Origin of the sequence: Solimonas sp. SE-A11, assembly GCF_030345715.1 — a bacterium.
GTDB lineage: Bacteria > Pseudomonadota > Gammaproteobacteria > Nevskiales > Nevskiaceae > Solimonas_A.
In genome coordinates, this window is sequence record NZ_JAUASX010000017.1 from 57,072 (window position 1) to 112,992 (window position 55,921).

Below are 55,921 nucleotides of genomic sequence, written 5' to 3' on the forward strand. Positions count from 1 at the left end.
ACCGCAACGGCTATGGCCCGGAGAGCCTGAAAAACCTGCAGCGCACCGCCCGCGACCGCAAGAACATCTTCGAGTCGCTGCTGGAAGCGGTGAAGTACAACAGCCTGGGCCAGATCAGCCACGCGCTGTACGATGTAGGCGGCGAGTACCGCCGCAATATGTAGGCGGAGCGGCTGCAAGCAAAAAGGGCGTGCCGATAGGCACGCCCTTTTGCTTTGCCCTGGACATATCCGGAATGGAGCCTCAACCTTGACGGATGAAGCTCTGCCGTCACAACTCCAGGGGGCCTTGGTGAGGATGCAAGCGCATTTCAAGGCGCTGCTTTTCGTGTTCCTGCTGGCAGGCTGTGCATCCCGCCCTGATCAGCCTCAGGAGAATGGGTTGCTGGTGGTCTCGGTCACGCAACAGGTCAACGGCCCGCTCGACCCACTCCACTACACACAAGGCCCCAACCCCGTTGCGGACTTCAGGTTGCAGAGGCCGGATGGTCGCTCGCGCTGGCTGACTCCCGTCGGATGGTGGCGGGCAGTCAGGATTCCCTGGGACGGCAATCCCGGAGGGGGCACAGGTCGCCTGTATGTCCTACCCCTGCCGCCAGGCGAGTACGCCATTGATGCCTGGAGCGTCGTGTACCGCAACGTTCTCCGCCAGACCGGCTTGCCAGCATCGCCGCCACCACCACTGCGCTTCAACATCCAGCCAGGGCAAATCCGCTACATCGGAAACCTGCATATGGAAATCGACATGGGCGGGGAGTTCGCCGATCCATACAACGTTGTCGCCCTCTGGCCCAAGCTGCGTGACGAACAGTTGCGCGACCTGGCGCTGTTGGCCAGCAAGAAGCCGGAAGCCGCAAAGGCAGCGGAGATCGATCTTCTACCGCTGGGCGACTGGGGAACACCCGTCACTCCAAGTCTCAAGAACCCCTAGGCCCCTCGGATCTTTCCCAGGGCGCCCTTCACGGCATTCACACCCAGCAGCACGAGGCCGCCGACGATGATGCCGGCCACCAGGTTCAGCAGGGTCGATGCCAGGGCACCCAGGCCCGGGACGCCCGACACGACCTGGGCGGCGTGCTCGACAGCGTGATGCAAGGGCGGGATGCCGTGCACGACGATGCCGCCACCGACCATGAACATCGCCGCGGTACCGACGATGGACAGGAACTTCATCAGCTTGGGAGCCAGTGCCAGCAGGCCACGGCCCAGGGCCCGGGCGGCGGCGCTGGCGCGCTGGCTGAGGTACAGGCCGGCGTCGTCCAGCTTCACGATGCCGGCAACCAGGCCGTACACGCCCACGGTCATCAGCACCGAGATCAGCACCAGCACGCTCAACTGCTTGCTGAAGGCAGCGGTGGCCACCGTGCCCAGCGAGATCACGATGATCTCGGCCGACAGGATGAAGTCGGTGCGGATGGCGCCCTTCACCTTCTCCTTCTCGAAGGCCACCATGTCCACGGCGGGGTTGGCCACGGCCTGCACCCGGTCGTCGTGATGCTGCCGGTCGTCCGCCTTGCTATGCAGGAACTTGTGCGCCACCTTCTCAAAGCCTTCGAAGCACAGGAAGGCGCCGCCGAGCATCAGCAGCGGCATGATCGCCCAATTGGCCAGCGCGCTGATCAGCAACGCCGCGGGCACCAGGATCAGCTTGTTCACCGCCGAGCCCTTGGCCACGGCCCAGACCACCGGCAATTCGCGGTCGGCCTTCACACCGGTTACCTGCTGGGCATTCAGCGCCAGGTCGTCGCCGAGCACGCCGGCGGTCTTCTTGGCAGCCACCTTGGTCATCACCGACACGTCGTCGAGGATGGTGGCAATGTCGTCGATCAGGGCTAACAGGCTGCTGGCCATTCGGGGTCTCGTCAGGGAGACCCGATTATGTCAGGACTCCGCGTCGTCCTTGCTACCGCTGCGGCCCGGCCAGGGGCGCGGCGCGGGCGGGTCCAGCCCGGCCTCCGCGGCAGGCTCGCCGGGGCGGCGGCGGAACAGCAGCAGCGAGAAGGCCGCCTCCGTCTCCAGGTCCTGACGGGCCTCCAGGGCGGCCCGGCGCTCGGGTTTGGCCTTCCAGGCGTAGGGCGTCATCCGCAGCAGATGGCCCAGGGCGGGCTGCACCAGGTCCAGCGCAAACTGCACTTCCTGCCGCGACTGCAACTCGAACTGCGCCGCGAAAGGGGCCAGGAACTTGCCCGGATCATAGGGGTGCACCTCGTCGAACAGTTGCTCGCGCAGGCTCTTCAGATGCCCGGCGGCCGGCGTCACCACCAGCACGTGGCCCTCGGGCCGCAGCACCCGGTGCATCTCGGCCAGGTGCATCTGCGTGAAGATGTTGCAGACCAGGTCCACGCTGCCGTCGGCGATGGGCAGGTGGGCGCCGCTGCCGACCAGCCAGGTCACGCCGGGGTAGCGCTTGGCGGCAACACGGATCGCGGGCCGCGCGATATCGAGACCGGTGACCTGCGCCGACACCTCTGCCAGCGCGCCGGTGTAGTAACCCTCGCCACAGCCGATGTCGAGCAGACTCCGGGGCTGCAGCGGCGCGGCCAGCGCCAGCAGGGCGTCGCGCAGCGGCTGGTAGTGCCCGGCCTGCAGGAACTCGCGGCGCGCCATCACCATCTGCGGATCATCGCCGGGATCGCGGCTGTTCTTCTGCTGCACCGGCAGCAGGTTCACGTAGCCCTCGCGGGCGACGTCGAAACTGTGCTCACGCGAGCAGCGCCAGGTCTTCTCCTCCCGCCGCAGCGGTTGCCGGCACAGCGGGCACAGGATCACGGCCATGCCGCGCTCAGGCCGCGACCGGCTTCGACAGCAGGCTCAGGGCCAGCGCCTCGGCCACGCGCAGGCCGTCGATGCCGGCGGACATGATGCCGCCGGCATAGCCGGCGCCCTCGCCCGCCGGATACAGGCCGCGGGTGTTGAGGCTCTGGTAGTCCTCGCCGCGAGTGATCCGCAGCGGCGAGGAGGTACGGGTTTCCACGCCGGTGAGCACCGCGTCGGGCATGGCAAAACCCTTGATCTGCTTGTCGAAGGCCGGCAGCGCCTCGCGGATCGCGCTGATGGCGTACTCCGGCAGCGACGGGGCGAGGTCGCCCAGCAGCACGCCCGGCTTGTAGCTGGGCTCGACGGCGCCCAGCGCAGTCGAGGGCTTGCCGGCGATGAAGTCGCCCACCAGCTGCGCGGGGGCCTGGTAGTTGCTGCCGCCCAGCACATAGGCCCGCGACTCCAGCTCTTCCTGCAGCGCGATGCCCGCCAACGGGCCGGCGGCCACGCCGCCCGGGTAATCCTCCGGCGAAATGCCGACGACGATGCCGGCGTTGGCATTACGCTCGTTGCGCGAGTACTGGCTCATGCCGTTGGTGACCACGCGGTTGGGCTCCGAGGTGGCCGCCACCACGGTGCCTCCGGGGCACATGCAGAAACTGTAGACCGAGCGGCCGTTGGCGGCGTGGTGCACCAGCTTGTAGTCGGCCGCGCCCAGCAGCGGGTGCCCGGCATAGCGGCCCAGGCGCGCGCGGTCGATGATCGATTGCGGATGCTCGATGCGGAAGCCCACCGAGAACGGCTTGGCTTCCATGAAGACCTTGCGCGCTTCCAGCATCCGGAAGGTCTCGCGGGCGCTATGGCCCAGCGCCAGGATCACATGATCGGCCCGCAGGGTCTCACCACCGGCCAGGGTCACGCCGCGCAGGTGGCCGTCTTCCACGATCAGGTCGGTGACCTGCTGCTCGAAGCGCACCTCGCCCCCCAGGGACTCGATCTCCTCGCGCATGCGGGTGACCACGCCGGTGAGGCGGAAGGTGCCGATATGCGGCTTGCTGACGTAGAGAATCTCTTCCGGCGCGCCAGCCTTCACGAACTCCTGCAGCACCTTGCGGCCGTGGAACTTCGGATCCTTGACCTGGCTGTAGAGCTTGCCGTCGCTGAACAGGCCCGCCCCACCCTCGCCGAACTGCACGTTGGAGGCCGGGTTGAGCACGCTGCCGCGCCAAAGGCCCCAGGTGTCCTGGGTGCGCTGGCGCACCGGCTTGCCGCGCTCCAGCACGATGGGTCGGAACCCCATCTGGGCCAGGGCCAGGGCCGCGAAGAGGCCGCAGGGGCCGAAGCCGATCACCAGCGGGCGGTTGGCGTGCCTCGTCGGGGCGCTGGCCACCAGCTTGTAGGAGGTATCCGGCGCCGGGCCGACGTTACGGTCACCCTTGAACTTGGCCAGGATCGCAGCCTCGTCGCGCAGCTCGCAGTCCAGCGTATAGACGAAGTTCAGCTCCGACTTCTTGCGGGCGTCATAGCTGCGCTTGAACACCGTGAAGCCCAGCAAGGCGCCGTCCGGCAGGCGCAGGCGCTTCTGGATGGCCGGGGCCAGGGCCTCCGGCGGATGCTCGATCGGCAGCGAGAGTTCGGTGAGTCTTAACATCGGGGATCGGGTTCGGTGGGCGGTTCGGGAACGGGCCGGCCTGTGGCGCGCATTGTCCCATGATTGCCGCGTGGGCCGGGAGCCGGGGTGCCCGGAAAGGCCTCAGGGGCGACTCCGGGACCCGGGACTGCTATTTTCCCGTAAGAATCCCTTCTGACCGGTGCCGTCTCGTGAACCTTCGCAACGCCCTGCTCCCCGCCCTGCTGCTGGCCCTCGCCGGTTGCGCCCACCAGCCGGAAGTCCCCCCGGCCGCCTTCGGCAGCACCCAGACCCTCAGCGTGGGCCAGACCGTGCGCTTCGACGACGGCCTGAGCCTGGAACTGGAGCGCGTGGAGGACTCCCGCTGCCGCCAGGGCATGCAATGCGTCTGGGCCGGCGAGCTGGCGCCGATCCTGCAACTGCGCGGCGGCTTCGTCGGCGACAAGGCCGTGAAGCTGCGCCTGGCCACCGGCAGCTCCCCCGCGAAGCAGCAGGGCCCTTATCACTTCACCCTGCGCCAGGCCACGCCCGAGGCCGCCTCCGTTACGGTCAACCGTACCCGGCAGCCCTGAACGTCTAGTCCGTTCCGGGGGTGCGCCACCCCGGAGCGAACCGCAGTCTTGGCTCTCGGAAAGAACCCCGGAGGAGCCATGAGCATTGAGCAGCGCAACAAGCAGGCGGCGCAAGCCTTCTTCGACATCCTCAACCGCGGCGACGTACCCGCGCTGATCGCGGCCTATGCCGAAGACGGCCGCTGCGTGACCATGGGCAACACGCTGATCTCGGGCACCTACAGCCGCGACCAGATCGCGGCCGCCGCCGGTGGCATCTACCAGGTCTTCCCCCAAGGCATCCGCTTCACCATCAAGGCCATGACAGCCGAGGGTGAGCGCGTGGCCGTGGAGGCCGAGTCCGAGGGCGCGCACGTCTCCGGGCAGGTCTACACCAACCAGTACCACTTCCTGATGCGCTTCCGCGACGGCAAGGTCGTGGAGTTCAAGGAATACATGGATACCGAGCGGGTGACGGACATCCTCTGCGGTGGACAGAAGCGGCCGTCGACTTGAGGAGTACCACATGAAAATCCTCGTCCTGGGTGGCACCGGCCTGATCGGCGGCCACGCTGCCCTGCATCTCGCCAGCCTCGGTCACCAGGTCACCATCGCCGCACGCAAGCCGGCGACAGTGGCGGAGGGCTCGCCGCTGTCGAAGCTGCCCTTCGTTGCCATCGACTATCTCGCCGAGGGCGACGACCGGGAACTGGCCGGCTTCGACGCCATGGTCTTCGCCGCCGGCAACGACATCCGCCACCTGCCGCCCGGCACCGACGAATCCGCACACTGGCAACGCGCCAACGTGGAAGGGGTGCCACGCTACTTCGAGCGCGCCCGCAAGGCCGGCATCCGGCGCGCGGTGCATATCGGCAGCTTCTACCCGCAGGCACGCCCGGAACTGGTGGAGCAGATCAGCTACGTCCGCGGCCGCAAGCTGGCCTGCGATGGCGCCCGCGCCCTGGCCAGCGACCGCTTCCACGTCTGCAGCGTCAATGCGCCCTTCGTGGTCGGCCACATCCCGGGACTCGTGGTGCCGGCGCTGGCCGCGCATGCCGCGTACGCCCTGGGCCGTATCCCGCAGGTGCCGGTGTTCGCGATGCCCGGCGGCGTGAATTTCATCTCCACCACCAGCCTGTCGGTGGCCGTGGCCAACGCGCTGCTCCGCGGCGATAACGGCAAGGCCTACCTGGTAGGGGACGAGAACCTGAGCTTCCAGGACTACTTCGGCGAGTTCTTCCGCGCCGCCGGCCACGGCGAGCCGCTGCCTCTGATCGACCAGGAGCACCCAATGCTGCCGGACATGGTGCTATACGCGGGGCGCGGCGGCACGATCTACTACGAGCCGGATGCGGCGGAGACGAAGCTGCTGGGGTATCGGCGCAATGACGTGAAGCGGACGCTGCACGAGATCGTGGAGGGGTACCGCTGAAGCCTCAGGCTGGCAGCGAAGCCTTCCTCCGCCCCTTCACCCGCACCTTGAAGCTCATCGCCGGGCCCGGCGTCGGTGCGGTCTTGGTCTTCAGCACGTAGTCCGGGCTCGACAGTTCCAGGTCAAAGCGATGGAACAACTGCGCCATGCTCATGGCCAGCAGGACCTCGGCCAGGCTCTTGCCCAGGCAGGTGTGGTGGCCACGGCCGTAGGGCGAGTAGGCGCCCACCTGCATGTGCTCGGCGCGCTCCTTGGTGTAGCGCTCGATGTCGAACTTCTCGGCGTCCGGGTAGAACTGGTCCTGGTAGTGCGGCACGGCGGTACCCAGGTAGATCAGCTCACCCTCGTTGATGCGGTGCCCGCCGAAGACGAAGTCCTTGTTGGCGGTGCGGATCTGCGCCACGGCGATCGGGAACAAGCGCATGGTTTCCATGATGGCGCCGTTCAGCAGCGGAAGGCTCTTCATGAACTCGTCCTCGTTCACCGGCCCCTTGGCGAAGAACGCATCCACCTCCGCCTGGATGCGCGGCAGCACGCCGGGGTGCTTGAGCACGGTGTAGACGATGGCGGAAGTCGTGTTGGCCACCGTGTCCAGGCCCGCCACGTAGGGGCCGGTCATCAGCATGATCAGGTCGCCTTCCGGCACCAGCTCCGGGTCTCGCGCGTGGGCGTCCATCACGTCGTCGATGAGGGTCTTGTACTCCTCCGGCGTGGGGCTCTTCTTGGCGCGGTAGTCCGCGATCATCTGCCGGCCCAGTTCGAACATGCGGGCCTTGGCGCGCTTGTACTCCGGGAATTTCATCATGAACTGCGGGCGCTGGCGAGTGACCAGCACGTTGAGGATGTAGAGGATCGTGGTGCGGATGTCCTTGACGTACTCGCGCGGCGTCTTGCCGGTGAGCACCATGCCGAGCTGGTCCACCACCAGGTACTGCATGGCCTCCACCACGGGCACCATGGAGCCGACCTTCCAGTCGCGGTCCAGGCTGTTGGCGGTGATGTCCAGGACCTCCTGGTAGCGGCCCTTGATCGACTCCTTGGAGAAGCCGCGCTTCATGATGGCGCGCAGCTGCTTGTGCAGCTCGCCGTCGGTGGCGGACAGCATCTTGGAGGCGCCAAATTCCTTGACCAGCGGCTCCCAGGCTTCGCGTGAACGCAGGCAGTCCTTGCCCTCGCGCGTGCCCATGAAGTTGGCCGCCTCGGCACCGGCGATCACCGTGAGGTGGTTGCCGAAGACGTTGACGCGGAAGGCGGAGCCGTATTCCTTGTAGCACTTCACGAAGAAGCGCGCCGGGTCCGCCGCCATTTCCAGCGTGCTGCCGATCAGCGGCAGGCCACGCACCATCGGCGGCGGTGTGGCATCGGCGAGGGAGACGGCGGCTTCGGGCGTGGACATGGTCGTGCCTGCTGGCTGGAGCGATTACCCAGTCTGATCAGGCCACCCCGCCGCCACATCGCCCTTTTGGGGGGTATCTGCCGCGGACCTACTGATTACGAATCAGTCGCTCTGCCGGCAACGCTACTCCGGCAGATTTTTTGCCAGGAAATCCAGCTGGTTGCCACCCATGATGCGGGTGATTTCGGGCTCGCTGAAGCCAGCGTCCATCAGGGCCTGTGTCACCAGCACCAAGCCGGTGGCGTCGAAGGGCACGGGCACCGCGCCGTCGAAGTCCGAGCCCAGGGCGACGTGCTGCAGGCCGATGGTCCGGACCACGTGGCGAATAGCGCGTGCCACGGCCGCGGCGTCGTTGCCGCAGATGGCGGTCTCCCAGTAGCCGATGCCGACCAGGCCACCGTTGGCGGCAATGCGGCGCAGTTGATCGTCGCTGAGGTTGCGGCGGTTGTCGCAGGTGCCCTTTACACCACCATGCGACACCACCACCGGGCGCGTGGCCATGGCCAGCACCTCGTCGATGGTCTTGGGCGAGGCATGCGCCAGGTCCACGATCATGCGGCGCTGTTCCATGCGCCGGATCATATCGCGGCCCTTTTCGGTGAGGCCGCCCTTGTTCACGCCATGTGCCGAGCCGGCCATCTCGTCGTCGAAGAAATGCGTGGGCGACATCATGCGAAAGCCCGCGTCGAACAGGGCATCGACATTGGCCGGATCGCCCTCCAGCACCTGTGCGCCTTCGATCGCCAGGACACCGGCGACCTGCCCGGGCTGCTGGGCACGGCGTTCCAGGAAGCCACGCAGCTCGGCCTGGGTGCCGACCACGCTGAAGCGGCCCTGCGAACGTGCCGCCATGTCGTGCAGGCGCTGGGCCTGGTACAGCGCTCGCTGCTTGAGGCTGCCCCAGGTGCGCGGCGGCCAGCCCTGCACGATGGCCAGCGGCAGGATGTTGTCGGTGCTGTCGTCGTTGTGCTCGATGTTGAGGCCGCGCGGCGTCTTGCTGACCACGGCGAAGACCTGCAGCGCCACGCCGCCCTCGGCCAGGCGCGGGATGTCGGTCTGGCCGCGCGAGCTGCGCAGCAGCAGGTCTCGCCCCCAGAGCAGTGGGTCGGCATGCAGGTCCGCCACCGCCAGGCGCGCGTGCAGCGCCTGCGCCTCCGGCGAGGCGCTGTAGGGCGGCCCTTGCAGCACCCGGTTCATGCCGCGCTCCACCTGCGCGGGCACCGCCAGCCTGACCGCCACCAGCAGCACGATCAGCGCGAGCAGGAAGAACCCGACGCCGCGGTGCTTGCGCGTCATGGTGGCTTACTGCCGCAGGAAGCGGCGGATCTTCAATGGGGAGCTGTACTGGCCGCTGTTGGCATCGAAATCGAAGTTGCGCAAGCTCACCACGAAATTGCCGTTGGCATCGCTGGCCAGAACGGCGGAATCTTCCCGCTGCTGCAGATCCGGCTCGACCATGAACACCACGCCGTCGGCCACACCTGTCGAGGTATAGGCCTGCCCATAGTTTTTGAACACGCCGGCCTGGCGCACCACCCATAGCGCCATGAAGGCGCCGTTGGGGCCGCCCGTCAACCGGGGAAAGGAGGGCGCGGTGCCGGGGCCGGGATTGATGATCTGGGTGATGGCGCCCTGCTTGCGTCCCTCGGCGTCGAAGCGCTGGAAGTAGGACTCGCAACCCTCCTGGCCGGCCTGCTTGCAGCCGGTCCAGGCGATCACCGAGCTGCCGTCGGCGTTCACCAGCAGGTTGGGCTGGTTACCCCAGAACGAGGCCAACTGCGACACCCGGGTGCGTAGGCCCCGGGCGCTGCCATCGGGGCCGTAGCGGCGCATCTGGACGGAGTTGGAAACGCCCACATAAGACTCGAAGGCCACGGTGAAGCCACCCGCGGCATCGACACCTACGCCGAAACTTCCGGGATAGCCGGCGAATCCCTGCAAGACCGGCACGCTGCTGTCGACGACGATCGCGGGGCCGCGCGGCAGGCCGTTGCTGCCGTACTGGCGAGCCATGACTTTGAGGGTCACCGTGTGGATGGTGCTGAGCGGAATCGGCAGGTCCGCGCTGTAGTTCCGGGTCTGCCAGGCGACGACATAGCTGCCGTCCACGCCCATGGCCACCGCCGTCGGAACCAGATTGTGGCCGTCACCCTGGGCTACGTGCTGGATGCTGCCGATGCGTGCACCATTGGCAGCGAATCGCTGTGCGTAGAAGTTGAAGCTCGCGTCCGGCTTGTTGCTGCCGGGAACCCGCCTGGACCAGGTCGCCACGAAGCCGCCCGTGGCATCCATGGCCAGCGCCGGCGCCCAGGGGCCGGTGCCGCCCGCGGGGTCCACCAGGATGGGAGCACCCTGCGGCACGCCGTTGGTGTCGTAGATGCGCAAGTAGAGCCCGCTGCCGCTGACGCGCTCCTCGTCCCAGGCGACGACGAAGCGGCCGGAGGCGCTACGCGCCACGGCATGTCCGTAACCCGACTGCGTGGTGATGGTGACCGGGGCACCCAGCGGCGTCGCGGCCTGTGCCGTTCCGGCGGACGCGCCAAGCACCAGCAACAGGGGTACCATCAGCCGGCGCAGGCCGGCGGGCGTCGCATTCGCGATCATGATTCGTCTCCTCGGACTTCTTGATCTTCACCGATCCATACAGGGCTGTCTAATCGGGCGCGGGCCAGGGCTAGCACCCTTGCCATGACCCCGGACTTCACATGGGCCGGAACGGGTACCCGGCCCTGCAGAACCGGCCGCGCCGGGTTAGGCTGCGCGTCCCAGGCCCCGACGTGGCCGGAGAAAAACATGTTCCAGTCCCTGCGTACCCCTGCCGCCTGCCTGCTGCTCGCCCTGCCCCTGATCGCTGCCGCCGGCAAGAAGACCGAGAAGGCCGATCTGGCCTGCATCGACGCCGAAAAGCCGGCCGAACCCTTCAGCGAGCACGACAAGTGGGGCATGGAGCGTTACGAAGCCGACCTGGCACGCTACAAGCGCGACCACGAGCGCTACCTGCGCTGCCTGGACCAGAAGGAAAAGGCCTCGCCAAACTCCCTGGGGCGCAAGCTGGACGACGCCATGGCCAACCCCAGCCAGATGCCGCCGCCGGCGACGCAGCTCCCCTCGCCCACGGAACCGCAGCCGCGCTGAGGCGGTCGCTCCGGTTCAGGGTAAGCAGACCCTAGTCGTCTGCCTCGGCCGCCTCGCGGCCACGCTGCCGGGCCTCGGCTTCAGCCCGCGCCTCGGCGATCTGGTCCAGCACGCCGTCGACGTCGGCGGCGGTTTCATCGTGCACGTAGCGCCCGGTCAGCGGCGTATCGGGCTTGAGCTCGGCGTCCTGGTACAGCTTCCAGATTTCGAAAGCGTACTCGGTGTCGAGCAACTCCGGCGCGAAGCGTCCGCAGTAGGCGGTCATGTTGTCCACGTCACGGCGCAGCATGCGGAAAGCGTTGTTGTTGCCCGAGGCATCCACCGCCTGCGGCAGGTCGATGATCACCGGGCCGTCTTCGGCCAGCAGCACGTTGAACTCGGAAAGGTCGCCGTGGATCAGCCCCGCGCACAGCATGCGCACGATCTGTCGGATCAGGAAGGCATGCCACTGGCGTGCCTCCTCCGGCTCCGGCGAGACATCGTTGAGGCGTGGCGCCACCTCGCCATCGGCGCCGCGCACCACTTCCATGAGTAGCACGCCTTCGTAGTAGCCATGCGGCTGCGGCACGCGCACGCCTGCGGCGACCAGCCGGTACAGGGCATCGACCTCGGCGTTCTTCCAGGCGGCCTCCTGTTCCCGGCGGCCGTGGCGGCTGCCCTTGCCCATGGCGCGGGCGTCGCGGCTGCCGCGGGCACGGCGGCCTTCCTGGTACTCGGCCAGCTTGTGGAAGCCGCGGTGCTCGGCCTCCTTGTAGACCTTGGCGCAGCGGACACTGCCGCCGCAGGAGACCAGGAAGACGGAGGCTTCCTTGCCGCTTTTGAGCTGTCGCAATACCGAGTCGACGATGCCGTCGTCGATCAGCGGCTGCAGGCCTTTTGGGGGTTTCATGCGCCATTGTGAACGATCGGGCGGGGGAAAGCCGGGGCCGGGCCGTTTAGAATGTGCGTCATACCACCTGTACGAGGCCCATCGCCCATGAACGAGATCGAAGCCGCCGTGCGCCAGTGGCTGGAGCGGGTCGTGATCGGCCTCAACCTTTGCCCCTTTGCCGCGCGCCCGGTGCTGGGCGGACGGGTGCGCGTGTTCGTCAGCGCCGCCACCACCGAGCTGGACCTGCTGACCGACCTGCAGCTGGAACTGGCGCGGCTGGACGAGACCCCTGTCGCGCAACTGGAGACCACACTGGTGGTGGCGCCACAGATGCTGGCGGACTTCCTCGACTACAACGACTTCCTGGACCGCGCCGACGAGCTGCTGCAGAGCTTCGAGTGGGACGGCACCTACCAGGTGGCCAGCTTCCATCCGCAGTACCAGTTCGACGGAACCGAGCCTGACGACCCGGAAAACCTGAGCAACCGCTCGCCCTACCCCATGCTGCACCTGCTGCGCGAGGACAGCGTGGAGGCGGCGGTGGAGGCACACCCGGACGTGGACGGCATCCCCGAGGCCAACATCCGCCGACTGCGCGGGCTGACGCCGGAACAGCGGCGGGAGTTGTTCGGTCTGTGACAGCGGTCCTTTGACCGCATGGCCCGGCGGCGCGATGCTCGTGCCTGACACCGGGAGGCGGCGATGAGACATCCCCTTGGCACCCAGATGGACCGCGGCATGCGGCTGGTGCTGCTGGCCATTTCCCTGCCCTGCCTGCTCGGCGCCGCCTGGCTGCTGGGCCGCGCGCTCTGGGACCGCCAGTTCGCCCAGGAAGCCATGGGCACGGTGGTGGCGGTTACCGGCGACGTGCCGGCCCTGGTGGTCTCGTTCGACACCGGCGGCGGCGTCATGCGGCAGGTGGAGAGCGCCGGCTCGGACCTGCACAAGAACTACCGCTCGGGAGACCGTATCCGCGTCTGGTTCGACCCCGCCCAGCTCCAGGACGCGCGCCTGGACATCTTCATCGACAACTGGCTGTTCCCGCTGATCCTCGGTGTGTTCGGCGGCTTCTTCGCGCTGCCGCTGCTGTTCATGTCGGGTGGTGGCTGCGACAAGGGTAGCCAACGACTGGCCAAGGGCGGCTCACGGGTGATGGCGGAGGTGACGGACCTGCGTCCGCACATCAGCCTCCACAGCCTGCCGCGCGGCGTCGGCGGCTTCTCGCTGGAAAGCACCGATGACGAGCACCACCTGCTGCACAACGGCCAGCCGCGCGATCCCTTCGACCCGATGGTGCAGCGCGAGCTTGGCCTGCGCTACATCGTCAGCGCCAAGTGGAAGGACCCACGCTCGGGCATCGAATACTTCTACGAAAGCGAACCCCTGGCCGAGGATGCCCAGCGCCTGCGACGCATGAAGCAACTGCCGGTGTTCATCGACCCCGAGAAGCCGCAGCGCTACCGGGTGGAGCTGCCCAGCCTGGCGGCGCATGTCGCGGCACGCGAGAACTCCGTGATCGAAGGCTAGCCGTGTGGCTCACGGCTCTTCACCCGGCACCTCGGCAAAGCCGCTGACGTACTCACGGATTACCTGCTGGTACTGCGCCAGCGGCAAGGCCCAGGGGTCCTGGTCCAGCAGCGGCAGCAGCAGGCCCTCGCGCAGGCGATTGAACTCGGCCGACAGGCGCGTGCCCTGCAGCGGGTCGCTGCGCAACGCAGGTGGGCGGCGGTGATGCGTGGCCTGCTCGTAGTCGTAGGCGATGCCGATAGCCGTGGGCTCGTCCCACTTGCGCGCCAGCACTTCGATGCCTTTGGGGACGCCGTCCGCGGTGATGCCCACCGGCACTACCACCGAGGGATTCTGCGTGGTGGAGCCGAAGTCGCAGGTGCGCGGGCTGGAGCCGGGGCGGATCAGCAGGGCATCCAGCCGCACTTCACCGCCGCCGGGCAGCGGGTAGTGATCCATGCGCTGCTGCACGTACTCACGCGTCAGGCGGTGCTGCTCCAGCTTGGCCGGGTCCGGCCCCTGGCGCGAATCCTCCAGCGCGGAAGACGCCACCGCCACCAGCGCCACCGGGCTGATCAGGCCGGTTTCCAGGATGCCGTCCACCGCCAGCAGCGAGCAGTGGTTGTCGCCGGGGTTCAATGCCGTCAGGCAGCGCCGCGGCGCGGCGTAGCCGTTCTCGGCCTCGAACTGGCGGAAGTACTCGTTCCACTCGTAGTGCATCGCCGAGGCCGCCACCGAGACGAAGTCCGGGAACTCCACGTCATAGACCTCCGCGCCCATGGTGCGCATCTGCGCGATGGCGGCCTCGATCAGTGCCAGGTGCTCGCCGCTGCCGGCCGCATCCAGCCCACCGAAGCTACGCACGAAGCCGATCTTGCGGCCCTTGAGGCCGTAGTGCGCGCGATCCAGGAAGCGCGTGTAGTCGGCAGGGCGCTGCGGGAAGGCGGCGTTCTCGTACTCCAGCGTCTTGGGGTCGCGCAGGTCCGGGCTGGCCATGGCGTTGAGCGCCAGCACGGCGTCGTGCAGCGTGCGCGCCATCGGCCCCGGCGCATCACGCGAGTGCGTCAGCGGAAAGACGCCGTGCTGCGACACCAGGCCTACGCTGGGGCGGATGCCGGCCAGGCCATTGACTGACGACGGGAAGCGGATCGACATGCAGGTGTCGGTGCCGGTGCCGATGGCGGCGAAGTTGGACGCGATGGACGCGCCGGTGCCGGAACTGGAGCCACCCGGGTCCTGGCGCGTGTCGTAGGGGTTTCGCGTCAGCGGCCCGCGGCCGCTGGTGCCGCCGACCGTGAAGGCGAATTCGTCCTGGTTGGCCTTGCCCAGGATCAGTGCACCGGCAGCGCGCAACCCCGCCACGGAATGGGCATCCACGGAGGACTGGTGCCCCAGCATCGAATACGAACCCGAGCTGGAGGGATGATCGTAGGTGTCGTAGTTGTCCTTGAGCAGCATCGGCACGCAATGCAGGGGACGATTGCCGATGCCATGGTCCTGCGCATAGAGCGCGTCCAGCGCCACGGCCTCGGCCCTGGCGGCCGGGTTGATGCGCAGCACGGCCTGCACCGGCAGTCCGCCAGCCTGGGGCACATCATCGATGGCCAGGATGCGGGCGACATAGAGGTCATGCAGCGCCACGCAAGTCAGGCGCGAGCCGTCGGCCAGTACCCGGCGTCCGGCGAAGGCCTCGTGGATGTCGGCGACGGTCGCCTCCTCCAGCACAAAGGGCGCGGGTTCGACGGGGGCTGGAGCAGACGGCGTGGAGGAATTGCAGGCACACAGCAGCGTGGCCGCACAGACGGGGAACAGCAGGCGAAAAAACACGAAGGGATTCCGGTCGGGAGACGCGGAATCCCTCGCACAGGTCGTGCCGGCCCGTGACCGGGCCGGCAGACGCGGATCAGCGCTGGTAGTTCTTCACGAAGTTCCAGACCTCGTCGGTGGCCTGGATGTCGGTGCTGGTCTTGCCGATCAGGTTCACCGGCAGGTACTGCGTGCCGCCCGGCCAGGTGTGGCCACCGTTGTTGACACGATACAGGCGCACTTCCTTGCTGCCGCAGCCGTAGCGGAACAGGTCGATGCTGGTGCCGTCGTTGGTGGAGTCCAGTGTCTGCTGGGTCGGGTTCAGGCCGCAGCCCAGCTTGGCGGTCCACAGGCCCACCGCACTGTCCACGGACTGCAGCGCGAGGGCGCTGTTGCCGGCCCAGGGCACGACGGGATCGGTGGTGCCGTGCACGAACATCACCGGGCGCGGCGTGGTCGGCGCACAGGCGTTGTAGAGGCCGCGGGTGATGCTGGTGGAGACGAAGGCAAAGGCGGCGATGCGGTCCGACAGTTCACAGGCCAGGCGCTCGGTCATGAAGCCGCCGTTGGAGAAGCCCGCGGCGTAGCTGCGGTTGGCGTCGAGACCGAAGTCCTCCTGCATGATGTCGAGGATGCGATCGGCGAAGCCGACGTCGTCCAGGCCGGGATTCAGGCCCGGGTTGTCGTCCCAGGTGTTGTCGTAGTACTGCGGCAGCACGGCCCAGTAACCCTGGGCGGCAACCGACTTGGAGAGGTTGGTGATGGTGGCGTGGCCTTCGGCGTTGCCGCCGCGGCCGTGCAGCACCAGCATCAGCGGCGCGCCCGCCACCGCCGGCTCGGGGCGCACCACCGTGAAGGTGCGGACCAGGCCGTTGTGCTCCAGGGTCACGTCGAAGGCCGCGGTCTTGGCGGCCAGCACGAGGTTGTTGCCGTGGATCTTCACCACGGTACCGATGTTCTTCGGCGCCACCAGGGTGGGCCCCACCGTATAGTTGCCGTCGGTGGCTGCCGCCGTTGCGCTCATTGCCAGTGCCATCAGCGCGCCTGCCCAGGTTGCCAGTTTCATCCCTACTCTCCTCAGTGCCTGTCGAGTAGATCATCTGTACCGGAAGTCGGTGGATAACCTACAGCCACAGTAAGCGCTTTCCTACACTCAAGTCGCAAGCGAAGACCGATTGACGTATGGCTCCGCCGGATGACCGGCAAATGCGGCACTGCGATCACCCTGCAGGAAGCTGACCTGGGTGCAGCAGGGACCAATGAACGAGAAAGCCCCGGGGGAAACCCGGGGCCTTCGCCACCACGTCACCTTGCGCCAGGCGGCGCCACGCTTGCCCGCTATGCCGCAAGCCCTGACCGATTGGCATCGTACTCAGCCAGGTAATCGGCAAGTTCCAGCACCGAAAGCTCCGGCGAAAGGTCGATCCGGGCGAAAGCGGAGACGGCGTGACGGTCGATACGGGCCAGCGACGGATCGTGCGCGCCCTGCAGCTGCAGCACCGAGACGATCACCACGTCCAGGTAGTCGGCGGGACCGTCGTGGGTGCGGTAGACGTCCTCCTGGTAGTAAGGCACGTCGATCAGCGCCTCTGGGAAATTCCAGGCCTGCAGCACCAGGCGACCCACACGCGCGGAAAGCCGGCGCAGCACTGAGTCCAGGGCGGCTGGCGACTCGCTGAGCTCCGTCTGCGACTCCGCCAGCTTCAGGATCGGCAGCACCCCGATCTCATGTACCAGGCCGGCCAGCATCGCGATCTCGGGCTTGAGCACGGTGCAGTGCTTGGCCAGCACCTGCGCCAGCGCCGCCACTTCGGTGCTGCGCACCCAGCTGCGCCGCAGCCGCTGCTGCAGCCAGGGAGACTTGGAGACGAACAGGTGCTCCACCGCCAGGCCGGTCACCAGCAAGCGCGTCATCTGCAAACCCAGGCGCGTCACCGCCTGCGCGAGGTTGTCGATGCGCCGGCCATTGGCCTGCCCGATGGCGCTGTTGGCTACGCGCAGCAGGCGCACGGCCATCGCCGGGTCCTTGGCGATTTCCGCCGCCAGGAGATTGACGGAGACATCATCGCGCCGGCTCATGTCGCTGATGCGCAGCGCGACTTCAGGCAGCGTCGGCAGCGTCAGGCGATCGTGCGTGAGTGCATCGACGACGCTGCGGTAGAAACGGTCTTCGGCGGACATGGGGCGGGCTCCGGTTGCCAGGGGTCGCCCGCTTATCGGCACGCACACGCAAGGCTTGAGGCCCGCGTGTGCGGCCGGTCACATTGTGACGATCAGTGGAGCCTCAGGCCGTAACGGCAGCCGCCTGCGCCTCATGCTCGCGGTCCAGCAGCACCCGGCCCAGGCGCTGGCGGCCGTGAAGCTCGGTGTAGGTACCGTCGCGCCAGGCCATGCGCCCGGCGATCATCACGTGGCTGACCACGCCGTCGGAGCGGTTGACCAGCTGGTTGGCCTGGAAGATGTCGCGCCAGATGTAGCGCACGCCGGCGTCGGAGTCGTAGGCGCGCAGCGCCTCGGGGTCCATGACGACGATGTCTGCTTGTGCGCCGGGCTTGAGCGTGCCCACGTTGAGCCCGAAGAACTCGGCAGGCTCCTGTGTCAGGCGATGCACCGCGTAGGCCACCTTCTCCAGCCCGTCCTCCTGCGCGAACTGCAGCATGCGCAGGTTGCCGTCGTAGAAGGCCATGTTGGTCAGGTGCGCGCCGCTGTCGTTGAAGCCGGGCAGCAGCTTGGGGTTGAACAGAAGGGCCTTGGTGGTCTCGCGATCGCGGTTGGCCGTCACCGTCCACCAGCGCAGCGCGGTGTCGAAGCGGCGCAGCAGGTGCAGCAGGAAATCACAGTCGTCGCCGGCCGGCTTGGGGAAGCTGGCGAAGGTCTCGCGCTCGGCCTCGCTGCGAGCACCCTCGCCCGAGGCCTGCCAGCGCTGCAGGCGCTCGTAGACCTGCTGCAGGCTCTCGCCGCTCCACTCCGGCACCGGGCAGGTCTCGATGTGCATGTCGGCCAGCTCGCGCGTCAGCACGTTGTCGTCCATGCGCAGGCGGCGCTTGAGGCGCGCCAGGCTGAAGCCGGTCTTGCCATGCGTCCACATGCGGCGGAATTCCTGCTGCCAGGCCGGGTCGGACATGATCTGCAGACGGCCCTCGCGGTCGTCCAGGTCACGCTCGTTGAGGCGACGCAGCACGGGAATCTCCTCGGCGATCGGCGTGATCACGCCGTCGCTCCAGAGCTTGAACGGTGCCGCCAGCGCCTGGAAGCGGAAGTGGCCGTTGAGGAAGCGCGAGTTGAGCATGCGCGACAGCAGCAGGCCCATGCGCAGCAGCGACTTGTTGGTGACGATGTCGATGGCCGCCACCGCGGTCACCTTCAGCGGGCGGCCGAACAGGCGGCCCGAGGTCAGCAGGAAGTTGCGGAATACGCCGATCTTGCTGTCCTTGGGCGGCGTGGCCTGCCAGACGCGGCCCCAGCGGCGCACGAGGTTGGTGAGGAACTTCAGCTCGCCGTAGCGCGCGAACTGCGTGGGAATCTGCTTCTGCGTGTTGGGCTGGTTGGCCAGGAAGTGGAACGGCAGCGCGTCGGTGGAGAAGCCGACGTAGCCTTCACGCAGGGCCTTCTCCACCAGCTCGCCCATGCGCGCCAGTTCATTCGCGGTGGGTTCACGGCTGATGCTGTCCTGCAGGCCCATGACCTCGATGCGCAGCATCGAGTGCGGGATCATCGGCACGATGTTGGGCGCCAGCGGCAGGTCGCTGAAGTGGTCCAGGTAGGCCTTGGAGTCGTTCCAGTTCACGCGGTCGCCGACCTTGCGCAGCACGTGCTTAGGCACGTTCTCCACGCGGGCGAAGCAGTCGACGATGGGATCGGTGCCGTCGCGGCGCAGCGCGCCGTAGGCCAGGCCCAGGCTGCAGTTGGCCACCACCACGGTGGTGGTGCCGTGGCGCACCGCTTCGGGCAGACCCGGTTCCAGCTCCACCTCGAGATCGAAATGCGTGTGGATGTCGAGCAGGCCCGGCATCAGCCAGCGGCCAGCCACGTCCACGGTCTCGGCGGCCTGCTGTTCCGGCAGCCCGCTGCCGATCGCGGCGATGCTGCCGTCGCGCACCGCCACGTCCTGCAGCTGCGGCTTGGCGCCGCTGCCGTCGAACACCAGTGCATTCCGGAACAGCACATCCCACCGCATCCCGCCGCCATCCATGTACCCACTCCTGCCGGATTCTTTCGACCGGGATCATAAGCAGGACTTTCACAGTGGCGGATGGGAAATTCGCCTCTCATGCGAGTAGGGGATTCACCCGTCGCGCAGCGCTAGCGCCCATTCCTCCGACCAGCGTTGCAGCGGCCCGAACAGCGCCAACAGCTCGCGGCCGCGGGCACTCAGGGCATAGCCGCCCTCGCCCGCCTCCACGATCAGCGCCTCGCGCAGTTCCGCCAGGCGCTGGTTGAGTACCGAAGGCGACATGCCCGAACAGGCGGCCTGCAGGGCGCGGAAGGACATGGCGCCGTCACGCAGCTCCCAGACCACCCGCAGGGTCCAGCGCCGGCCGAGCAGGTCCAGCAGGGCCATGATGGGGCGGCCGGACGCCGAGCCGCGGACGGGATGGTCGATGAGGGTCATGTTGCGCTACGAATTCAGAAGCAATATGCTTCGATTATCGTAGCATCCCGGAGAAGTCCGTGTCTGTCACTGCCCGAATCGAGGCCCTGCCCCTGCCTCTGGCCCCGCCACTGGAGACGGCGCTCGCCACGGTCATGCGCGGCGCCCCGCCGCTGCTGATCTTCCGCACGGTGGCGCACAACCCGCGGGTGCTGGAGCGCATGCTGGCCGGCGGCCTGCTGGACCGCGGCAGCATCCCGCTGCGCCTGCGTGAGCTGATGATCCTGCGCAGCACGGCGCGCTGCGGAGCCGAGTACGAGTGGGGCGTGCATGCGGCGATCTACGGCGACAAGGCCGGCTTCACGCCCGCGGAGCTGCAGGCCTCGGTGCATGGCACGGCGGACGCGCCGGAATGGGGGGCGCAGGAGCAGCTCGTGCTGCGCCTGGCCGATGCCCTGCACGAGCGCCATGACGTGGATGATGCCCTGTGGACGGACCTGCGTGCCGCCTTCGCCGAGGACCAGCTGATCGAGCTGACCATGCTGGCGGGGCTGTATCACGCGGTGTCCTACCTGGTGAACCTCACGCGCGTGCCGCGCGAGGCTTTCGCGCCGGGCTTTCCGGCGGCGGCCTGAACGAAAGAGCCCCGGCAATGCCGGGGCTCTTTCGTGCTGCGGACCGCTCAGATGTGGCTGAGCCACTCCGGGTACTGGCTGCTCTCGCCCTTGACCAGCTGCAGATACTGCTTCTGCAGCTTCTCGGTGATCGGCCCGCGCGAGCCGCTGCCGATGGGGCGGTTGTCCACCTCGCGGATCGGGGTCACTTCGGCGGCGGTGCCGGTGAAGAAGGCCTCGTCGGCCACGTAGACCTCGTCACGCGTGATGCGGCGCTCCACGATCTTCAGGCCGTTGTCCTGCGCCAGCTGCATCACGGTGCGGCGGGTGATGCCGTCCAGGCAGGCGGTCAGGTCCGGGGTGTGAAGCTCGCCGCGGATCACCAGGAAGATGTTCTCGGCGCTGCCCTCGGCGATGTAGCCCTGGGTGTCCAGGGTCAGGGCCTCGTCGTAGCCGTCGCGCAGCACTTCGTTCAGGGCCATCATCGAGTTGATGTAGTTGCCGTTGGCCTTGGCACGCAGTGTGGCGGCGTTCGGATGGTGGCGGTTGAATGAGCTGGTCTTGACGCGGATGCCGCGCTCCATGTTCTCGGCGCCCAGGTAGGCGCCCCAGGTCCAGGCGGCGACAATGACGTGGGTCTTGAGGTTGTCGGCGCGCAGGCCCATGCCCTCCGCTCCGTAGAACACCATCGGGCGCAGGTAGGCGGACTCCAGCTTGTTGGCCCGCAGCACGTCCAGCTGGGCCTGGTTCAGCACGTCCTCGGACCAGGGCATCTTCATGCCCAGGATCTTGGCGGAGTTGAACAGGCGACGGGTGTGCTCTTCCAGCCGGAAGATCGCCGTGCCCTTGGGGGTCTTGTACGCCCGCACGCCTTCGAAGCAGCCCACGCCGTAGTGCAGCGAGTAGGTCAGTACGTGGGTCGTGCACTCGCGCCAGGGCTTGAGTTCGCCGTCGTACCAGATGAAGCCGTCGCGGTCGGCGAAGGTGCTCATGGATCGTTTACCTGTCAGGAATCAGTGTCGGGGTCTGCCGCGGAAGCGGCCGAAGCCCTCTATTATAGGCAATCCTGCCCCTTCACTGCCCAAGAATGGCCCTGATGGCCCTGACCGATTCGCTCCCCGTCCGCGGCTCGCAGCCCCGCATCCTGATCGTGCGCCTGTCGGCGCTGGGGGACATCGTCTTCGCCACGAGCCTGCTGGAGGGCCTGCGTCGCCGCTTTCCGCAGGCCCACATCGCCTGGCTGGCCCAGACCGGCTTTGGCGGCGTGCTGGACGGCGATCCCCGCCTGGATGAATTGATCACGGTCCCACGCGACACCCTGCGGTCGCCGGCTGCCCTGTTGCGCCTGCGCCGCCGGCTGACCGAGTCTCGGTACGATTGGGTCATCGACTGCCAGGGGCTGCTGAAATCCCGCGTCTTCGCCAGCCTGGCCGGCGGCGCCACGCGCATCGGCTTCGACTCCAAGGAGCCCGGCAGCTTCCTGCTGCACCACCCCATGGCGAAGGGCGGCATCGACTGGGATATCGCCCCCGAATACCGCCACCTGGCGCAGCAGCTCACCGGTCAGGAGGCACCCCCCCCCACCTTGCGGGTCAGCGACACGATCCGCGACACGGTGGCAGAGGGCATGGCCCATCGCGGCCTGGCGCCCGGCTTCATCGCCCTCTGCCCCTTCACCACCCGGCCGCAGAAGCACTGGTTCGAGGAATACTGGCCGCAACTGGCGCAGTTGCTTGCCGACCAGGGCCTGGGTCCCTTCGTGGTCTTCGGTGGGCCTGCGGACCGTGGCACGGCCGAGCGCATCCATCCCCAGCTGCCGCCGGGCAGCTACAACCTGGCCGGGGAAACCCGCCTGCCCGAACTGGGCGGCTGGCTGTCCCAGGCCGGGCTGGTGATCGGCGTGGATACCGGCCTGACCCACATCGGCATCGCGGTGCGCCGGCCCACGCTGGCGCTGTTCGGCTCCACCTGCCCCTATACCCGGGGCGCCGACTCGCCGCTCACGGTGATGTATGACGCGCTGCCCTGCGCGCCCTGCCGGCGCGACCCGACCTGCGGCGGCCAGTGGACCTGCATGCGCCAGCTGACCCCGATCCGCGTGGCCGCCGAGGCCCTCAAGCTGCTGAAGACCCCATGAAGATCGTCCACGTCGAAACCGGCATGCATCTCTACGGCGGCGCGCAGCAGGTGGCCTACCTGCTGCGGGGCCTGTCGGAACAGGGCGTCGACAACGTGCTGGTCTGCCCGCCCGGCGCCAGCATCGGCCAGCATTTCGCCGGCAGCGCGGTGAAGGTCATCGAGACGCCCTGCAAGGGCGACCTGGACCTGGGCTTCATCGAGCGGCTCAAGCGCGTCCTGCTGGACGAAAAACCTGACCTGGTGCACCTGCACAGCCGCCGCGGTGCCGACGTGCTGGGCGGGCTCGCCGCCGGCCGCGCCAAGGTGCCGGCCATCCTCTCCCGCCGGGTGGACAACCCGGAGTCACGCCTGGCGGCCTGGCTCAAGTACCGCCTCTACGGCCGGGTGATCTGCATCTCGCAGGGCATCGCCGACGTGCTGCTGTCGGAGGGCGTGGAACCGTCACGCGTGCGCGTGGTGCGCAGCGCGGTGGATGCCAGCCCCTGGCTGAACCCGGAGCCTCGCGCCGCCTTCTGCGCCGAGTTCGGCCTGCCGGAAGAACCACCACTGCTCGGGGTGGTGGCGCAGTTGATCGAGCGCAAGGGCCACCGCTACCTGTTCGAGGCCCTGGCGGCACTCAAGGAGCGCCAGGCCTTCAGCCTGGTGGTATTCGGCCAGGGGCCGCTGCGCGAGGAGCTGGAGGCCCTGGCGAACAGCCTGGGCCTTGCGGAGCGCATCCGTTTCGCCGGCTTCCGCAAGGACCTGCCGCGCTGGCTCGGCGGCCTGGACCTGCTGGTGCATCCGGCGCTGATGGAGGGCCTGGGCGTGTCGCTGCTGCAGGCCTCCGCGGCGGGTGTGCCGATCATCGCCTGCCGTGCCGGCGGCATGCCGGAGGCGGTGCGCGACGGCGTCAGCGGCCTGCTAGTGCCGCCTGGCGACAGCGCCGCGCTGCGCGAGGCGCTGCAGGGGTTGCTGGAGAAGCCCGCGCGCCGCCAGGAGCTGGGGCGCAACGGCCGCCGGCTGGCACTGGAAGAGTTCTCCGCCGAGGTGATGGTGGCGGGCAACCTCGGCGTGTATCGCGAACTGCTCGGGCGCTAGCGCTTGCGCCCGGCCAGCACCGAGATGCGCTCGCCGAGGTCCTCGTAGTCGCCGAGCTGGCGCAGGGCAACATCGGGAAACAGCTGCTGGTACCAGGCCAGCGAGCGGAACTGCCAGTGCTTGCTATCCGGCTTCTCGGCGGTGTTCTCCACCAGGAACAGCAGGCCGCCCGGCTTGAGCACGCGCGTGAACTCCGCCACCGTCGACGGCAGCGCGCTTTCGGCGATGCCGCCGAGCACCAGGCAGCACCAGATCACATCCACAGAGCCGTCGGCCAGCGGGATGCGTCCGTCGCGGCTGACGCGGTACTCCGTATTGGGCGCCGCGGGCGCGATGTCGAGCAGGTGCTGGATCGGGTCGACACCCACGGCCTGCCCGCCGAGCAGTTGTGCCAAACCGCCGGTGAAGCGGCCAGGGCCACAGCCGAAATCCAGCAGGGTCTGCTCACCGCCGACCAGCTCCGCCTTGAGCATCGGGAACAGGATGCCTTTCTGCCACTCGGTGACGGCGTCCACTTCCTCGCGGGAATGGCCGAGGTTCAGCACCGAGCGCACGCCGTGCTTGCGGGCGCGCTTCTCCCAGTAGCGCAGAGGATCTTCCTTCCAGAGCGAGGTCAGGGACTGCAGCAGCTTCTTCATGTCTGGATGTCTCCGCTCTCAGGGCGTGCCGCGATAGATCGCCGCCAGGCGCTGGCCTTGCACGGCGGCGTCGTATTCCTGCTCGATGTGCCGGCGCCCGGCATCGAGCCAGCCGCGCCACTGTGCCGCGTCGGCCGACAGCCAGCGGCGGATCGCTTCGGTGATGCCGTCCACGTCGCGCTCCTGCGCCAGCCAGCCGGTCTGGCCGTGACGGATGACCTCGGGGATGTCGCAATGGAAGCTGCTGACCACGGCGATGCCGCTGGCCGCGGCATCGGTCAGCGACACCGGAGCACCGCCTTCGCTGTCACCGTCGGCGGCGGTGACGCTGGGCGCCAGGAACAGGTGGTTGGCTTCGAACTCCGCGCGCAGCACGGCAAAGGGCTGGTAGCCCAGCAGCCGCGTGACCGGCCCCAGGCCATGCCGTCGGATGCCGTCGAGGATCTTCTGCTTCTCCTGCTTGCCGGCCTCGGTGGGCTCGGCGTCGCCGATGATGGTGACCTGCAGCGGCAACTCGCGCTGGATGCGGCCCAGCGCCTCGATGGCATAGGGGATGCCCTTCTTCTCGCGGAAGCTGGCCGCGATCAGCACCTTCAGCGGTTCGCCCGGCGTCCAGAGGCGCGGGCGATAGGGCACGGCGGACACATCCACGCCCAGGTGCTGCACGCGTATCTTCTCCGGCGGGCAGCCCAGTTGCTCCAGCGAACGCCCCATCGCGCTGCCCTCGCAGAGGAACAGCGTGTCGGGCTCGGCGAACAGCTGCGGATACCGCTGGCGCCAGACCGGCTTGGACTTCGGCAGCTTCGACATGTCCTGGCCGTAGAAGGTCACCACGTGCCGGCAGCCGGCGCGGCGCACGGCCTCGCGCACGGTCCAGCCGTTGTTGCCGAAATGCGAGTGCACCACCGCCGGCCTGATCGCGCGCAACTGCTCGGTGAGATAGGGAAAACCGTCGCGCGAGCCGAAGGCATAGCGCAGCTTGTAGAGCAGATACGGGCCCAGGCCTTCCTGCTTCAGGCTGTGGATGTTCGGTACCTCGAACTGGGCGAGGTTGCGCGTGCTGCGACAGACCACGTGGCTCTCCACCCCGGGCGGCAGGTTGCGGACCTGGCTGTACAACCAGGTCTGCGTCTGCGGCAGCCAGGACGGCGCGTACTGGACGACCTTGAGCGACGTGTCGGTCATGGGAGCGGAACGTTCAGTGGCGCTGCAGCAGTACCGAGCGGACCATGCCGATGACGTACTCGACATCCGCATCCGTCAGCTTGGGCGAGATCGGCAGGCTGACTGTGCGTTGGCCGATGCTCAGCGAGTTCGGGCAATCCCCGGGACGCCAGCCCAGCGCCTGCTGGTAATAGGGATGCTCCGGCAGGCTAAGGTAGTGCACGCCGACGCCGATCTTGCGTGCCGTCATCGCATCGAGGAAGGCGTCGCGGGAGATCACCCCCGGGGCCTGGTCGATCAGCAGCGTGTAGAGATGGTAGGCGTGGCGGGTATCGGGCTCGTCGGCCGCGGGTCGCGTCACCGGCAGGTCGGCGAAGGCCTCCTGGTAGCGGGCCCAGATCTGCGCACGGCGCTCCCAGCTGGCCTGCACGCGCGCCAACTGGTGGATGCCGATGGCCGCCTGCAGGTCCATCATGTTGTACTTGTAACCCGCCTCCACCACCTGGTAGTGCTTGAAGCCGGAGTCGCTAAAACGCTTCCAGGCATCCTTGCTCATGCCGTGCAGCGCCAGGGTCTTCACGCGCGCCATGCCGGCGGCATCGCGGCCCATGACCATGCCGCCCTCGCCCGTCACCACGTTCTTGGTGACGTAGAAGCTGAAGCAGCCGAAGTCGCCGAAGGTGCCGGCATGCCGGCCGTGGTACTCGGTTTCGATGGCGTGGGCGCAGTCCTCGATCACGTGCAGCTTATGCCGGTCCGCGATCGCCATCAGCGCATCCATGTCGCAGGGGCGGCCGGCGAAGTGCACCGGCAGGATCGCGCGCGTGCGCGGCGTGATCGCCGCTTCCACCGCCTTGGGGTCGATGTTGTAGGAATTCGGGTCTACGTCCGCCACCACCGGCTTCAGGCCCGAATGCAGGATGGTGTTGACCGTGGCGCAGAAGGTCATCGGCGTGGTGATGACCTCGGAGCCCGGCTCCAGGCCCAGCGCCATCAGGCTCAGGTGCAGCGCCGCGGTGCAGGAGTTCACCGCCGCCGCCTGCGGCGGCTCGATGCCCTTGTAGGCGGCGAAGTCACGCTCGAAGCGAGCGACCTTGGGGCCGGTGCCCATCCAGCCCGACTTCATGGAATCGACGACTTCGTCGATCTCCTCCTGCCGTACTTCGGGTGCACCGAAAACCAGGAAATCGTCTCTCAGCTTCATGACTCTTTATGCCTTGATCGTGTTCTTGCAGGGAACGCTCAGAATACCTGTTCGTCGAGCAGGCGCATCAGGTAGGCGCCATAGCCGCTCTTGACCAGCGGCCGCGCCAGGTCGCGCAACTGCCCGGCGGTGATGAAGCCGCTGCGGTAGGCCACTTCCTCCGGCGCCGAGATCTTCAGGCCCTGGCGCTTCTCCAGCGTCTGGATGAAGACGCCCGCCTCCAGCAGCGAGTCGTGGGTGCCGGTGTCCAGCCAGGCCATGCCGCGACCCATCGACTCCACGGTGAGGTCGCCGCGCTTCAGGTAGAGGCCATTGAGGTCGGTGATCTCCAACTCGCCGCGCGGCGAGGGCTTGAGGCTGCGCGCCAAATCCACCACGTTCTTGTCGTAGAAGTACAGGCCGGTGACGGCGTAGCGGGACTTGGGCTGGGCCGGCTTCTCCTCGATCGACAGGACCTTGCCGTTGGCGTCGAAGTCGATCACGCCGTAGCGCTCGGGATCGTTGACCGGATAGGCGAACACCGTGGCGCCGCTCTTCTGCGCCGCGGCTCGCTGCAGCGACGCGATCAGTCCGTGGCCGTAGAAGATGTTGTCGCCCAGCACCAGCGCGCAGCCCTCGCCGCCGATGAACTCCTCGCCGATCAGGAAGGCCTGGGCCAGCCCGTCCGGCTTGGGCTGCACCGCGTACTGCAGGCGGATGCCCCACTGGCTGCCGTCGCCGAGCAGTTGCTCGAAGCGAGGTGTGTCCTGCGGCGTGGAGATGACCAGGATGTCGCGGATGCCCGCCAGCATCAGGGTGCTCAGCGGGTAGTAGACCATCGGCTTGTCGTAGACCGGCAGCAACTGCTTGGACACTGCCTGCGTCGCCGGATACAGGCGCGTGCCGCTGCCGCCCGCCAGGATGATTCCCTTCATGCCTTGTTGCCTCCCAGTCCCAGCCGCTCGCGGCCGTAAGCTCCTTGCACGCTCCGGCACCAGTCCATGTGGTCCAGGTACCAGGTCACCGTCTTGCGGATGCCGCTCTCGAAGGTCTCCTGCGGCCGCCAACCCAGTTCGCGCTCGATCTTCGAGGCGTCGATGGCATAGCGCAGGTCGTGGCCCTTGCGGTCCTCCACGTAGGTGATCAGGCGCTCATGCGGCCGCCCCAGCGGGTCCGGGCGCAGCTCGTCGAGCAGCGCACAGAGTTGGCGCACTAGGTCGATGTTGCGCTTCTCGTTGTGCCCACCGATGTTGTACTGCGCCCCGTTGGCCGCTTCAGTGAAGACCTTCCACAGGGCCCGGGCGTGATCCTCCACGTGTAGCCAGTCGCGCACGTTGGAGCCGTTGCCGTAGACCGGCAGCGGTTTGCCCTCCAGCGCATTGAGGATCATCAGCGGGATCAGCTTCTCCGGGAACTGGTAGGGCCCGTAGTTATTGGAGCAGTTGGTCATCACCACCGGCAGGCCGTAGGTGTGATGCCAGGCGCGCACGAGATGGTCCGAGCCCGCCTTGCTGGCCGAGTACGGCGAGTTGGGGGCGTAGGCCGTGGTCTCGGTGAAATAGCCGGTGTCGCCCAGGCTGCCGAAGACCTCGTCCGTGGAGACGTGGTGGAAGCGGAAGGCCTGGCGACGCTCCGCGGACAGCGGCTGCCAATAAGCCCGCGCAGCCTCCAGCAAGCGCAGGGTGCCGACAACGTTGGTCTGGATGAAGTCGTCGGGGCCGTCGATGGAGCGGTCCACGTGGGATTCCGCCGCCAGGTGGATCACGCCGTCGGGCTGGTGCTCGCGGAACACCCGCTCCAGCGCCGCAACGTCACGGATATCGGCCTTCTCGAAGCGATAGCGCGCATTGCCCGCCGCGTCTTCCAGCGAGTCGAGGCTGGCGGCGTAGGTCAGGCAGTCGAGATTGACGATCGAATGATCGGTGCTGCGCAGCAGGTGGCGGATCAAGGCCGACCCGATGAACCCCGCTCCTCCGGTGATCAGTATTTTCATGAGTGCTTATCAGTTGCGGCGCCATGCCTGCGCGCCGGCAGGTTCAGTCCAGGATGCGGATACCGACGGCACGGTAGATATCGAGGATCGCATTGCCGGAAAAACCCGGGGGCACCAGCGTTGCCACGTTCACGTCCGCCCCCAGGCAACGCAGGTAGATCAGTGCGCTGGTCAGCATCCCGACGACCTCCGTGCCCTTCAGCAGGGGCGCAAGGATCTCCAAGGGCAGGCGCTGGGGAATCTCGATCACCCCGGCCTCCGGCAGGCGCAGCGGCAACTCGCGCGAACGCGGATGGCGCTTGATCGCCACGGTGCCGCCCGCAGCAATCGTGCGATCCACCAGCGTCTGCAGTTGTTCGAGGATCGCGGGTTGCTCCCGCATCAACGAATCGTGCGGCAATGCCAGCAGCAACTGGATTCCATCCAGGGCTGCGGGGTCCAGCCCGGCGCGCAGGTTGGCCTCGGCGCACACCGCCTGGACCTGGGGCAACTGGAACCATGCCGGGTCGATCCGGCGCAAGGGCTTGGCGCGCAGCCCTTCGTGCACCTGATCGGGCAGCACCACCCAGGCCTCGCGCACGGCAACGGCCACGCCGAGGTAGGGCTCACGCTCCGTGGGGATACCGTAGAGCAGGCTGCGGAATCCGCTCGCAATCGCCCGCACGAATGCGGAGCCCGGCACTGTCGACGCCGCCAGTGTCGAATAGCTCGCGGTCCCGTCGTCGACATAGGCGCCGGTCGCCTTCGGACAGGCCGCCAGTGCGGCGAAGAACTCGGCACGGCGATCGTTGCCCACGGCCACGTAGGCTGGCTCGAACTGCCGCGCGTAGTCCATCACCTCGCGCATCCGCGCGCGCGCATGCGTCAGCTTCAGCAACGGCTTCTTGCCGATCTGGGAGAAGCGACGCGTCTCGACGAAGGGTTTCGGACGCAACGCCTCGATGGCTTCGGCGATGAAATCGCGGTCGCCATCACGCTGGTCGATCAGGGCGAGCGAGCAGCGTGCATTGAAAAGAGCGCCGGCGGCGATGCCGAGCGCCCAGAGACTGTGCAGCGGCGTCGATGCAAGGAACAAGACGTTGGACATGCTAGGCGGCCTTAGCCGAGCAACTCCCAGGAGGCAGGGGTCCCGCGCACGACATCGCGCGCCACCCGCTTGCCCAGCAGGCGCTCGTAGTACTTCGGCGGCAAACCCAGGCCGGGGCGGATGGCGCGCAGGTTGTCCGGTGTCAGCACATCTCCCGCCTTCAGGTCCTGCGTGATGTACAGGGACCGGCGGAAAACCTTGGACTTCTCCTCGGACGCCGTCAGGCCGTAATGCACCTGCCCCATCGCCTGGCGGGCCCGCTCGGTCTCCACCACCAGTTGCGTGAGTTCCTCGGGCTCCAGCGAGAACGCGGAGTCCACGCCGCCATCCGCACGGCGCAGCGTGAAATGCTTTTCGACGACCGTCGCGCCCAGGGCGACGCTGGCCACCGCGGCACCGACCCCCATCGTGTGGTCAGACAGGCCGACCTGGCAGTCAAACAGGCCGCGCAGGTGCGGAATGGTCGCCAGGTTGGTGTTCTCCGGCGTGGCAGGGTAGCTGCTGGTGCACTTCAGCAGGACCAGGTCCTTGCAGCCGGCTTCCCGCGCCGCCCGCACGGCTTCGTCGATTTCCGCCACGCTGGCCATGCCGGTGGAGATGATCAGCGGCTTGCCGGTGGCGGCCACCCGGCGGATCAGCGGCAGGTCGATGTTCTCGAACGAGGCGATCTTGTAGCAGGGTGCGTCCAGCGACTCCAGGAAGTCCACCGCCGTGAAGTCGAACGGCGAACTGAAGGCGATCATGCCCTGCTGCTGTGCGCGTTCGAATATCGGCTTGTGCCACTCCCAGGGGGTGTAGGCCTGCTGGTAGAGCTCGTACAGCGAGTTGCCCTTCCAAAGGCTGTTGGGATCGGCGATGAAAAACTCGTCCCGCTTGAGGTCGAGCGTCATCGTGTCCGCGGTATAGGTCTGGATCTTCAGGGCGTGCGCGCCGGCCCTGGCAGCGGCATCGACGATCTCCAGCGCGCGTTCGAGCGACTGGTTGTGGTTGCCCGACATCTCTGCGATCACGAACGGCGCATGCGCCGGGCCGATCCGGCGATGGGCGATTTGGATGTCCTGGATCATGGCCTCAGCCTCTGTTCGTATGCCTGGTTCTTGAATGCGTAGCCGGCTTCACGGAAAGCCCTGTGGGAGGCCACGTTGGCCTCCAGGACTTCGCCGACGACGGTCCGGACTTCGGGTTGCTCCGCCGCCAGCCAGCGACTGCCGGCACCCAGGATGGCCGACCCATAACCAGCGCCACCGCAACCCGGAACCAGGTAGATCGACACCAGGGCGCCGTCCTGCTGTACATCATATCGCAACACCCCCACCGGCCGACCCTGATCCTCCGCGATCAGCAGTGCCCGTTGCGGGTCCGCCAGGACCTTCTCGAACCAGCGCTGGTGGTCGGCGTACGGGATCACGGAACTGGAATGGGAATGCCGGCGGGTGCTCTCGTCGTTGCGCCACTCGTACACGTTGCGCACATCGTCGGCTCGGGCTCGCCGCAGCCGCACCTCCGGTGCCAGCAGCCGGCGCGCCACCCGTTCCGCTCCACGGCCGTCCGCCAGCTCGAGGTTGAGCCGTGAAACCTGCCGGAAATGCGCGGGGTCGGCGGCGATCGCATCCAGTTGCCGCGCCAAGGACACGGCGTCCAGTCCGACGGCTTCAACCACCCAGGCCTTGCCGGCCGCGCCCATGGCCTCGGCGGAAGGCCGCTGGTTGTCCGCCACCACCAGGATCACTGAAGGCAGGCCCATGCAGGCTCGCTCCCAGGTCGTGGAACCGCCCGCACCGATCGAAAGGTCCGCCGCGCGCATCAGTTCGGCCATGTTGTCCACCTGCTGGTGGAACTGCAGGCCCGGCTGGCGGGCACAGTATTCCCGCAAGGAAGCCGCCGCCGGGTTGGAGGCACCCACGACGACGTCGGCCGGGCGATCACGGAGCACGGACCGGGCCAGCGCTTCCAATGCCAGGGCGGTGTATCCCCCTGCATCGACGCCCCCCAGGAATACCAGCAGCCGGCGCAACTGCTCACGCGGCTGCACCTGCGGGCGGGCCGCCACGAACTCCGCACGCAGCAGCGCGTAGTCTGGCCCCAACAGGCGGATGCAGCCGGCGGGCAGCAGGGACGCATAGCGCTCCTCCGCATCGGGCAGCAGGGCTTGGTCCAGCAGCAGGTCGGCGTCATGATGACGGTCGGCGAGATCGTCGATCACTGCCATGCGCCGCGCGACCCTGCGTAGCTTACGCTGCCAGCCCGCATCGATCGCGTAGTGATCGACGATCATCCATTCGATGCCGCCCAGCGGCTCCAGGGCACGCCGGCACTCCTCCGCATCCAGTTCCATCGGCACGCCAAGCCATGCGGCATGGGCCAATGCGCCGCCTTCGGGCAACGGGCTGCGTGGCGGCGGCAGGACATGCAGGGCATGGCCCTGGTCGCGGATCAGCCCATGCAGGTGGCCCGGCAACTCCCGGCTGAGGAAAAGGACCTCCGCACCCCGGCTGCGCAGCGCCGCCGCCAAGGTGAGGCAGCGCATGACGTGCCCGGTGCCCATGAGCAGGGACGCGTCCACGCGGATGGCGATGCGACGCATGGCTTCAACCCGCCTGGCGCAGCGCCCCGAACATCAGTTCCGCACGCCGCCAGTCCTCCGGGGTATCGATGTCCTGCACCCGGTAGCGGGGCAGGAGCCAGGGGCGGGCCCGCTCGGAGAAGATAGGCACACGGGCCCGGAAGGCGGCGACTCGGCCCCAGTAGAACTGCCCCGCATCATGCAGAGCCGGCTCCAGATCCTGTGATCGTGTGTTCAGGTGCTGCGGCTGGAACATTGCTACGCCGCCGCCGGGCAGCTCACGCAAGGCGCGCTGGATCGGGAATGCATAGTGCGTGGCGGAGAACACGTAGTCGAAGCCCGGGGCATCGAGCAAAGCCGCGGCGCCGAGCAGGTCTTCCGGCAGCACCATGGGCGCGGTGGAGTACAGGCAGCACAGCTGGTCAGGCTCATCGCCTTGCGAGGCCAGCTCATCGATCGCGTGGACGATGACATCCATGGTCGTAGCATGATCATCGGACAATCCCGCAGGACGCAGGAACGGCACGTCAGCCCCACAATCCCTGGCAATCCCGGCAATCTCCTCGTCGTCCGTCGACACCACCACCCGCTGCGCGACTCCACTGGCCAGCGCCGCCTCGATCGACCAGGCGATCATCGGCTTGCCGAAGAACGGCTTGATGTTCTTGCGGGGTATGCGCTTGCTGCCGCCACGGGCAGGGATCAGGACGACACGCCGGCTCACCGCAGGGCATCCCGCAACGCGGTCACCACATGGTCCTGCTGCTCGTCCGACAGGCCGGCGTACATCGGCAGGCTCACGGCCCTGCTGTAATACGCTTCCGCCTGCGGGAAATCGCCAGGCTTGAAACCCAACCGCCGGTAGTGCGGCTGCAGATGGACCGGGATGTAATGCACGTTGACGCCAATCCCAGCGGCGCGCAGGCGCTCGAACAGCGAGGCACGCGGCACGGCCGTGGACTGCACGACGTAGAGATGCCAGGCCGACTCCTGTCCGTTCGCCTGTGCCGGCAGCACCAGCGGCAGGTCCGCCAGCAGGCGGTCGTAGCGCGCCGCCAGCGCCCGGCGGCGGGCGATGAAGGCATCCAGGCGTGTCATCTGGCTGCTGCCCAGTGCCGCCTGCATGTCGGTCATGCGGTAGTTGTAGCCCAACTCGACCTGCTGGTAGTACCAGGGGCCCTCCGGCGCATCTTCCATCTGTGCCGGATCGCGCGTGATGCCATGCGAACGCAGGCGTTGCAGGCGCTGGGCGAGCGCATCGTCCTGCGTCGTGATCAATCCGCCTTCGGCAGTGGTCACGATCTTGACCGGGTGGAAGCTGAACACCGTCATGCGCGAGTGCCCGCAGTTGCCAACCGGCGCGTCGCCGTAGCGCGCGCCAATGGCATGGGAAGCGTCCTCGATCACGGCAAAGCCATAGCGCCGCGACAGTTCGCCGATTGCCGACATGTCGCAGCTCTGGCCGGAGAAATGCACTGCCACCACGACCTTGGGCAAGCGCCCCCGCGCCTTGGCCCGTTCCAGCTTCTCGGCCAGGCGTTGCGGGCAGAGGTTGTAGCTGCGCGGATCGACGTCGACGAAATCCACGTCTGCGCCGCAGTAGAGAGCGCAGTTGGCCGAGGCCACGAAGGTGTTCGGCGAGGTCCACAGCAAATCGCCGGGCCCAAGATCGAGTGCCAGGCAGGCCATGTGCAGCGCCGAGGTGGCGCTGTTGACCGCCACCGCGTGACGAGCGCCACAGTAGGAAGCCAGCACCGACTCGAAGGCCGGCACCGCCGGCCCCTGGGTCAGGAAATCGGAACGCAGGACCGCGTCGACAGCGGCGATGTCCTCGGCACTGATCGACTGCCGGCCGTAAGGGATCACTGCATCGCCTTGCGGTTGAACTCGACGATCTCGGCCGGGGTCAGGAACCAGTCGTTCTTGCCGGACTGGTACTCGAAGCCCAGCTCGACCTCACGTCCCTTCTCGCCCAGCTTGTTGACCAGGAAGTGGCTGTTGTCGTCCGCGCCCTGGAAGAAGATCGAAGGACGCAGCACGAAATGGTCGTCGAACTCCAGCGTCAGGTGCGAATCGTCCGCCGGGCACATGACCTCGTGCAGCTTCTCGCCGGGGCGGATGCCGATGACCTTCTGCTTCAGGCCGGGCGCCATCGCCGTGGCCAGGTCCACCACGCGGATCGAGGGAATCTTGGGCACGAAGATCTCGCCGCCGTGCATACGCTCGAAGTTCTTCAGCACGAAGTCGACGCCTTCCTGCAGGGAGATCCAGAAGCGCGTCATCTGGTCATGCGTGATCGGCAGTTCGCTGGCGCCCTTGTCGATCAGGCCCTGGAAGAAGGGCACGACGGAGCCGCGGGAGCCCACCACGTTGCCGTAACGCACCACCGAGAAACGGGTGCGGTGGGAGCCAACGACGTTGTTGGCGGCAACGAACAGCTTGTCCGAGCAGAGCTTGGTGGCGCCGTAGAGGTTGATTGGGTTGGCCGCCTTGTCGGTGGACAGGGCAATCACCTTCTCTACATCGTTGTGCAGCGCCGCCGCGATGACGTTCTCCGCGCCATGGACATTGGTCTTGATGCACTCCATGGGGTTGTACTCGGCCGCCGGCACCTGCTTGAGCGCCGCCGCATGGATCACGATATCCACGCCGGCCATGGCCTGGCGCATGCGCTCGGCATCGCGCACGTCGCCGATGAAATAGCGCATGCAGGGCGCGTTGAACTCCTGCGACATCTCGTACTGCTTGAGTTCGTCGCGCGAGAAGATCACCAGACGGCGCGGCTTATAGCGACGCAGCAGCGTCTCGGTGTACTTCTTGCCGAAGGACCCGGTACCCCCCGTTATGAGGATGGACTTTCCATCAAACATGCTAATGCCCTGTTTTAAGTTGAATTTTGCCGGCCCGCCGGGGACGGTCCGAAGCGGGGAGGATTCTAAACCCAGCGGCCCAGAATAGCCTCCCAGATTGCGGCTATTTTTGAGCGCTCCTGAGAAAATTGCCCGGTTTCGGCATAGGAATCCTCGCGCTGCAGGGCCCGGCCATGGACCCACTCCCGGTAGGCCCGGTAGCAGTCGATCAGGGTCGCGACCTGGTCCTGGCCGATGCTGCCCGCCCCGGCCAGCGCCTCCAGCTGCCTCCAGTTGTCGCTCCAGTGCGACACCGCCGGGTGGGCGGCCGCATCGCGCAGGACCAGGAACTGGGTCAGGAACTCGCAGTCGGTCAGCCCCCCCCGCCCCTGCTTGACGTCCCAACGCTGCTCGTTGGACTTGTCCAGGTTCTCCCGCATGCGGCGGCGCATGTCCGCCACTTCCCGTCCGAGCACCTCCGGGTCGCGGGGCCGGCAAAGCACTTCCAGGCGAACCGCCTCGAAGGCGGCACCGATCCCGGCCGCCCCCGCCACATAGCGCGCCCGGGTCAGGGCCTGGTGTTCCCAGGTCCAGGCCGAGTTGCGCTGGTAGTCGGCAAAGCCCTCCAGGCTGGTGACCAGCAGGCCGGAGGCACCGCTGGGGCGCAGCTGCATGTCCACCTCATACGCCCGGCCGGCCGGGGTCTGGGTGGCCAGGCTGTTGATCAGGCGCTGGGCCAGGCGGGCGTACCAGGCGCCGTTGTTGAGGGGCCGTCCGCCGCCCTGGCTGTCCTCGTCCAGGGTGTCGCAGTCATGCACGAAGACCAGGTCCAGGTCGGAGCCGTAGCCCAGCTCGAGTCCGCCGAACTTGCCGTAGGCGATCACGCCGAAGCCGGCGGGGGCACCGTCCCGGCGCCGGGGCTCGCCGTACTGGGCAACCATCTCGGCCCAGGTAAAACGCAGGGCCTGGGCCACAATGGCCTCCGCCAGCCAGGTCAGCCGGTCGCTGACCTTCACCAGGGGCAGCGCCCGCAGCAGGTCGGCCGCGGCGATGCGCAGGGTCATTTCCTTCTGGTAGCGGCGCAGCAGGTCCATCGCCGCCTCGGTACCCTGCCCTTCGATCTCGGCGGCCCGCCGAATCAGGTCCTCGAACAGTTCCTCCTTCTCGGGCGGCGCATAGAGCGCGCGCGGATCCAGCAGGCTGTCCAGCAGCACCGGCGACTGGGCGATGAAATCGGTCAGCCAGGGGCTGGCGGCGCACAGGCCCAGCAACTGCTGGCGCGTGCTATCGCTCTCGCGCAGCAGGGTCAGGTAGGTGGAACGGCCGACCACCGCCTGGATGATGCGCAATGCGCGCTTCAGCGCCACGACCGGCTGCGGCTGCAGCAGCGCTTCGTCCAGCAACTGCGCCAGCAGCTGCTGCAGCTTGAGCACAGTCTCCTCGCGCATGGCGCGTACCAGGCGCAGCGACTTCAGGGCTTCCAGCTCATCGACCAGATCCCTCGGTGACTGCTTGTAGCCGGCTGCATAGAGTCCATCGGCCGCGTCGCCGGGATCGAGCTGGCCGCTCCACAGCCCCGCCACCAGGCGCGACAGCGGGCTCTCGCTGCGGCCCTTCTGCGACTCGGCGAACACCCGGCTGAACTCCTGCTGCACGAAGCCACGCACCGCATCCAGCTCCTCCAGCAGCCCGCACCAGTCGGCATTGCCCATGGCGGCGCACAGCGCGGCACGGCGCGCCTCGTCGGCCGGCAGCGCATGGGCCTGCTCATCGCCGTACATCTGGATGGCGTTCTCCAGCCGCCGCAGGTAGACATAGCATTCGTCCAGCCGCGCCGCGGTCGGCAGCGGCAGGTGGCCGGCCTCACCCAGGTAGCGCAGCACCGGGCGCAGGCGCGCATCGCGCAGGGGCGCCTCGTTGCCGCCGCGCACCAGCTGGAAGGACTGCACGATGAATTCCAGCTCGCGGATGCCGCCATGCCCGAGCTTGACGTTGTCATCCATGCCCTTGCGCTTGACGTCGTCCTCGATCAGCCGCTTGAGCTCACGCAGGCTGCCGATGGCGTTGTAGTCCAGGTAGCGGCGGTAGACGAAGGGCCGCAGCGTGCGCAGCAGCGCCTGCCCTGCCTCGATGTCACCCGCCACCGGCCGCGCCTTGATCAGGGCATAGCGCTCCCACTCGCGGCCGTGCACCTGGTAGTACTCCTCCATCGCCGCGAAGGACGCCGCCAGCGCGCCGGCCGAGCCGAAGGGCCGCAGCATGGTGTCCACGCGGAACACGAAACCGTCCTCGGTGCGGGCCGACAGCAGCTTGCCGGTCTCCTGTGTCAGCCGGCCGAAGTACTCGTCGTTGCTCAGCGGGCGGGCGCCGTCGGTCTCGCCACCCTGGGTGTAGCAGAAGATCAAGTCGATATCGGAGGAGAAATTGAGCTCGCGCCCGCCGAGCTTGCCCATGCCCAGCACCACCGGCAGGCTCTCCTGGCCGCCCTCGCCCCGCGGCCGTCCATGCCGTGCCTGCAGGCGGCCCTCGGCAAAGCGCAGCGCCGCCTCGCAGCAGGCATCGGCCAGGTCCGACAGGTCGGCCAGCGTCTCGTCCAGCGGCGCCCAGCCGGCCAGGTCACGGAAGGCGATGCGCGCCATGTCCTCGCGCCGCAGCTGGCGCAGGGTCCGCTGCATGTCGGCATCCTCGGCCAGGTCGCCGGTGCCTTCCTGGATGCGCGCTGCCGTCTGGCCCGGCTCGCGGCTGCGGCGCAGCCCGTCCAGGCCCAGGCTGCGATCCAGCATCCAGTCCAGGGCCTCGGCCACGAAGGGGCTGGCGGTGCAGACGCGCCCCGCCACCTCAGCCAGCTCGGGCTCCTGGGCCCGCAGCCGCGCCAACTGCTCTTCGGCGCGGGTCACAGCGACGGCATGCGGTCGAACCAGGGCAGCGCCCGCTCCAGCTGCGCTGCCACCCGCAGCAAGCGCCCCTCCTCGCCGAAGGGCGCCACGAACTGCAGCCCCAGCGGCAGGCCCTGGGCGGTCTGGTACAGCGGCACCGACATCGACGGCGTGCCAGTGAGGTTGGACAGCTGCGTGAACGGCACCTTGGACAGGCTCTCGGTGGCGATCTGCTCCACCATGCCGCTGCGCAGCAGCAGGCCGCCGCCACGCAGGCCCAGCACCAGCTTCTGAGCCGCGCGCAGGGCCGCCGGCTGGTCCAGCTCGCCGATACGCACCGGCGGGCAGGCCAGCGTCGGCGTCAGGTACAGGTCATGAGTCAGGAAGAACTGCCCGAAGGCGCGGGCAAAGTCGTTCCACAGCCGGCGGCGGCGCACGTACTCACCGGCATCCAGCGCCGCGCCAGCCTGGGCGAAGACCCGGGTGTCGGGCTCGAAGTCGCTCTCCGCGCAGCCGGTCAGCGCGCGGATCTCGGCGACGCTGGCGGCGACATTGCCCATGTACATGGTGATGAAGCAGCGCGCCAGCAGCGCGCCGTCCACGGCCGGCTCGGCCTCTTCCACGTGGTGCCCCAGCGACTCCAGCAGCTTCGCCGTCTGGTGCACCGCCTCGACGTGCTGCGGATCCACCGGCGAACCCAGCGGCGAGCGCGTGCAGAAGGCCACGCGCAGGCGGCCCGGCTCGCGCTGCAGCTCATCCATATAAGGACGCTCCGGCGCACGGATCTCGAAGGGCGCGCCGATATCCGGACCCTGCAGCGCATCGAGCATGGCGGCGCTGTCGCGCACGCTGCGCGACACCACCAGGTCGCTGTTGGCGCCCTCCCAGGCCTCGCCCATGCGCGGGCCCAGCGGCACGCGGCCGCGCGAGGGCCGCAGGCCGAACAGCCCGCAGCAGGCGGCCGGGATGCGGATCGACCCGCCGCCATCGTTGGCACCGGCCATCGGCACGATGCCGGCCGCCACCGCGGCAGCGGCGCCGCCGGAGGAGCCGCCCGGCGTGTGGTCCAGGTTCCAGGGATTGCGGGTGATGCCCCAGGCCCGCGACTCGGTGATGCCCTTCAGAGCCAGTTCCGGCGTCGCGGTCTTGCCAAAGATCACCAGGCCAGCGTCGAGGAAGCGCTGGGTGATCGCCGCATGCGAGGGCGCCTTCCAGTCGCGCAGCGGCACGCAGCCGGAACTCGCCGGCACCCCACCGTAGTCCTGCACGATGTCCTTGATCAGGAAGGGCACGCCGGCAAACGGCCCCAGCAGCGTCCCGGCCGCGCGGGCACGGCCGATCTCGTGCATGGGGATGTTGATGGCGTTGATCTTCGGATTCACCTCCGCCGCCCGTGCCAGCGCGGCCTCCAGCAGCTCCGTGGCCGTGGTTTCGCCCCGGGCCACCAGGCCGGCCAGGCCCAGCGCGTCGTGCCGCGCATAGTCCGCTGCGGAAATCATGGGTTCTCCTCCAGTCTGAATTTTCTGCGCATAGAGTAGCGGCGTTCCGCGCCGGCCTTACAATCGCGCAAACGGATTCCGATAACGACCATGAAACGCCCGACCGCCCTGCTCGCCCTCATGCTGGCCGCCTGCGCCAGCGGACCCACCACCGAACAGTTGCTGAGCTTTACCCCCGGCCAGGCCGTGCCGGTGGACCTGGCCGCGCCGCAGCTGGCGAACCAGGTGGGCAAGCGCATCACGCTCTCGGGCCTGGCCCGCCAGCGCGAGGGCAGCTGCCTGGGCGTGGCACCGGTCTCCAACAATGACTGGATGCTGACGGGTGAAAAGGAATGTGTCTGGGTCAACGGACGTGCCCAGGGCGCCGCGCTGATGGACGTGCGCAACAACAACAGCCGCGAGCCGCTGGCGGTTACCGGCAAGCTGATCCGGACCAAGGAAGGCGTGCTGGTGCTGATGGCCGAGCGCAGCCCGCCGCCGGCCGCACCGGTCCACGCCGCCCCGCCGCCACCGCTGCCGCCTCCTGCCCAGCCGCTGCCGCCGCCGGCCGAGCCGGCCCCTGCTCCGCCGCCACCGGAGCACGTACCGCCCCCCGCACCGCCGTCCGAGCCGCCGCCGGCCGAAGCCGCTCCGGCACCGTTGCCGGAACCGCCCCTGCCGCCAGGCTATTACCGCTCGCCGGGGTACTGAAGACCCGTCAGTGGCTGTGGGCCAACCAGCCCATGCCGCCGGCATTGGCTGCAGCCCGCTCGCCGCAGCGCTTCCAGATCTTCTCGTGGAAGTGGTAGGCCACGGTATTGACGCAAGGCTCCACCAAGGCCACCAGGCCGCCGGTCATCCAGCTGCCGGTCATGGCCCAGACGACCAGGAACGCCACGCCGATGTGCATCGCACCGAAACTCAGGGTCTTGATCATGGCCGTTCTCCTTGGTTGATTGGATTGACTGGAGAAAAATGATAATGATTCTCAATATTGATGCCATTGATTTGTTCCTATGGCGTCGATTGCCGGGGCCAATCGCCCCGGCCGTCCGGCCGTGAGCCCCGCCGAGGCCGCCCTGCTGGCCGGCGCCGCCTTCCTGGCCGGGGGACTCAATGCCCTGGCCGGCGGCGGCAGCTTCCTGACCCTGCCGGCACTGATGGCAGTGGGTGTGCCGCCGGTGGCCGCCAATGCCACCGGCACCGCCGCCCTGCTGCCCGGCTACCTCAGCGCCGCCTGGGCCTCGCGCCGGGACCTGGTGGCCCCGGCTGGGATGGGCCTGCCCATGCTGCTGGGCCTGGCCTTGCTCGGCGGCAGTGCCGGTGCCGCCCTGCTGCTGCTGACGCCGGACCGGCTCTTTGCCGGCCTCGCGCCGCTGCTGCTGCTGGCCGCCACGCTGCTGTTCGCACTGCAGCCGCGCCTGCAGCGCCACCGCTCCGCCACCGTGCCGGCAACAGTGGCCGCCACCGTGATCCTGGCGGTGTGCCTCTACGGCGGCTACTTCAACGGCGGCCTGGGCATCCTGCTGCTGGCCGCGCTGTCGCTGCTGGGGGTGCGCGAGCTGCATCGCGCCAATGCCCTGAAGAACCTGGTCTCTGGCGTGCTCACCGCCATCGCCGTGGCGCTGTATGCCGCCGGCGACGCCGTGGGCTGGGGCCCGGCGCTGTGGATGATGCTGTTCGCCACCGCCGGCGGCTACGCCGGGGCGCGCTGGGCACGCCGCATCCCGCCGGCACGGCTGCGGGCCTTCATCGTGCTGTCCGGGCTGGTGATGGCCGCGCTGATCGCCCTGCGCCTGCGCGGGGCCGCATAACCATAGGAATGCAGGGACAAATCAAGGATGATGGGCGCCGGTCCGCGCATATGGGAGAACTGGCTTTTGAGGGATGAAGTGCACTACCTGCAGGGTATCGTCGCGCGGCACTGGCCGCAGGCCCGGGTCCTGATCCTGGGCGACGTCATCCTCGACAAGTACACCTACGGCCGCGTCGAGCGCATTTCTCCCGAAGCGCCGGTGCCGGTGGTGCGCGCCGACCGCAGCAGCGAACAGCCGGGCGGCGCCGCCAACGTCGCCATGAACGTGGTCGCCATGGGCGGCAAGGCCACCCTCATCGGCTTCACCGGCCAGGACGCGGACCGCGACCTGCTGCAACGCCAACTGGCCGAGGCCGGCGTGGAAGCCGCCCTGGTCGCCGTGGCAGGCACGCCCACCACCGCCAAGCTGCGCGTGCTGGCCGGCCAGCACCAGATCGTGCGCCTGGATCACGAATCCACCGCCGAGCGCCCCGCCGCCGCCTACGCGGAACTGCTGCAGCTCTTCGAAGCCGCCCTGCCCTCCGCCCAGGTCGTGATCCTGTCCGACTACGCCAAGGGCGTGCTGACCGAGGCGGTCTGCAAGCGCGCCATCGCGCTGGCTCGCCAGGCCGGCGTGCCGGTGCTGGTGGACCCCAAGTCGCGCGATTTCTCGCGCTACGCCGGCGCCACCACCATCTGCCCCAACCGCAGCGAGCTGGCCCTGGCCACCGGCGTGCAGGGCAGCCCCGAGCAGGAGCTGCAGGCCGGCCAGCACTATGTGGCGGAGCTGGGACTGTCCTACCTGACGGTGACAATGAGCGAGAAGGGCATCTACCTGCTCTGGCCCGAGCGCCGTCACCACGCGCCGGCCGTGGCGCGCCAGGTGTTCGACGTCTCCGGCGCCGGTGACACCGTGATCGCCTCGCTGGCGCTCTGCGCCGCCGCGGGCGTCCCTCCCGAACAGGCCGCGGGCCTGGCCAACCTCGCCGCCGGCATCGTCGTCGCCAAGGTCGGCACCGTACCCGCCTCGTCCGGCGAGCTGCTGTCGGAGCTGCGCGCTCTTAGCGCCGACGCCTCCGACCGCAAGGCCATGAGCCTGCCGGAGCTGGCGGAGAAGACCGCCGCCTGGCGCGCCGCGGGCCAGAAGGTGGTCTTCACCAACGGCTGCTTCGACCTGGTCCACGTCGGCCACGTCACCCTGCTGGAACAGTGCCGCGAGTTCGGCACCCGGCTGGTGGTGGGCATCAACAGCGACGCCTCGGTCTCGCGACTCAAGGGGCCCACCCGCCCGATCATCGGCGAGCAGCAGCGCGCCCGCCTGCTGTCGGCGCTGGCGGTGACCGACGCCGTGGTGATCTTCGACGAGCCCACGCCGATCGAGGTCATCAAGGCCATCCGGCCGGACGTGCTGGTCAAGGGCGGCGACTACACCGAGGCCACCGTCGTCGGCGCGCCGGAAGTGCGCAGCTGGGGCGGCCGCGTGGAGCTGGTGCCGCTGGTGGAAGGCTTCAGCACCAGCGACATCGTGCGACGCATCACCGCGCAGGCCAAGGCCTGACGCCCATTCCCGGAGCGCGATCCTGAAGGCGGCATTCCTCGACCGTGACGGCGTCATCAACGTCGACTCGGGCTACGTCTACCGCTGGGAGGACTTCGCGTTCCTGCCCGGCGCCGTCGGCGCCATGCGCCGGCTCGCCGCCGCGGGCTACGCCCTGGTGGTGGTCACCAACCAGTCCGGCATCGCCCGCGGCATGTACACCGAGCCGCAGTACCAAGCCCTGACCGCGCAGCTGCGGCAGGCACTGGCGGCCGAGGGCGTAGCGCTCGCCGCGGTCTACCACTGCCCGCACCTGCCCGGCGGCAGCGTCGCCGCCTATGCCCGCGACTGCGACTGCCGCAAACCCGCGCCCGGCATGCTGCTGCGCGCGCAGCAGGAGCTAGGCATCGACATGGCCGCCTCCCTGATGGTGGGCGACAAACCCTCCGACATCGAGGCCGCACGCGCGGCCGGCGTCGGCCGCGCCTACCTGGTGGGCCGCGCGCAGACACCTGCAGACGGGCACTTCGCCGACTTGGCAGCCTGCGTCGATGCCCTGGTGCCGACATGAGCGAGACCCAACTGCGCGAAGCCGCCGCCTGGTCGCGCCGCTGGCTGTTCGAGTCCGCCCTGCCCCTGTGGTGGCAGGCCGGCGCCGACCACGTCGGAGGCGGCTTCCACGAGAAGCTCGACCTGCAGGGCCGCCCGGTCGGCACGCCGACACGCGTGCGCGTGCAGGCGCGCCAGCTCTACGTCTACGCCGAGGCCGGACGCCTGGGCTGGACAGGCCCCTGGCGTGCCGCCATGGAACACGCCCTGGACTTCATGTTGCGCGAATACGCCCGTGGCGACGGCCTGTTCCGCAGCAACCGCGGCGGCAGCGACTCGGACCTGGATATCTATGACCAGGCTTTCGTGCTGTTCGCGCTGTCACAGGCCTATGTCGCGGATGGGAAGCCGGCGGAACTGCTGCGTCTGGCCCGCGCGCTGGTGGAGCGTCTCGATGCCCTGTTGGCCCACCCGCTGGGCGGCTACGAGGAAGCCCGCCCTCGCCGCCTGCCGCTGCGCTCAAACCCGCACATGCACCTGCTGGAAGCTCTGCTGGCCTGGGTGGATCTGGGCGTGGACCTGCCCTTTCGCGAGCGCGCCCTGCAGATCGTGGCACTAGGCAGCCGGCGGCTGATCGATCCTGCCACCGGTGCGGTGGGCGAATTCTTCGACGGCGACTGGTGCTTTGCCGCGGGGCCCGAGGGCGAGGTGCGTGAGCCCGGCCACCAGTTCGAGTGGGCGTTCCTGATGGATCAGTCGCAGCGCCTGCTCGGCAGCGACACCTCCGCGCAGGGTCGCGCGCTGGAACACTTCGGCAGTCGCCACGGCATCGACTTACAGCGCGGAGTGGCGATCGCAGCCGTGGACGCCGCCGGTCGCCCTGTCGACCGCCGTGCGCGGCTCTGGGCCCAGACCGAACGGCTGCGCACCAGCCTGTTGATGGAGACCAGCCCCGGCGCCAGTTCCCTGGCGGCCTTTGCCACCCTGCAGCGCTTCCTCTCCACGCCAGTGAACGGGCTCTGGTGGGAATGGATGGCGGCAGACGGCGAGTTTGTCCGCGAGCCCTCGCCCGCCACCTCGCTGTATCACGTCATGACGGCACTGTCGGACCTGTGCCGGCGCTATCCCTAGCTGCGGAAGATGAAATACACCGCGCCGCACATGCAAAGCGCCGCCCACAGGTAGTCCAGCTTGATCGGCTGCTTCATGTACAGCACCACGAAGGGCACGAACACGCTCAGCGTGATTACCTCCTGCAGGATCTTCAACTGCGGTAGCGTCAGCGCCGTGTAGCCGATGCGGTTGGCAGGCACCTGCAGCAGGTACTCGAACAGGGCGATGCCCCAACTGAGCAACGCCGCGATGATCCAGGGCTTGTCGCGCATGTCCTTCAGGTGCGCGTACCAGGCCATGGTCATGAAGATGTTGGACAGCACCAGCAGGCCGGTCGTCTGCCCCAGAACGCTCCAGTTCATTGCTCTCCCCGAGACACAAGCCGTAATGAAAAAGCCCCGCCGGTTGGCGGGGCTTTTTTATACCTCATTGCCTCAATCGTCGTTGGCGACGCCCATCAGGTGCAGCAGGCTGGTGAAGAGGTTGTAGATCGACACGTACAGCGTGGTGGTGGCGAGGATGTAGTTGGTCTCGCCGCCGTTCACGATCTCGCCGGTCTGGTACAGGATGATGCCGCAGGCGAACAGCGCGAACAGGGACGACAGCGCCAGGTGCAGCGGCTGCAGGTAGAAGCCGAACAGCGAGGCGCCCACCATCACGAGGCTGGCCACCAGCAGCAGGATCATGCCGCTGAACAGGAAGCCGCGCATGAAGCTGAAGTCACGCTTGGTCTTCACCGCGTAGGCCGACAGGGCCACGAAGATCGTGCCGGTCATGCCCAGCGCCATCATCACCGTCTGCGCGCCATTGGCCATGCCGAGGTAGCGGTTGATGATCGGGCCCAGGCCGAAGCCGAGCAGGCCCGTCACCGCGAACACCACCCAGATGCCCGACGAGGAGTTGGCGGTGCGCGGCACCACGAACCACAGCAGGCCCATCGACACCAGCGAGCAGACCATGCTGATGCCGTAGCCCACGCCCACCGCCATCGACACGCCGGCCATCACGGCGCTGAACAGCAGCGTCATCGACAGCAGCAGGTAGGTATTGCGCAGCACCTTGTTGGCGGCATCGGCCGTGGTGTCGCGTACCAGCGGCGTGCTGCGCGGCTGCGCGCCGCTGCTCACCGGGACGGGACGGAGTTCATTGTTCCAGCTCATGGCGGTCTCCTTGGGATCGCGAGAGTTTCGAGGGTTTCAGGTCAGAACGGTATCACGGAGGGCTTGCGCGTGTAATGCAGGTAGCCCGCATTGGCGCCCGCGCGCAGGCCCACGCCGGTGCGCATCGGCGCCATCACGATATTGCCGCTCTGCTGGTAGTTCACACCGATGCCGGCGGCAAGATAAAGGCTGCCTTCCACGCCGGGGAAGCGCTGGAACAGCTGGCCGGTATTGCGCAGGTTGTACACCAGGGTCACGACCTTGGAGGCATTGCCACCCCAGTCCCAGCCCACCGACGGACCCTGCCAGTACACTGGCATGCTATCGCCGCCCTTGTACTGCAGCGTACCGCGGCCATAGCGCAAGCCGACCACCACGGCGCCGGAGCCTTCCTCGCCGATGATGTAGGCGTTGGGACGGCCATATTGGGCGAAGACCTTCTCCACGGCCTGCGCCACGTCGGCGGAGGCCTTGCCGAAGAACTTCGAGGCCTCGGCCACGATCTCCTCGCTGGAATAGGTTTCCTGGCCGACCGGGGCATCGGCGGGGGTCGTTTCCGCGGGCACGGCGGTTTCCTGGACCGGCGCCTGGGCATCGCCCGGGGCGCTGCTGATCGGTTCCATGCTCTGGCAGGCTGCCAGCAGCAGTACGGCGGGCAGCAAGATGAGGGATCGCATGCGGGACGGCTCCTTTTGTCCTTAGGCCTGTGTCGGCTGATTCTGCGTCATGCAGACCGTTCAAACCAGCAGGAAGTTCCGGCGTCCCTAACGCAAACCACTGAAAACACTGTGACAAGATTTTTTCCGCACCTGTGTCCCTACGGCAATAGCCTTGAAATGGGCGGCTTTGGATAATCCCGCTTATCCAAACCTTGCCCTGCAGGAGTGACACCATGAAGTACGGCCGCCGCGTCGCCATCATCGGTGGTTCGCGCATCCCCTTCGCGCGTTCCAACACCGCCTACTCCACCAAGTCCAACCAGGACATGCTGACCGCCTCCCTCAAGGGCCTGGTCGACAAGTATCAGCTGCACGGCGAGCGCATCGGCGAAGTGCAGGCCGGCGCGGTGCTCAAGCACTCGCGCGACTTCAACCTGACCCGCGAGTCCGTGCTGTCGTCCGGCCTGGCGCCGGAAACCGCCGCGGCCGACGTGCAGATGGCCTGCGGCACCGGCCTGGCCGCCGCCATCAACATCGCCAACAAGATCGCCCTGGGCCAGATCGAGTCCGGCATCGCCGGCGGCGTGGACACCACCTCCGACGCGCCGATCGCCGTGGGCGAGAAGCTGCGCAAGATCCTGCTCGAAGTGAACCGCGCCAAGACCGGCGCCCAGCGCTTTGCCGCGCTGAGCAAGTTCCGCCCGGCCATGCTGGCCCCGGCCATCCCCACCAACGGCGAGCCGCGCACCCGCATGAGCATGGGCGAGCACTGCGAAGTCATGGTCAAGGAATGGAAGATCCCGCGCGAAGCGCAGGACCAGCTGGCCTATGAGTCGCACCAGAAGGCCGCCCGCGCCTGGGAAGCCGGCTTCTATGCCGACCTCGTGGTGCCCTTCGCCGGCCTGGAGCGCGACAACAACCTGCGCCCGGACATCTCGATCGAGAAGATCTCCACGCTCGGCCCCGCCTTTGACCGCAAGTCCGGCCAGGGCACGCTGACCGCCGCCAACTCCACCCCGCTGACCGACGGCGCCTCCACCGTGCTGCTGGCCTCGGAAGACTGGGCCAAGGCCCGCGGCCTGAAGCCTCAGGCCTACCTGACCCACGTCGAGACCGCCGCCGTGGACTTCGTCAACAAGAAGGAAGGCCTGCTGATGGCCCCGGCCTACGCCGTGCCGCGCATGCTGGAGCGCGCCGGCATCAGCCTGCAGGACTTCGACTTCTACGAGATCCACGAAGCCTTCGCCGGCCAGGTGCTCTGCACCCTCAAGGCCTGGGAAGACCCCAAGTTCTGCAAGGAGCGCCTGGGCCTGTCGCAGCCGCTGGGTTCCATCGACCGCTCGCGCATGAACATCAAGGGTTCCAGCCTCGCGGCCGGCCACCCCTTCGCCGCCACCGGCGGCCGCATCCTGGCCACGCTGGCCAAGATCATCGCCGAGAACGGCCACAAGGGCCGCGGCCTGATCTCCATCTGCGCCGCGGGTGGTCAGGGCGTCGTCGCCATCGTGGAGGGCTGAGCCGGGGCTGTCGGGGAGTGCCTTGAATGGCACTCCCCGCCGGCGAAGGCCCGGCCATGGATGGCCGATCAGATAACCCATGCCTCGCCATGGACGGCGCCACCGAACGACCTTGGTGGACGAGCTGTAACGAACAGGGCCCGCTCGCGCGGGCCCTGTTCGTTTGGCCAGCCGCTTCTCCATAATCCGCGGACATGACGACCGCACCCGCCCCCTCCCTCCGCGAAGCCCTCCTGGTCTGGCTCAAGATCGGTTTCCTCAGTTTCGGTGGGCCGGCCGGGCAGATCGCGCTGATGCACCGCATGCTGGTGGAGGAGCGCAAGTGGATCTCGGAGACGCGGTTCCTGCATGCGCTGAACTACTGCATGCTGCTGCCCGGCCCAGAGGCCCAGCAGCTCGCCACCTACGTCGGCTGGCTGCTGCACCGGACCTGGGGCGGCATCGTCGCCGGCGTGCTGTTCGTGCTGCCCGGCTTCCTGTTGATGGTCGCCATCGCCGCCGTCTACGTGATCTACGGCGAACTCGGCTGGGTGCAGGGCCTGCTGTTCGGCATGCAGGCGGCGACACTGGCCATCGTCATCGAGGCCGTCATCCGTGTCGGCAAGAAGGCGCTCAAGACCCGCGCGCTGTGGTGGCTGGCCGGCATCGCCTTCCTCGCCATCTTTGCGCTGCACATCCCCTTCCCCCTGATCGTGCTCGGCGCCGCGCTGATCGGCTTGGCCGCGGCACGCTGGTCACCGCAGTGGCTGCCGCCGCCACCCAAGCCCGGCGACGAGGACCACGATCCGGTCCCCGCGCACGCGCATCCCTCGCAACCCGCCTGGACACTGAAGCTGCTGCTGGCCGGTGCCGCACTCTGGGGGCTGCCGATCCTGCTGCTGTTCGTGTTCCTCGGCGCACGGCACGTCTTCACGCAGGAGGCCGTGTTCTTCAGCAAGATGGCCATCGTGACCTTCGGCGGCGCCTACGCCGTGCTCGCCTACATGACGCAGCAGGCGGTGGACCGCTACGGCTGGCTGATGCCGGGCGAGATGGTCCAGGGCCTGGCCCTGGCCGAGACCACGCCGGGCCCGCTGATCCTGGTGCTGACCTACGTCGGCTTCCTGGGCGCCTGGCGCGACCCCGGCAGCCTCGACCCGCTGCTGTCCGGCGCGCTCGGCGCCACGCTCTCCACCTGGGTCACCTTCGTGCCCTGTTTCCTGTGGATCTTCCTGGGGGCGCCCTACATCGAACGCCTGCGCGGCAACCCCCAGCTCAATGCCGCGCTCACGGGCATCACCGCCGCCGTGGTCGGCGTGATCCTGAACCTGTCGATCTGGTTCGCGCTTCACGTGCTGTTCCGCCAGATCGGCGACTGGCAGGCCGGCCCGCTGCGCCTGCCCTTGCCCAACCTGGGCTCGCTGGACGCGGTTGCCCTGGCCCTGGGCGCCGGTGCCATGCTGGCGATGCTGCGCTTCCACGTGAGCCTGCTGAAGGTACTGGCCATCTGCGCCGCGGCGGGGCTGGCAATGAAACTTTCCGGGCTGGCTTGACCCTGTAGCGGGCAGAGGCCCGATGACGCTAATGCGCTCGCTCAGGGGCATCGCCGCGATCGGGGTAGCCCCGTAGCCCGGCTTGCCGCAGGCAAGCCGGGAACGCCCCTGCAAGCCAAACCCCACCCGATTCCCGCTCCCGGGCCACTCCCATCGTCATCTCCGCCAAAGCCGGCACCTCGACGCGCGAACCTGGGAAATTGCCCACCTCACTTGACTCTGTAGCCGGTACAGGGTGTTCAATATGGGATATGCGCCGTTTCCGCTCGCCACCGCTGACACTGGTCCTGCTGCTGGGCTTGGCCCTGCTGCTGACCCGTATCGTGGGTACGCACCTGCACTTCTGCCTGGACGGCGAAGAGGCACCGGTGGCGGTGCATATCGCCGACGGCGAGCAGCACCATGATGGCCACCATGGCGGCGACATTGACGTCGACAACGCCTCCGCCGCCAAGTCCTGGCAACAGTCGCTCACCGCCAGCTTCCTGCTGGTCGCCATCGTGCTGCTGTGGCTGCCAGCAACGCCGCGCTGCATCCTGCCCCGCGCCGTGGCGGCCATCCTGCCGCAGCGCCGTCTTCCTCACGTCTTGAGGCCGCCCCTGCGCGGCCCGCCCCGCTTCGCCTCCCTCGCCTGAGCTCGTTCCCTGCGTCGCCGCCACGGCGGCGCGCATTCCATTGCCCGGGAGGCAATCATGTTCCGCTTTTCGCCACGGGTGCCACCGGCACTCGTGCTGTTCCTGTCATTGGCGCTGGGCGCCGGTGCCGCATCCGCTGCTGAAGACCTGACGCTGGCCGCCGCGCTGGCCCGGGCCGAGCGGCAGCATCCATCCTTCGACACGCAACGCGCGCTGGCGCGCATCGCCGAGAGCCAGCTCCGCCAGGCCGGCCTGCGGCCGGTGCCGGAGCTGCGCCTGGAGACCGAGAATCTCCTGGGGAGCGGCCCCTACCGTGGCGCCAACGGCCTGGAAACCACGCTGGGCTTCAGCCAGCTGATCGAGCGCGGCGGCCTGCTGGACCGCCGCATCGACAGCGCCCGCGCGCAGCAATCCCTGCAGGCGGAGGACTCCGCCATCGCGGCGCTCGACGTCCGCGCCGAGGTCGCGCGCCGCTTCGCGCACGTGCTCTCCGACCAGGCGCAGCTGGCTATCACCCGCGAGACCACCGCCCTGGCCGAAGACACCGAGCGCGAGGTGGAGCGCCGCGTGGCCGCCGCCCGCAGCCCCCTGGCCGAGCGCTGGCGCGCCCGCATCGCCCTGGAGCGCGCCAAGCTCGATGAAGAGCATGCCGAGCATGAGCTGCTCAGCTCGCGCCGACACCTGGCAGCCGCCATGGGCCAGCGCGAGGCCGACTTCGGCGAGGTCGCCGGCGACCTGCTGCAACTGCCCGAGGTCGCTCCGGTGGAGGAACTGCTGGCACGCCTTGAAGCGGCGCCAGAGGCGCAGCGCCACGCCAGCGAAATCCGCCTGCGCGAATCCGAGTGGCGCCTGGCCCAGGCGAAGGCCAAGGCCAGCGTCACCATCGGCGCAGGGCTGCGCCGCTTCGAGGACAGCGGCGATACCGCGCTGCTGTTCTCGGCCGCGCTGCCGCTGTGGCAGGGCTCGCGCCAGCAGGGCGCCATCGCCGAGGCCGAGGCACGCCGCGACCAGGGCGAGGCCGAGCGCCGCACCGCCCTGCTGCGTGCCCAGGCCCAGCTCTATGCGCTCTACCAGGAGATGAACCACGCCCGTGCCGAGTTCGAGGCGCAGCAGGAGCGCGTGGTGCCGGCGGCACAGAAGGCCCTGGAGCAGACCCGCTATGCCTGGGAGCGAGGCCGCTACTCGCTGCTGGAGCTGCGCGACGCGCAAGCCGAGTGGGCCGTGCAGCGCCGCCGCCGGGTCGAGGCCGCCGCCGAGTACCACGCGCAGCTGATCGAAATCCAGCGTCTCACCGGGCAGCTCACCCTGCCCTCCCAGGCCGGCGCCGCCGCGCCCTGAACCGGAAAACCATTCATGAACAAGATGCTCATCCTGCTGCTGGCCCTGTCGCTGGCCGCCTGCAAGCGCGGCCCCGAAGCCGCCGCCGAACACGGCCATGACGAACAACAAGGCCATGCCGAATCCGCCGCCGCGAAGGGGCCGCATGGCGGCCGCCTGCTGGCCGACGGCGACTTCCAGCTCGAGATCACGATCTTCGAGGACGGCCTGCCGCCCGAATTCCATGTCTATGCCCGACATGGCGGCAAGCCGCTGGCTCCGTCCGCAGTGGAGCTGAGCGTGACGCTGACCCGCCTGGACGGCGAGACCAACGCCTTCCGCTTCGTGCCGGAGCGGGACTACCTCAAGGGCCAGGGCCCCGTCACCGAGCCCCATTCCTTCGACGTGCGCGTGGAGGCCGTGCACCAGGGCCGCAAGCACGCCTGGACCTATTCCACGCACGAGGGCCGCACCCGCATCGGCGCCGGCATGGCGCGCAGCATGGGCATCGAGACGGCCGTTGCCGGCCCCGGCGTCCTGCGTGAGCGCCTGCCGCTGTACGGCAGCATCCGCCCCAACGCCGAGCGCGTCCGCGCCGTGGCCGCCCGATTTCCAGGCGTGATCCGCAGCGTCTCCGGCCGCCTGGGCGACACCGTGAAGGCCGGCCAGGTGCTGGCGACCGTGGAGAGCAACGAAAGCCTGCAGACCTACGCGATCACCGCGCCGATCGCCGGCACCATCACGCAGCGCGCCGCCAACCCCGGCGAGGCCGCCGGCAGCGAGCCGCTGTTCGTCATCGCCGACTACGCCAGCGTCTGGGCCGAACTGAGCGTCTTCCCGCGTGACCGCGCCCGCCTGCAGGCCGGCCAGCCGGTGAAGATCACCGCCGCCGATGCCCAGCAGGCCGGCGGCGGCGTGATCAACGCCATCGCCGCCTCGGCAGACGGCCCCACCCTGGTGACCCGCGTGACCCTGGACAACACCCGGGGCCAGTGGAGCCCGGGGCAGTTCGTCACCGCCGAGGTGGTGATCGGCGAGGCCCCCGTGGGCCTGGCCGTGCCCAACGCGGCGCTGCAGGGCTTCCGCGACTTCACCGTGGTGTTCGCGCAGGTCGGCGAGGACTACGAGGTACGCATGCTGGAGCTGGGCCGCAGCGACGGCGAGATGACCGAGGTGCTCGGCGGGCTCAAGCCCGGCACGCGCTACGTCAGCGCCAACAGCTACCTGGTCAAGGCCGACATCGAGAAGTCGGGCGCGAGCCACGACCATTAGGAGCCTATCCGTGAACCAGACACACACGCGTTGCTGCCGGAAATCGCGCCAGGCTAAGCCGGCTGACGCGAGGTTGGGTGGACCCAATAAGCGGCAGCCGGCGCCGCATGGCGCGATTTCCGGCGCAACCCGAAGGGACGGGGCCTATTTCGCGCCCCGCGGCCCCTATCGCCCCTTATGTACTCGTGTACACCGCGGGTCGATAGGGTTAGCGGGACACGAAATAGGCACGCCGTCGCGTGCGTGTCTGGCTCACGGATAGGCTCCTAGACCATGCTCGAAAGAATCATTGAGTCATCCATCCGGCATCGCTGGCTGGTACTGCTCGCCGTGCTGGCCATGGCCGCGCTGGGCGTGTGGAACTACTTCCGCCTGCCGATCGACGCGGTGCCGGACATCACCAACGTCCAGGTCCAGATCAACACCGAGGCGCCGGGCTTCTCGCCATTGGAGGCCGAGCAGCGCATCAGCTTCGCGGTGGAGAACGCCATGGCGGGCCTGCCGCGGCTGGAGTACACCCGCTCGCTGTCGCGCTACGGCCTGTCGCAGGTCACGGTGGTCTTCAAGGACGGCACCGACATCTACTTCGCCCGGCAACTGGTCTCCGAGCGCCTGCAGGAGGCGCGCTCCGCACTGCCGCCCGGCACCGAGCCCGCGCTGGGCCCGATCGCCACTGGCTTGGGCGAGATCTTCATGTTCACCATCAAGCCCCGGCCCGGGGCCACGCGGCCGGACGGCCAGCCCTGGGACGGCGCCGACCTGCACACGGTGATGGACTGGATCGTGCAGCCACAGCTGGCCAAGGTGCCCGGGGTCACCGAGATCAACAACGTCGGCGGCCATGAGCGGGAATACCTGGTGGCGCCATTGCCCGGCCGGCTGATGGCCCATGGCCTGGGGCTGCGCGACCTGATGCAGGCCCTGGCGGCCAACAACGCCAGCGTCGGCGCCGGCTACATCGAGCGCAACGGCTCCCAGTACCTGATCCGCTCCCCGGGCCAGGTGCAGGGGCTGGAGGACATCCGGCGCATCGTGATCGGCCAGCGCGACGGCGCACCGGTCAGCATCGGCGACGTCGCCGAGGTCTCCATCGGCCACAACCTGCGCACCGGCGCCGCCACCATGAACGGCGAGGAGGTGGTGCTGGGCACCGTCTTCATGCTGATGGGCGAGAACAGCCGCGAGGTCTCGCGCCGAACCGCGGCGAAGCTGGCCGAGGTCAACCGCTCCCTGCCCTCGGGCCTGATGGCGGAGGCGGTCTACGACCGCACCGCGCTGGTCGACAAGACCATCGACACCGTCAAGAAGAACCTCTTCGAAGGCGCGGTGCTGGTGGTCGCGGTGCTGTTCGCCCTGCTGGGCAACCTGCGCGCCGCGCTGGTTACCGCCCTGGTGATCCCGCTGGCCATGCTGTTCACCATCAGCGGCATGGTGGCCAACCGCATCAGCGGCAACCTGATGAGCCTCGGCGCGCTGGACTTCGGCCTGATCGTCGACGGCGCGGTCATCATCGTGGAGAACTGCCTGCGCCGGCTGTCGGAAGAGCAACGCCGCCGCGGCGGGCTGCTGTCGCTGGACCAGCGCCTGCAGGCGGTCCGCGCCGCCACCTCGGAGGTCATCCGCCCCAGCCTGTTCGGCGTCTTCATCATCCTGGTGGTGTACCTGCCGATCTTCACGCTCAGCGGCGTGGAGGGGAAGATGTTCCACCCCATGGCCTTCACCGTGGCGCTGGCGCTGACCGGCGCGCTGGCCCTGTCCGTCACGTTCGTGCCGGCAGCGGTGGCGCTGTTCGTCACCGGCAAGGTGGAGGAGCACGACAACCGCGTGATGCGGGCCGCACGCCGCGCCTATGAGCCGGCGCTGCGCCTGGCGCTCGCCCGCCGCTGGCCGGTGGTCGGCGGCGCCGCCCTGCTGGTGCTGGTGTCCGGCTGGCTGGCGACACGCATGGGCTCGGAGTTCCTGCCGACACTGGACGAGGGCGACATCGCGATGCACGCCATGCGCATACCCGGCACCGGCCTGGAGCAGTCCATCGCCATGCAGCGCCGCGTCGAGGAGGTCATCCGCGAGTTCCCCGAGGTCGATCGCGTGGTCGCCAAGCTCGGCACCGCCGACATCGCCACCGACCCGATGCCCCCCAGCGTGGCCGACACCTTCATCATGCTCAAGCCACGCGACCAGTGGCCGGATCCGGACAAGCCCAAGGCCGCGCTGGTGCGTGAGCTGGAGGGGGCCGTCATGCAGGTGCCGGGCAACAACTACGAGTTCACCCAGCCGATCCAGATGCGCTTCAACGAGCTCATCTCCGGCGTGCGCTCGGACCTCGCGGTGAAGGTCTACGGCGACGACCTCGACGTGCTGCTGGAACAGGGCCGGCGCATTGAGGCCCTGCTCAAGACCGTGCCCGGCGCGGCGGACGTCAAGCTGGAGCAGGTCACCGGCCTGCCGGTGATGACCATCCGCCCGCGGCGCGAGCTGCTGTTCCGCTACGGCCTCAACGTGGCCGACGTGCAGGAGGTGGTATCGATCGCGCTCGGCGGCCGGGTGGCCGGCGAGGTCTTCGAGGGCGACCGGTGCTTCGAGTTGGTGGTGCGCCTGCCGGAATCGCTGCGCAACCAGCAGCCGATGATCGAGAACCTGCCGGTGCAGTTGCCGCAGGGTGGCTACATGCCGCTGCGCGAGCTGGCGGAGATCAGCATCGCCCCGGGCCCCAACCAGGTGAACCGCGAGAACGGCAAACGCCGCGTGGTGGTCACCGCCAACGTGCGCCAGCGAGACCTGGGCGGCTTCGTGGCCGAAGTGCAGCAACGCACCGCCGACGCCATCGAGCTGCCGGCGGGATACTGGATCGGCTACGGCGGCACCTTCGAGCAACTGATCTCGGCCACGCAGCGCCTGCAGCGGGTCGTGCCGATGGCGCTGCTGCTGATCCTGGGCCTGCTCTACCTGGCCCTCGGCTCCTGGAGGGACTCGCTGCTGGTGTTCTCCGGCGTGCCCCTGGCGTTGACCGGCGGTGTACTGGCGCTGTGGCTCACCGGCATCCCGCTGTCGATCTCCGCCGGCGTCGGCTTCATCGCGCTGTCCGGCATCGCCGTGCTCAACGGACTGGTGATGGTGTCCTTCATCGGGCAGCTGCGCCAGGGCGGCACACCGCTGGATAAGGCGATCCTCGAAGGGGCCGCTACGCGCCTGCGCCCGGTGCTGATGACGGCACTGGTCGCAGGCTTGGGCTTCCTGCCCATGGCACTGAACGTCGGCACCGGAGCGGAGGTCCAGCGTCCGCTGGCCACCGTCGTCATCGGCGGCATCATCAGCTCCACCCTGCTGACCCTGCTGGTGCTGCCGGCCCTGTACCGCTTCGCCTACTGCCGCGAGGAGCAGGCCTGATCCGCAGCGCCAGTAACCAAGCCAGGGGCCGGGAGTCGACACCCGACCTCCTCCACTCAAGGAAACACGGAATGCTCTGCCCTGCCTGCCAGGCCGACCTGATGATGACGGAA

53 protein-coding genes (2 of these 53 only partly in view) are annotated in these 55,921 nt (G+C 68.3%); 23 read left to right on the forward strand and 30 right to left on the reverse strand.

All coding sequences use genetic code 11. The features are described from left to right. Both QT386_RS17675 and QT386_RS17680 read left to right on the forward strand, forming a co-directional pair. Positions 1–164: the end of a methylmalonyl-CoA mutase family protein gene (locus tag QT386_RS17675; protein ID WP_289275067.1), read on the forward strand. 3,283 nt of this gene lie to the left of the window's left edge; the window shows 164 of its 3,447 coding nt (coding positions 3,284–3,447); its start codon lies beyond the left edge, outside the window; its stop codon occupies positions 162–164. Positions 165–249: 85 nt separating this feature from the next. Beyond that, positions 250–930, forward strand: a complete 681-nt coding sequence (locus QT386_RS17680; RefSeq protein ID WP_289275068.1) for a hypothetical protein — start codon at positions 250–252, stop codon at positions 928–930. Here QT386_RS17680 and QT386_RS17685 read toward each other — a convergent pair. Genes QT386_RS17685 through QT386_RS17695 form a run of 3 tightly spaced genes read right to left on the reverse strand, consistent with a single transcriptional unit; the run spans position 927 to position 4,407 of the window. After that, positions 927–1,850, reverse strand: coding sequence for a DUF808 domain-containing protein (locus tag QT386_RS17685; RefSeq protein WP_289275069.1), 924 nt, complete (start codon positions 1,848–1,850; stop codon positions 927–929). The two genes, QT386_RS17680 and QT386_RS17685, sit on opposite strands and share 4 nt — an antisense overlap. A 30-nt stretch (positions 1,851–1,880) precedes the next feature. Beyond that, positions 1,881–2,774 (reverse strand): putative RNA methyltransferase, encoded by an 894-nt coding sequence (locus QT386_RS17690; RefSeq protein ID WP_289275070.1) that lies wholly within the window; start codon positions 2,772–2,774, stop codon positions 1,881–1,883. Positions 2,775–2,781: 7 nt separating this feature from the next. Beyond that, positions 2,782–4,407: an NAD(P)/FAD-dependent oxidoreductase gene (locus QT386_RS17695; protein ID WP_289275071.1), complete on the reverse strand. Its 1,626-nt coding sequence runs from the start codon at positions 4,405–4,407 to the stop codon at positions 2,782–2,784. 170 nt (positions 4,408–4,577) lie between these two features. On the opposite strand from QT386_RS17695, the gene QT386_RS17700 reads away from it, so the two are divergent. The 3 genes from QT386_RS17700 (at position 4,578) to QT386_RS17710 (ending at position 6,369) form a co-directional block, all read left to right on the forward strand. Next, positions 4,578–4,958 carry a hypothetical protein gene (locus QT386_RS17700; RefSeq protein WP_289275072.1) on the forward strand — a complete coding sequence of 127 codons (381 nt, stop codon included), beginning with the start codon at positions 4,578–4,580 and terminating at the stop codon, positions 4,956–4,958. Positions 4,959–5,036: 78 nt separating this feature from the next. Then, positions 5,037–5,453 carry a nuclear transport factor 2 family protein gene (locus tag QT386_RS17705; RefSeq protein WP_289275073.1) on the forward strand — a complete coding sequence of 139 codons (417 nt, stop codon included), beginning with the start codon at positions 5,037–5,039 and terminating at the stop codon, positions 5,451–5,453. Between the two features lie 10 nt (positions 5,454–5,463). Further along, positions 5,464–6,369, forward strand: a complete 906-nt coding sequence (locus QT386_RS17710) for an NAD(P)-dependent oxidoreductase (RefSeq protein WP_289275074.1) — start codon at positions 5,464–5,466, stop codon at positions 6,367–6,369. Between the two features lie 4 nt (positions 6,370–6,373). On the opposite strand, the gene QT386_RS17715 is transcribed toward QT386_RS17710, so the two are convergent. The 3 genes from QT386_RS17715 to QT386_RS17725 all read right to left on the reverse strand — a co-directional run bounded on the left by QT386_RS17715 (position 6,374) and on the right by QT386_RS17725 (position 10,369). Further along, positions 6,374–7,765 carry a cytochrome P450 gene (locus QT386_RS17715; protein WP_289275075.1) on the reverse strand — a complete coding sequence of 464 codons (1,392 nt, stop codon included), beginning with the start codon at positions 7,763–7,765 and terminating at the stop codon, positions 6,374–6,376. A gap of 123 nt (positions 7,766–7,888) precedes the next feature. Beyond that, positions 7,889–9,061 (reverse strand): dipeptidase, encoded by a 1,173-nt coding sequence (locus QT386_RS17720; RefSeq protein ID WP_289275076.1) that lies wholly within the window; start codon positions 9,059–9,061, stop codon positions 7,889–7,891. Positions 9,062–9,067: 6 nt separating this feature from the next. Continuing rightward, entirely contained in the window at positions 9,068–10,369 is a 1,302-nt protein-coding gene (locus tag QT386_RS17725) for a hypothetical protein (protein WP_289275077.1), read from the reverse strand. A 189-nt stretch (positions 10,370–10,558) separates the two neighbouring features. On the opposite strand from QT386_RS17725, the gene QT386_RS17730 reads away from it, so the two are divergent. Continuing rightward, positions 10,559–10,900 (forward strand): hypothetical protein, encoded by a 342-nt coding sequence (locus tag QT386_RS17730; protein WP_289275078.1) that lies wholly within the window; start codon positions 10,559–10,561, stop codon positions 10,898–10,900. A gap of 31 nt (positions 10,901–10,931) precedes the next feature. Here QT386_RS17730 and QT386_RS17735 read toward each other — a convergent pair whose 3' ends face one another. Further along, entirely contained in the window at positions 10,932–11,789 is an 858-nt protein-coding gene (locus tag QT386_RS17735; RefSeq protein ID WP_289275079.1) for a PA4780 family RIO1-like protein kinase, read from the reverse strand. A gap of 87 nt (positions 11,790–11,876) precedes the next feature. Here QT386_RS17735 and QT386_RS17740 point away from each other — a divergent pair, with 87 nt between their 5' ends. Then, entirely contained in the window at positions 11,877–12,410 is a 534-nt protein-coding gene (locus QT386_RS17740; RefSeq protein ID WP_289275080.1) for a DUF1415 domain-containing protein, read from the forward strand. Between the two features lie 63 nt (positions 12,411–12,473). Next, positions 12,474–13,298: a DUF3592 domain-containing protein gene (locus QT386_RS17745; protein ID WP_289275081.1), complete on the forward strand. Its 825-nt coding sequence runs from the start codon at positions 12,474–12,476 to the stop codon at positions 13,296–13,298. A 9-nt stretch (positions 13,299–13,307) separates the two neighbouring features. Here the strand turns inward: QT386_RS17745 and QT386_RS17750 are convergent, their stop codons facing one another. The 5 genes from QT386_RS17750 to QT386_RS17770 form a co-directional block, all read right to left on the reverse strand. After that, the gene (locus QT386_RS17750) at positions 13,308–15,104 is read right to left on the reverse strand and encodes an amidase family protein (protein WP_289275082.1); all 1,797 of its coding nucleotides are present in this window, start codon (positions 15,102–15,104) and stop codon (positions 13,308–13,310) included. Positions 15,105–15,180: 76 nt separating this feature from the next. Further along, positions 15,181–16,149: a PHB depolymerase family esterase gene (locus tag QT386_RS17755; RefSeq protein WP_289275083.1), complete on the reverse strand. Its 969-nt coding sequence runs from the start codon at positions 16,147–16,149 to the stop codon at positions 15,181–15,183. 272 nt (positions 16,150–16,421) lie between these two features. Further along, positions 16,422–17,264 carry an HDOD domain-containing protein gene (locus QT386_RS17760; RefSeq protein WP_289275084.1) on the reverse strand — a complete coding sequence of 281 codons (843 nt, stop codon included), beginning with the start codon at positions 17,262–17,264 and terminating at the stop codon, positions 16,422–16,424. Positions 17,265–17,367: 103 nt separating this feature from the next. After that, positions 17,368–19,275, reverse strand: a complete 1,908-nt coding sequence (locus QT386_RS17765; protein WP_289275085.1) for an amidohydrolase family protein — start codon at positions 19,273–19,275, stop codon at positions 17,368–17,370. Between the two features lie 93 nt (positions 19,276–19,368). Continuing rightward, positions 19,369–19,695, reverse strand: coding sequence for a helix-turn-helix domain-containing protein (locus QT386_RS17770; RefSeq protein ID WP_289275086.1), 327 nt, complete (start codon positions 19,693–19,695; stop codon positions 19,369–19,371). Between the two features lie 59 nt (positions 19,696–19,754). On the opposite strand from QT386_RS17770, the gene QT386_RS17775 reads away from it, so the two are divergent. Beyond that, a complete protein-coding gene (locus tag QT386_RS17775; RefSeq protein ID WP_289275087.1) occupies positions 19,755–20,309 on the forward strand; it encodes a carboxymuconolactone decarboxylase family protein in 555 nt (184 codons plus the stop codon). Between the two features lie 47 nt (positions 20,310–20,356). Here QT386_RS17775 and QT386_RS17780 read toward each other — a convergent pair whose 3' ends face one another. Further along, complete coding sequence (locus QT386_RS17780; protein ID WP_289275088.1) at positions 20,357–21,280, reverse strand: branched-chain amino acid transaminase; 924 nt, start codon at positions 21,278–21,280, stop codon at positions 20,357–20,359. A gap of 104 nt (positions 21,281–21,384) precedes the next feature. Between QT386_RS17780 and QT386_RS17785 the strand changes: the two genes are divergently transcribed. Both QT386_RS17785 and QT386_RS17790 read left to right on the forward strand, forming a co-directional pair. Continuing rightward, positions 21,385–22,425 (forward strand): glycosyltransferase family 9 protein, encoded by a 1,041-nt coding sequence (locus QT386_RS17785; RefSeq protein WP_289275089.1) that lies wholly within the window; start codon positions 21,385–21,387, stop codon positions 22,423–22,425. Next, positions 22,422–23,504, forward strand: a complete 1,083-nt coding sequence (locus tag QT386_RS17790) for a glycosyltransferase family 4 protein (RefSeq protein WP_289275090.1) — start codon at positions 22,422–22,424, stop codon at positions 23,502–23,504. Before QT386_RS17785 ends, QT386_RS17790 begins: the two co-directional genes overlap by 4 nt. Here the strand turns inward: QT386_RS17790 and QT386_RS17795 are convergent. The 13 genes from QT386_RS17795 to QT386_RS17855 form a co-directional block, all read right to left on the reverse strand. Continuing rightward, positions 23,501–24,142 carry a class I SAM-dependent methyltransferase gene (locus QT386_RS17795; RefSeq protein WP_289275091.1) on the reverse strand — a complete coding sequence of 214 codons (642 nt, stop codon included), beginning with the start codon at positions 24,140–24,142 and terminating at the stop codon, positions 23,501–23,503. The genes QT386_RS17790 and QT386_RS17795 overlap by 4 nt on opposite strands. A gap of 18 nt (positions 24,143–24,160) precedes the next feature. Further along, positions 24,161–25,327, reverse strand: a complete 1,167-nt coding sequence (locus tag QT386_RS17800; protein WP_289275092.1) for a glycosyltransferase — start codon at positions 25,325–25,327, stop codon at positions 24,161–24,163. A 13-nt stretch (positions 25,328–25,340) separates the two neighbouring features. After that, the gene (locus tag QT386_RS17805) at positions 25,341–26,510 is read right to left on the reverse strand and encodes a DegT/DnrJ/EryC1/StrS aminotransferase family protein (RefSeq protein WP_289275093.1); all 1,170 of its coding nucleotides are present in this window, start codon (positions 26,508–26,510) and stop codon (positions 25,341–25,343) included. A 38-nt stretch (positions 26,511–26,548) separates the two neighbouring features. Further along, on the reverse strand, positions 26,549–27,424 hold the full coding sequence (rfbA, locus tag QT386_RS17810) for a glucose-1-phosphate thymidylyltransferase RfbA (protein WP_289275094.1): 876 nt from the start codon (positions 27,422–27,424) through the stop codon (positions 26,549–26,551). After that, entirely contained in the window at positions 27,421–28,482 is a 1,062-nt protein-coding gene (rfbB, locus tag QT386_RS17815; protein ID WP_289275095.1) for a dTDP-glucose 4,6-dehydratase, read from the reverse strand. Before rfbB ends, rfbA begins: the two co-directional genes overlap by 4 nt. A gap of 43 nt (positions 28,483–28,525) precedes the next feature. Further along, complete coding sequence (locus QT386_RS17820; RefSeq protein ID WP_289275096.1) at positions 28,526–29,569, reverse strand: polysialyltransferase family glycosyltransferase; 1,044 nt, start codon at positions 29,567–29,569, stop codon at positions 28,526–28,528. An 11-nt stretch (positions 29,570–29,580) separates the two neighbouring features. Beyond that, positions 29,581–30,636 carry a pseudaminic acid synthase gene (gene pseI, locus QT386_RS17825; protein WP_289275097.1) on the reverse strand — a complete coding sequence of 352 codons (1,056 nt, stop codon included), beginning with the start codon at positions 30,634–30,636 and terminating at the stop codon, positions 29,581–29,583. Then, on the reverse strand, positions 30,633–32,153 hold the full coding sequence (gene pseG, locus QT386_RS17830; RefSeq protein ID WP_289275098.1) for a UDP-2,4-diacetamido-2,4,6-trideoxy-beta-L-altropyranose hydrolase: 1,521 nt from the start codon (positions 32,151–32,153) through the stop codon (positions 30,633–30,635). Before pseG ends, pseI begins: the two co-directional genes overlap by 4 nt. A gap of 4 nt (positions 32,154–32,157) precedes the next feature. Continuing rightward, positions 32,158–32,856: a pseudaminic acid cytidylyltransferase gene (gene pseF, locus QT386_RS17835; RefSeq protein ID WP_289275099.1), complete on the reverse strand. Its 699-nt coding sequence runs from the start codon at positions 32,854–32,856 to the stop codon at positions 32,158–32,160. Continuing rightward, positions 32,853–33,998: a UDP-4-amino-4,6-dideoxy-N-acetyl-beta-L-altrosamine transaminase gene (pseC, locus tag QT386_RS17840; protein WP_289275100.1), complete on the reverse strand. Its 1,146-nt coding sequence runs from the start codon at positions 33,996–33,998 to the stop codon at positions 32,853–32,855. The genes pseF and pseC overlap by 4 nt, the downstream gene beginning before the upstream one ends. Next, positions 33,995–35,002 carry a UDP-N-acetylglucosamine 4,6-dehydratase (inverting) gene (gene pseB, locus QT386_RS17845; RefSeq protein WP_289275101.1) on the reverse strand — a complete coding sequence of 336 codons (1,008 nt, stop codon included), beginning with the start codon at positions 35,000–35,002 and terminating at the stop codon, positions 33,995–33,997. Before pseB ends, pseC begins: the two co-directional genes overlap by 4 nt. A gap of 65 nt (positions 35,003–35,067) precedes the next feature. Then, a complete protein-coding gene (gene glnE / locus QT386_RS17850; RefSeq protein WP_289275102.1) occupies positions 35,068–37,878 on the reverse strand; it encodes a bifunctional [glutamate--ammonia ligase]-adenylyl-L-tyrosine phosphorylase/[glutamate--ammonia-ligase] adenylyltransferase in 2,811 nt (936 codons plus the stop codon). Continuing rightward, positions 37,875–39,356, reverse strand: a complete 1,482-nt coding sequence (locus QT386_RS17855; protein ID WP_289275103.1) for an amidase — start codon at positions 39,354–39,356, stop codon at positions 37,875–37,877. Before QT386_RS17855 ends, glnE begins: the two co-directional genes overlap by 4 nt. Positions 39,357–39,446: 90 nt before the next feature. On the opposite strand from QT386_RS17855, the gene QT386_RS17860 reads away from it, so the two are divergent. Further along, positions 39,447–40,046, forward strand: coding sequence for a hypothetical protein (locus tag QT386_RS17860; protein ID WP_289275104.1), 600 nt, complete (start codon positions 39,447–39,449; stop codon positions 40,044–40,046). A gap of 7 nt (positions 40,047–40,053) precedes the next feature. Here the strand turns inward: QT386_RS17860 and QT386_RS17865 are convergent, their stop codons facing one another. Next, positions 40,054–40,272: a DUF2061 domain-containing protein gene (locus QT386_RS17865; RefSeq protein ID WP_289275105.1), complete on the reverse strand. Its 219-nt coding sequence runs from the start codon at positions 40,270–40,272 to the stop codon at positions 40,054–40,056. A gap of 79 nt (positions 40,273–40,351) precedes the next feature. Between QT386_RS17865 and QT386_RS17870 the strand changes: the two genes are divergently transcribed. The 4 genes from QT386_RS17870 to QT386_RS17885 all read left to right on the forward strand — a co-directional run bounded on the left by QT386_RS17870 (position 40,352) and on the right by QT386_RS17885 (position 44,347). Continuing rightward, complete coding sequence (locus QT386_RS17870; RefSeq protein ID WP_289275106.1) at positions 40,352–41,149, forward strand: sulfite exporter TauE/SafE family protein; 798 nt, start codon at positions 40,352–40,354, stop codon at positions 41,147–41,149. A 66-nt stretch (positions 41,150–41,215) separates the two neighbouring features. Next, positions 41,216–42,688 carry a D-glycero-beta-D-manno-heptose-7-phosphate kinase gene (rfaE1, locus tag QT386_RS17875; protein ID WP_289275107.1) on the forward strand — a complete coding sequence of 491 codons (1,473 nt, stop codon included), beginning with the start codon at positions 41,216–41,218 and terminating at the stop codon, positions 42,686–42,688. A gap of 22 nt (positions 42,689–42,710) precedes the next feature. Next, entirely contained in the window at positions 42,711–43,238 is a 528-nt protein-coding gene (gmhB, locus tag QT386_RS17880; RefSeq protein ID WP_289275124.1) for a D-glycero-beta-D-manno-heptose 1,7-bisphosphate 7-phosphatase, read from the forward strand. Beyond that, positions 43,235–44,347, forward strand: a complete 1,113-nt coding sequence (locus QT386_RS17885) for an AGE family epimerase/isomerase (RefSeq protein WP_289275108.1) — start codon at positions 43,235–43,237, stop codon at positions 44,345–44,347. Before gmhB ends, QT386_RS17885 begins: the two co-directional genes overlap by 4 nt. On the opposite strand, the gene QT386_RS17890 is transcribed toward QT386_RS17885, so the two are convergent. The 3 genes from QT386_RS17890 to QT386_RS17900 all read right to left on the reverse strand — a co-directional run bounded on the left by QT386_RS17890 (position 44,344) and on the right by QT386_RS17900 (position 46,166). Continuing rightward, positions 44,344–44,691: a DMT family protein gene (locus tag QT386_RS17890; RefSeq protein WP_289275109.1), complete on the reverse strand. Its 348-nt coding sequence runs from the start codon at positions 44,689–44,691 to the stop codon at positions 44,344–44,346. The two genes, QT386_RS17885 and QT386_RS17890, sit on opposite strands and share 4 nt — an antisense overlap. A gap of 72 nt (positions 44,692–44,763) precedes the next feature. Next, on the reverse strand, positions 44,764–45,489 hold the full coding sequence (locus tag QT386_RS17895; RefSeq protein WP_289275110.1) for a Bax inhibitor-1/YccA family protein: 726 nt from the start codon (positions 45,487–45,489) through the stop codon (positions 44,764–44,766). A 41-nt stretch (positions 45,490–45,530) separates the two neighbouring features. Beyond that, positions 45,531–46,166, reverse strand: a complete 636-nt coding sequence (locus tag QT386_RS17900) for a DUF1134 domain-containing protein (protein ID WP_289275111.1) — start codon at positions 46,164–46,166, stop codon at positions 45,531–45,533. Between the two features lie 215 nt (positions 46,167–46,381). On the opposite strand from QT386_RS17900, the gene QT386_RS17905 reads away from it, so the two are divergent. From QT386_RS17905 to QT386_RS17935, 7 genes are all read left to right on the forward strand, one after another. Beyond that, positions 46,382–47,665 (forward strand): acetyl-CoA C-acetyltransferase, encoded by a 1,284-nt coding sequence (locus QT386_RS17905; protein ID WP_289275112.1) that lies wholly within the window; start codon positions 46,382–46,384, stop codon positions 47,663–47,665. 194 nt (positions 47,666–47,859) lie between these two features. After that, complete coding sequence (chrA, locus tag QT386_RS17910; protein WP_289275113.1) at positions 47,860–49,197, forward strand: chromate efflux transporter; 1,338 nt, start codon at positions 47,860–47,862, stop codon at positions 49,195–49,197. Positions 49,198–49,448: 251 nt separating this feature from the next. Continuing rightward, positions 49,449–49,832: a hypothetical protein gene (locus tag QT386_RS17915; RefSeq protein WP_289275114.1), complete on the forward strand. Its 384-nt coding sequence runs from the start codon at positions 49,449–49,451 to the stop codon at positions 49,830–49,832. Between the two features lie 57 nt (positions 49,833–49,889). Continuing rightward, a complete protein-coding gene (locus tag QT386_RS17920; RefSeq protein WP_289275115.1) occupies positions 49,890–51,170 on the forward strand; it encodes a TolC family protein in 1,281 nt (426 codons plus the stop codon). A gap of 15 nt (positions 51,171–51,185) precedes the next feature. Further along, complete coding sequence (locus QT386_RS17925) at positions 51,186–52,421, forward strand: efflux RND transporter periplasmic adaptor subunit (RefSeq protein ID WP_289275116.1); 1,236 nt, start codon at positions 51,186–51,188, stop codon at positions 52,419–52,421. 273 nt (positions 52,422–52,694) lie between these two features. After that, positions 52,695–55,808, forward strand: coding sequence for an efflux RND transporter permease subunit (locus QT386_RS17930; protein WP_289275117.1), 3,114 nt, complete (start codon positions 52,695–52,697; stop codon positions 55,806–55,808). 71 nt (positions 55,809–55,879) lie between these two features. Next, positions 55,880–55,921: the start of a zf-TFIIB domain-containing protein gene (locus QT386_RS17935; RefSeq protein WP_289275118.1), read on the forward strand. It continues 201 nt past the right edge of the window; only the first 42 of its 243 coding nucleotides appear in the window; its start codon is at positions 55,880–55,882; the stop codon falls past the right edge of the window.

Bases quoted from the DNA above. Each gene is read 5' to 3' on its own strand.
- QT386_RS17685 (WP_289275069.1), bottom strand. From the start codon at position 1,850: ATGGCCAGCAGCCTGTTAGCCCTGATCGACGACATTGCCACCATCCTC.
- QT386_RS17690 (WP_289275070.1), bottom strand. From the start codon at position 2,774: ATGGCCGTGATCCTGTGCCCGCTGTGCCGGCAACCGCTGCGGCGGGAG.
- QT386_RS17695 (WP_289275071.1), bottom strand. From the start codon at position 4,407: ATGTTAAGACTCACCGAACTCTCGCTGCCGATCGAGCATCCGCCGGAG.
- QT386_RS17705 (WP_289275073.1), top strand. From the start codon at position 5,037: ATGAGCATTGAGCAGCGCAACAAGCAGGCGGCGCAAGCCTTCTTCGAC.
- QT386_RS17710 (WP_289275074.1), top strand. From the start codon at position 5,464: ATGAAAATCCTCGTCCTGGGTGGCACCGGCCTGATCGGCGGCCACGCT.
- QT386_RS17715 (WP_289275075.1), bottom strand. From the start codon at position 7,765: ATGTCCACGCCCGAAGCCGCCGTCTCCCTCGCCGATGCCACACCGCCG.
- QT386_RS17720 (WP_289275076.1), bottom strand. From the start codon at position 9,061: ATGACGCGCAAGCACCGCGGCGTCGGGTTCTTCCTGCTCGCGCTGATC.
- QT386_RS17725 (WP_289275077.1), bottom strand. From the start codon at position 10,369: ATGATCGCGAATGCGACGCCCGCCGGCCTGCGCCGGCTGATGGTACCC.
- QT386_RS17730 (WP_289275078.1), top strand. From the start codon at position 10,559: ATGTTCCAGTCCCTGCGTACCCCTGCCGCCTGCCTGCTGCTCGCCCTG.
- QT386_RS17735 (WP_289275079.1), bottom strand. From the start codon at position 11,789: ATGAAACCCCCAAAAGGCCTGCAGCCGCTGATCGACGACGGCATCGTC.
- QT386_RS17740 (WP_289275080.1), top strand. From the start codon at position 11,877: ATGAACGAGATCGAAGCCGCCGTGCGCCAGTGGCTGGAGCGGGTCGTG.
- QT386_RS17745 (WP_289275081.1), top strand. From the start codon at position 12,474: ATGAGACATCCCCTTGGCACCCAGATGGACCGCGGCATGCGGCTGGTG.
- QT386_RS17755 (WP_289275083.1), bottom strand. From the start codon at position 16,149: ATGAAACTGGCAACCTGGGCAGGCGCGCTGATGGCACTGGCAATGAGC.
- QT386_RS17760 (WP_289275084.1), bottom strand. From the start codon at position 17,264: ATGTCCGCCGAAGACCGTTTCTACCGCAGCGTCGTCGATGCACTCACG.
- QT386_RS17765 (WP_289275085.1), bottom strand. From the start codon at position 19,275: ATGGATGGCGGCGGGATGCGGTGGGATGTGCTGTTCCGGAATGCACTG.
- QT386_RS17770 (WP_289275086.1), bottom strand. From the start codon at position 19,695: ATGACCCTCATCGACCATCCCGTCCGCGGCTCGGCGTCCGGCCGCCCC.
- QT386_RS17780 (WP_289275088.1), bottom strand. From the start codon at position 21,280: ATGAGCACCTTCGCCGACCGCGACGGCTTCATCTGGTACGACGGCGAA.
- QT386_RS17785 (WP_289275089.1), top strand. From the start codon at position 21,385: ATGGCCCTGACCGATTCGCTCCCCGTCCGCGGCTCGCAGCCCCGCATC.
- QT386_RS17790 (WP_289275090.1), top strand. From the start codon at position 22,422: ATGAAGATCGTCCACGTCGAAACCGGCATGCATCTCTACGGCGGCGCG.
- QT386_RS17795 (WP_289275091.1), bottom strand. From the start codon at position 24,142: ATGAAGAAGCTGCTGCAGTCCCTGACCTCGCTCTGGAAGGAAGATCCT.
- QT386_RS17800 (WP_289275092.1), bottom strand. From the start codon at position 25,327: ATGACCGACACGTCGCTCAAGGTCGTCCAGTACGCGCCGTCCTGGCTG.
- QT386_RS17805 (WP_289275093.1), bottom strand. From the start codon at position 26,510: ATGAAGCTGAGAGACGATTTCCTGGTTTTCGGTGCACCCGAAGTACGG.
- rfbA (WP_289275094.1), bottom strand. From the start codon at position 27,424: ATGAAGGGAATCATCCTGGCGGGCGGCAGCGGCACGCGCCTGTATCCG.
- rfbB (WP_289275095.1), bottom strand. From the start codon at position 28,482: ATGAAAATACTGATCACCGGAGGAGCGGGGTTCATCGGGTCGGCCTTG.
- QT386_RS17820 (WP_289275096.1), bottom strand. From the start codon at position 29,569: ATGTCCAACGTCTTGTTCCTTGCATCGACGCCGCTGCACAGTCTCTGG.
- pseI (WP_289275097.1), bottom strand. From the start codon at position 30,636: ATGATCCAGGACATCCAAATCGCCCATCGCCGGATCGGCCCGGCGCAT.
- pseG (WP_289275098.1), bottom strand. From the start codon at position 32,153: ATGCGTCGCATCGCCATCCGCGTGGACGCGTCCCTGCTCATGGGCACC.
- pseB (WP_289275101.1), bottom strand. From the start codon at position 35,002: ATGTTTGATGGAAAGTCCATCCTCATAACGGGGGGTACCGGGTCCTTC.
- QT386_RS17855 (WP_289275103.1), bottom strand. From the start codon at position 39,356: ATGATTTCCGCAGCGGACTATGCGCGGCACGACGCGCTGGGCCTGGCC.
- QT386_RS17860 (WP_289275104.1), top strand. From the start codon at position 39,447: ATGAAACGCCCGACCGCCCTGCTCGCCCTCATGCTGGCCGCCTGCGCC.
- QT386_RS17865 (WP_289275105.1), bottom strand. From the start codon at position 40,272: ATGATCAAGACCCTGAGTTTCGGTGCGATGCACATCGGCGTGGCGTTC.
- QT386_RS17870 (WP_289275106.1), top strand. From the start codon at position 40,352: ATGGCGTCGATTGCCGGGGCCAATCGCCCCGGCCGTCCGGCCGTGAGC.
- QT386_RS17885 (WP_289275108.1), top strand. From the start codon at position 43,235: ATGAGCGAGACCCAACTGCGCGAAGCCGCCGCCTGGTCGCGCCGCTGG.
- QT386_RS17890 (WP_289275109.1), bottom strand. From the start codon at position 44,691: ATGAACTGGAGCGTTCTGGGGCAGACGACCGGCCTGCTGGTGCTGTCC.
- QT386_RS17895 (WP_289275110.1), bottom strand. From the start codon at position 45,489: ATGAGCTGGAACAATGAACTCCGTCCCGTCCCGGTGAGCAGCGGCGCG.
- QT386_RS17900 (WP_289275111.1), bottom strand. From the start codon at position 46,166: ATGCGATCCCTCATCTTGCTGCCCGCCGTACTGCTGCTGGCAGCCTGC.
- QT386_RS17905 (WP_289275112.1), top strand. From the start codon at position 46,382: ATGAAGTACGGCCGCCGCGTCGCCATCATCGGTGGTTCGCGCATCCCC.
- chrA (WP_289275113.1), top strand. From the start codon at position 47,860: ATGACGACCGCACCCGCCCCCTCCCTCCGCGAAGCCCTCCTGGTCTGG.
- QT386_RS17915 (WP_289275114.1), top strand. From the start codon at position 49,449: ATGCGCCGTTTCCGCTCGCCACCGCTGACACTGGTCCTGCTGCTGGGC.
- QT386_RS17920 (WP_289275115.1), top strand. From the start codon at position 49,890: ATGTTCCGCTTTTCGCCACGGGTGCCACCGGCACTCGTGCTGTTCCTG.
- QT386_RS17925 (WP_289275116.1), top strand. From the start codon at position 51,186: ATGAACAAGATGCTCATCCTGCTGCTGGCCCTGTCGCTGGCCGCCTGC.
- QT386_RS17930 (WP_289275117.1), top strand. From the start codon at position 52,695: ATGCTCGAAAGAATCATTGAGTCATCCATCCGGCATCGCTGGCTGGTA.